Annotated in this window: 49 protein-coding genes and 2 riboswitches (1 of these 51 only partly in view); of the genes, 13 read left to right on the top strand and 36 right to left on the bottom strand. The window is 30.6% G+C overall.

From position 1 onward, the window contains the following. Positions 1–69: 69 nt before the first annotated feature. Together ABNT65_RS00475 and ABNT65_RS00470 are read right to left on the bottom strand one after the other, a co-directional pair. On the bottom strand, positions 70–483 hold the full coding sequence (locus ABNT65_RS00475) for a lipocalin family protein (RefSeq protein WP_348746843.1): 414 nt from the start codon (positions 481–483) through the stop codon (positions 70–72). Between the two features lie 5 nt (positions 484–488). Further along, positions 489–3650, bottom strand: coding sequence for a S41 family peptidase (locus ABNT65_RS00470; protein WP_348746842.1), 3162 nt, complete (start codon positions 3648–3650; stop codon positions 489–491). 312 nt (positions 3651–3962) lie between these two features. On the opposite strand from ABNT65_RS00470, the gene ABNT65_RS00465 reads away from it, so the two are divergent. After that, positions 3963–6419 carry a T9SS type A sorting domain-containing protein gene (locus tag ABNT65_RS00465; protein ID WP_348746841.1) on the top strand — a complete coding sequence of 819 codons (2457 nt, stop codon included), beginning with the start codon at positions 3963–3965 and terminating at the stop codon, positions 6417–6419. Positions 6420–6540: 121 nt separating this feature from the next. Here ABNT65_RS00465 and ABNT65_RS00460 read toward each other — a convergent pair whose 3' ends face one another. The 7 genes from ABNT65_RS00460 to ABNT65_RS00430 all read right to left on the bottom strand — a co-directional run bounded on the left by ABNT65_RS00460 (position 6541) and on the right by ABNT65_RS00430 (position 12870). After that, positions 6541–7170, bottom strand: a complete 630-nt coding sequence (locus ABNT65_RS00460; RefSeq protein WP_348746840.1) for a hypothetical protein — start codon at positions 7168–7170, stop codon at positions 6541–6543. Positions 7171–7541: 371 nt separating this feature from the next. Further along, positions 7542–8108: a hypothetical protein gene (locus ABNT65_RS00455; protein ID WP_348737140.1), complete on the bottom strand. Its 567-nt coding sequence runs from the start codon at positions 8106–8108 to the stop codon at positions 7542–7544. A gap of 155 nt (positions 8109–8263) precedes the next feature. Further along, the gene (locus tag ABNT65_RS00450) at positions 8264–9544 is read right to left on the bottom strand and encodes a hypothetical protein (RefSeq protein WP_348746839.1); all 1281 of its coding nucleotides are present in this window, start codon (positions 9542–9544) and stop codon (positions 8264–8266) included. Between the two features lie 436 nt (positions 9545–9980). After that, entirely contained in the window at positions 9981–10238 is a 258-nt protein-coding gene (locus ABNT65_RS00445) for a hypothetical protein (protein ID WP_348746838.1), read from the bottom strand. Positions 10239–10386: 148 nt separating this feature from the next. Continuing rightward, positions 10387–10905 (bottom strand): hypothetical protein, encoded by a 519-nt coding sequence (locus tag ABNT65_RS00440; RefSeq protein WP_348746837.1) that lies wholly within the window; start codon positions 10903–10905, stop codon positions 10387–10389. Positions 10906–11052: 147 nt separating this feature from the next. Further along, positions 11053–11946, bottom strand: a complete 894-nt coding sequence (locus ABNT65_RS00435; RefSeq protein WP_348746836.1) for a DUF72 domain-containing protein — start codon at positions 11944–11946, stop codon at positions 11053–11055. Beyond that, positions 11947–12870, bottom strand: coding sequence for a patatin-like phospholipase family protein (locus tag ABNT65_RS00430; RefSeq protein ID WP_348702497.1), 924 nt, complete (start codon positions 12868–12870; stop codon positions 11947–11949). Positions 12871–12907: 37 nt separating this feature from the next. Between ABNT65_RS00430 and ABNT65_RS00425 the strand changes: the two genes are divergently transcribed. The 6 genes from ABNT65_RS00425 (at position 12908) to ABNT65_RS00400 (ending at position 21259) form a co-directional block, all read left to right on the top strand. Next, positions 12908–13951: an oxidoreductase gene (locus tag ABNT65_RS00425; RefSeq protein WP_348746835.1), complete on the top strand. Its 1044-nt coding sequence runs from the start codon at positions 12908–12910 to the stop codon at positions 13949–13951. A 132-nt stretch (positions 13952–14083) separates the two neighbouring features. Then, positions 14084–17035 carry an amidohydrolase family protein gene (locus tag ABNT65_RS00420; RefSeq protein WP_348746834.1) on the top strand — a complete coding sequence of 984 codons (2952 nt, stop codon included), beginning with the start codon at positions 14084–14086 and terminating at the stop codon, positions 17033–17035. Positions 17036–17054: 19 nt separating this feature from the next. Further along, positions 17055–18350: an amidohydrolase family protein gene (locus ABNT65_RS00415; RefSeq protein ID WP_348737154.1), complete on the top strand. Its 1296-nt coding sequence runs from the start codon at positions 17055–17057 to the stop codon at positions 18348–18350. A gap of 82 nt (positions 18351–18432) precedes the next feature. Continuing rightward, on the top strand, positions 18433–19233 hold the full coding sequence (locus ABNT65_RS00410) for an RNA methyltransferase (protein ID WP_348702501.1): 801 nt from the start codon (positions 18433–18435) through the stop codon (positions 19231–19233). A 163-nt stretch (positions 19234–19396) separates the two neighbouring features. Further along, a complete protein-coding gene (locus tag ABNT65_RS00405) occupies positions 19397–20272 on the top strand; it encodes a helix-turn-helix transcriptional regulator (protein ID WP_348746833.1) in 876 nt (291 codons plus the stop codon). Between the two features lie 195 nt (positions 20273–20467). Then, a complete protein-coding gene (locus ABNT65_RS00400) occupies positions 20468–21259 on the top strand; it encodes an ester cyclase (protein ID WP_348746832.1) in 792 nt (263 codons plus the stop codon). 158 nt (positions 21260–21417) lie between these two features. Here the strand turns inward: ABNT65_RS00400 and ABNT65_RS00395 are convergent, their stop codons facing one another. Continuing rightward, entirely contained in the window at positions 21418–21846 is a 429-nt protein-coding gene (locus ABNT65_RS00395) for a DUF3995 domain-containing protein (protein ID WP_348702504.1), read from the bottom strand. 51 nt (positions 21847–21897) lie between these two features. Between ABNT65_RS00395 and hutI the strand changes: the two genes are divergently transcribed. The 3 genes from hutI (at position 21898) to ABNT65_RS00380 (ending at position 24940) form a co-directional block, all read left to right on the top strand. Then, positions 21898–23130, top strand: a complete 1233-nt coding sequence (gene hutI / locus ABNT65_RS00390; protein ID WP_348702505.1) for an imidazolonepropionase — start codon at positions 21898–21900, stop codon at positions 23128–23130. Positions 23131–23135: 5 nt separating this feature from the next. Continuing rightward, positions 23136–24155 (top strand): formimidoylglutamase, encoded by a 1020-nt coding sequence (locus ABNT65_RS00385; RefSeq protein ID WP_348702506.1) that lies wholly within the window; start codon positions 23136–23138, stop codon positions 24153–24155. Positions 24156–24241: 86 nt separating this feature from the next. After that, complete coding sequence (locus ABNT65_RS00380) at positions 24242–24940, top strand: hypothetical protein (RefSeq protein ID WP_348702507.1); 699 nt, start codon at positions 24242–24244, stop codon at positions 24938–24940. Between the two features lie 363 nt (positions 24941–25303). On the opposite strand, the gene metF is transcribed toward ABNT65_RS00380, so the two are convergent. The 23 genes from metF to ABNT65_RS00265 all read right to left on the bottom strand — a co-directional run bounded on the left by metF (position 25304) and on the right by ABNT65_RS00265 (position 51228). After that, positions 25304–26260 carry a methylenetetrahydrofolate reductase [NAD(P)H] gene (gene metF / locus ABNT65_RS00375; protein WP_348702508.1) on the bottom strand — a complete coding sequence of 319 codons (957 nt, stop codon included), beginning with the start codon at positions 26258–26260 and terminating at the stop codon, positions 25304–25306. 42 nt (positions 26261–26302) lie between these two features. After that, positions 26303–28981: a methionine synthase gene (gene metH, locus ABNT65_RS00370; protein ID WP_348746831.1), complete on the bottom strand. Its 2679-nt coding sequence runs from the start codon at positions 28979–28981 to the stop codon at positions 26303–26305. 9 nt (positions 28982–28990) lie between these two features. Then, complete coding sequence (locus ABNT65_RS00365; RefSeq protein ID WP_348737163.1) at positions 28991–29455, bottom strand: hypothetical protein; 465 nt, start codon at positions 29453–29455, stop codon at positions 28991–28993. 12 nt (positions 29456–29467) lie between these two features. Then, positions 29468–30865, bottom strand: coding sequence for a pyridoxal phosphate-dependent decarboxylase family protein (locus ABNT65_RS00360; RefSeq protein ID WP_348746830.1), 1398 nt, complete (start codon positions 30863–30865; stop codon positions 29468–29470). After that, the gene (locus tag ABNT65_RS00355) at positions 30866–31861 is read right to left on the bottom strand and encodes a homocysteine S-methyltransferase family protein (protein WP_348702512.1); all 996 of its coding nucleotides are present in this window, start codon (positions 31859–31861) and stop codon (positions 30866–30868) included. A gap of 52 nt (positions 31862–31913) precedes the next feature. Continuing rightward, positions 31914–32022: riboswitch (SAM riboswitch) on the bottom strand. A gap of 68 nt (positions 32023–32090) precedes the next feature. Next, positions 32091–32981: a cysteine synthase CysM gene (gene cysM / locus ABNT65_RS00350; RefSeq protein WP_348746829.1), complete on the bottom strand. Its 891-nt coding sequence runs from the start codon at positions 32979–32981 to the stop codon at positions 32091–32093. 22 nt (positions 32982–33003) lie between these two features. Beyond that, entirely contained in the window at positions 33004–33747 is a 744-nt protein-coding gene (gene epsC / locus ABNT65_RS00345; protein WP_348702514.1) for a serine O-acetyltransferase EpsC, read from the bottom strand. Between the two features lie 29 nt (positions 33748–33776). Continuing rightward, on the bottom strand, positions 33777–34109 hold the full coding sequence (locus ABNT65_RS00340; RefSeq protein WP_348702515.1) for a ferredoxin: 333 nt from the start codon (positions 34107–34109) through the stop codon (positions 33777–33779). Next, complete coding sequence (locus ABNT65_RS00335; RefSeq protein WP_348702516.1) at positions 34109–35164, bottom strand: NAD(P)/FAD-dependent oxidoreductase; 1056 nt, start codon at positions 35162–35164, stop codon at positions 34109–34111. The genes ABNT65_RS00340 and ABNT65_RS00335 overlap by 1 nt, the downstream gene beginning before the upstream one ends. A gap of 8 nt (positions 35165–35172) precedes the next feature. After that, complete coding sequence (locus tag ABNT65_RS00330) at positions 35173–35751, bottom strand: bifunctional precorrin-2 dehydrogenase/sirohydrochlorin ferrochelatase (protein ID WP_348702517.1); 579 nt, start codon at positions 35749–35751, stop codon at positions 35173–35175. A 1-nt stretch (position 35752) separates the two neighbouring features. Further along, positions 35753–36520: a uroporphyrinogen-III C-methyltransferase gene (gene cobA / locus ABNT65_RS00325; protein WP_348746828.1), complete on the bottom strand. Its 768-nt coding sequence runs from the start codon at positions 36518–36520 to the stop codon at positions 35753–35755. A gap of 12 nt (positions 36521–36532) precedes the next feature. Continuing rightward, positions 36533–38635, bottom strand: a complete 2103-nt coding sequence (locus tag ABNT65_RS00320; RefSeq protein ID WP_348702519.1) for a HEPN domain-containing protein — start codon at positions 38633–38635, stop codon at positions 36533–36535. Between the two features lie 40 nt (positions 38636–38675). Continuing rightward, entirely contained in the window at positions 38676–39023 is a 348-nt protein-coding gene (locus ABNT65_RS00315; RefSeq protein WP_348702520.1) for a 4Fe-4S dicluster domain-containing protein, read from the bottom strand. Between the two features lie 16 nt (positions 39024–39039). After that, on the bottom strand, positions 39040–40287 hold the full coding sequence (locus ABNT65_RS00310; RefSeq protein WP_348702521.1) for a sulfate adenylyltransferase subunit 1: 1248 nt from the start codon (positions 40285–40287) through the stop codon (positions 39040–39042). Between the two features lie 63 nt (positions 40288–40350). After that, positions 40351–41256: a sulfate adenylyltransferase subunit CysD gene (gene cysD / locus ABNT65_RS00305; protein ID WP_348702522.1), complete on the bottom strand. Its 906-nt coding sequence runs from the start codon at positions 41254–41256 to the stop codon at positions 40351–40353. An 11-nt stretch (positions 41257–41267) separates the two neighbouring features. Beyond that, positions 41268–41876, bottom strand: coding sequence for a phosphoadenosine phosphosulfate reductase family protein (locus ABNT65_RS00300; RefSeq protein WP_348746827.1), 609 nt, complete (start codon positions 41874–41876; stop codon positions 41268–41270). A gap of 11 nt (positions 41877–41887) precedes the next feature. Then, positions 41888–42142: a DUF2061 domain-containing protein gene (locus tag ABNT65_RS00295; RefSeq protein ID WP_348702523.1), complete on the bottom strand. Its 255-nt coding sequence runs from the start codon at positions 42140–42142 to the stop codon at positions 41888–41890. A gap of 122 nt (positions 42143–42264) precedes the next feature. Then, positions 42265–42672: an Rrf2 family transcriptional regulator gene (locus ABNT65_RS00290; protein ID WP_348702524.1), complete on the bottom strand. Its 408-nt coding sequence runs from the start codon at positions 42670–42672 to the stop codon at positions 42265–42267. A gap of 28 nt (positions 42673–42700) precedes the next feature. Further along, on the bottom strand, positions 42701–43867 hold the full coding sequence (locus tag ABNT65_RS00285) for an O-succinylhomoserine sulfhydrylase (RefSeq protein WP_348746826.1): 1167 nt from the start codon (positions 43865–43867) through the stop codon (positions 42701–42703). 519 nt (positions 43868–44386) lie between these two features. After that, on the bottom strand, positions 44387–47791 hold the full coding sequence (gene thrA / locus ABNT65_RS00280) for a bifunctional aspartate kinase/homoserine dehydrogenase I (protein ID WP_348746825.1): 3405 nt from the start codon (positions 47789–47791) through the stop codon (positions 44387–44389). A 15-nt stretch (positions 47792–47806) separates the two neighbouring features. After that, positions 47807–49099, bottom strand: coding sequence for an O-acetylhomoserine aminocarboxypropyltransferase/cysteine synthase family protein (locus tag ABNT65_RS00275; RefSeq protein WP_348746824.1), 1293 nt, complete (start codon positions 49097–49099; stop codon positions 47807–47809). 131 nt (positions 49100–49230) lie between these two features. Next, positions 49231–49350: riboswitch (SAM riboswitch) on the bottom strand. A 657-nt stretch (positions 49351–50007) separates the two neighbouring features. Continuing rightward, positions 50008–50199: a hypothetical protein gene (locus ABNT65_RS00270; RefSeq protein WP_348737179.1), complete on the bottom strand. Its 192-nt coding sequence runs from the start codon at positions 50197–50199 to the stop codon at positions 50008–50010. 51 nt (positions 50200–50250) lie between these two features. Continuing rightward, positions 50251–51228, bottom strand: a complete 978-nt coding sequence (locus tag ABNT65_RS00265) for an endonuclease/exonuclease/phosphatase family protein (protein ID WP_348702530.1) — start codon at positions 51226–51228, stop codon at positions 50251–50253. 155 nt (positions 51229–51383) lie between these two features. Between ABNT65_RS00265 and ABNT65_RS00260 the strand changes: the two genes are divergently transcribed. Further along, positions 51384–51833 carry a hypothetical protein gene (locus tag ABNT65_RS00260; protein WP_348702531.1) on the top strand — a complete coding sequence of 150 codons (450 nt, stop codon included), beginning with the start codon at positions 51384–51386 and terminating at the stop codon, positions 51831–51833. A gap of 172 nt (positions 51834–52005) precedes the next feature. Then, the gene (locus tag ABNT65_RS00255) at positions 52006–53607 is read left to right on the top strand and encodes an alpha/beta hydrolase (protein ID WP_348746823.1); all 1602 of its coding nucleotides are present in this window, start codon (positions 52006–52008) and stop codon (positions 53605–53607) included. Between the two features lie 9 nt (positions 53608–53616). Here the strand turns inward: ABNT65_RS00255 and ABNT65_RS00250 are convergent, their stop codons facing one another. Together ABNT65_RS00250 and ABNT65_RS00245 are read right to left on the bottom strand one after the other, a co-directional pair. Next, positions 53617–54309, bottom strand: a complete 693-nt coding sequence (locus ABNT65_RS00250) for a LytTR family DNA-binding domain-containing protein (RefSeq protein ID WP_348737185.1) — start codon at positions 54307–54309, stop codon at positions 53617–53619. After that, the gene (locus tag ABNT65_RS00245; protein ID WP_348746822.1) at positions 54306–55127 is read right to left on the bottom strand and encodes a sensor histidine kinase; all 822 of its coding nucleotides are present in this window, start codon (positions 55125–55127) and stop codon (positions 54306–54308) included. The genes ABNT65_RS00250 and ABNT65_RS00245 overlap by 4 nt, the downstream gene beginning before the upstream one ends. Before the next feature lie 211 nt (positions 55128–55338). Between ABNT65_RS00245 and ABNT65_RS00240 the strand changes: the two genes are divergently transcribed. Next, entirely contained in the window at positions 55339–56511 is a 1173-nt protein-coding gene (locus ABNT65_RS00240) for a metallophosphoesterase (RefSeq protein WP_348746821.1), read from the top strand. A gap of 134 nt (positions 56512–56645) precedes the next feature. Here ABNT65_RS00240 and ABNT65_RS00235 read toward each other — a convergent pair whose 3' ends face one another. Continuing rightward, positions 56646–57671, bottom strand: partial view of a M43 family zinc metalloprotease gene (locus ABNT65_RS00235; protein ID WP_348702536.1) — the 3' portion only. It continues 21 nt past the right edge of the window; only the last 1026 of its 1047 coding nucleotides appear in the window; its start codon lies off the right edge, out of view — the gene reads right to left on this strand; it ends in the stop codon at positions 56646–56648.

Below are 57671 nucleotides of genomic sequence, written 5' to 3'. Positions count from 1 at the left end.
ATATTTCATAAAAAAACGAAGCACTTTGGTGCTTCGTTTTATGTAGTAAGTCTAGCAATAAAAAGAAAATTACTTTCTAGTATATTTTAGTAAATAATTTCCTTGTTTTAAAATCATTTCTTGTGCGTTCAAGGTTTGTATTTCATACGAATATTCTCCTATTGATGAACTTCCGTTTCCTATACTTTCTTCAGTTAGTATTAGCGTAGCACCGTTCAATCTCCATTTTTTATATAGCAGCGTTGCCATATTATCTGAACGTGCCGATCCGTCTTTAAACAACGTAAAATGGAGTTCAGATTTGGAAGTATCTAACCACGAACCTATCAATAGTTCTTTATAGGAATTTGAACTTTCCTTCTGATGAGTCGTATTACTAACTTTATCCTTACTTTTTAATTTACAAGCTTCTAATAAAGTTAAGCTACAAACTAGGGCGCCAACAAAAACTAACTTTTTTCTATTTCTTTTTATAATGTTCATCCTTTTTAGTTTACTTCTTGTAACAATACCTCAACAGCCTTTTTTAACTGTGCATCTTCTCCTCTATTTTTCCATCCTGGAGCATTCTTTACCAAATAGTCAGGCGTAGCTGGTGCTTCATTCTCCATATTACCTCCTGTTTTCTTTACAAACCAAGCTCTAAATGGCATTCTTATAAAACCGTTTTGTAAACCTCTTCCTCCTGTTGATATTACTGCTCCAAAGGTTGGCTGTCCAACTAATTTCCCTAAGCCTAAATTTTTAAATGCATGTGAAAATATTTCAGCATTTGAATAGCTATTTTCATTACATAAAGCTACTAATGGTTTTGTGTTTACTGATAGAATAGCTCGTTCATTAAACGGATAGTTTTTAGTAAAACTTTGGTGACTTTTTAAACTTTTAGCGGCTCCTCTTGGTATGGTATACGCGTGTTGTTTTACGTTTAACACTGCCATTAATCTATCAGTAGTCCAACCACCTCCATTATAACGTACATCAATTACAATTCCTTTTTTACCGTATCCGCTAGCTTTTAACTCACGTTCAAAACGCTCAAAACTTTGCATTCCCATTGCTTTGATATGGATGTACCCTAATTGTCCGTTTGAAAACTTATCTACCAATACTTTACGTGATGTTATCCATGCTTCATACTGTAAATCTTTTAAACTATTTTGTGTTCTTATAATTACTTCTTTACCACTACTTAATGTTAGTAAAACTTCTTGATTTTTAGTGTTCTTAAGTACACTGTAAAAATTGGTTGTTTCACTTATAGTTTTGTCATTTACACTGGTAATGATATCTCCTACTTTTAATTTACTTTTAGATTTATCTGCTACTGAATTTTCTAACACATAGGTTACTTTTGCTCCTTTGGTTGTATTTTCTACTTCTAAACCTAATAAGCCTATTTGGTTATCCTTTACTTTTTCAGGATTTCCTGAATAATATCCCATGTGGCTAGCATTTAACTGTCCTAATAACAAATTAAACATATATCCATAATCTTGTTGTGTAGTGGCTGCCAATACCCAAGGTTTGTATTTTTTCACCAAAGCTTTCCAGTTATACCCATGGAATTCAGGATCGTAAAAACCTTCTGTTAAAGCACTAATTCCTTCTTGAAATACTTGTTCTCTTTGTTTTTGGGTAGTAACAGTATAGGTTGCTGTATGTGGTAATCTAGTTACTTTATCTGATTTGGCATTCATTTCTTTTAGATTCCCCATAGCGGTAAAGTAAACTTTCCCCTTAGCTTCCGAAAAGCTTCCAGCGCCATTAGACCCTTTTACTTCTTTGGGCTTGGTTCCATCCCATTTTACTTTATATAAGTTTCTTTTTTTAGTAGCAGGATTGGTAGCTGAAAAGTAAATAGATTTACTATCTGGACTAAAAGTTACGCTATATTCATTATCAGATAATGCCGTTACCTGCACCAATCTATCGTAAATCTTAGCTTCATCTATGGTTACCTTTACTTCTTTTTTCTTTTTCTTCTTTTTGTCTTTCTTTTTCTTATCCTTTTTTTCTTCTTTTTGGTAATAATCACCTTCTTCGTGATCTAATTTTGTTTTTTCCCAATCTTCTTTTTGCAACCATACCATCCATACATCATAATTGATTCCATTACGGTTAGATAAGAAAGCTAACTTTTTTCCGTCTGCACTCCAAACTGGACTCATATCACTTCTTGGATGCATACTTACATTCATTTTTTGATTTTTATTGGCTACAGATTGAATATAAATTTCACTATCAAAATTTAAGTCTTCTTGTGAATAAGCAATGTATTTACTATCTGGACTCCAAGATAAATCTTCTGTAGCTGCCCAATCATTAGCATATTCTTGCGCATTTTTTAATTTCCCTTCTTCAATATCAGCAATCATTAAGGTTCCTCTTCCTACTTGGTAGGCTATTTTTTTTCGGCTTGGAGCTATTAGAATTTTTTCTACATCCTTCTTACTGGTTGTTAACTTTTCTATCGTTACTTTTAAACTTCTATGCAAACCTACTAAGGTATCTTTTGAAAAGGCTTTGTAGATCTCAAATTGCCCATCTCTATCAGAAACAAACAACACCGTTTTATCATCTATCCATTGTGGATTTTTATCTCTAAAATTATGCTTACTAATATTATTAGAACGTTTCTTTTCTTTATCGTTTTGTTTTACAAAAATATCTCCATGTATTTCTAAAGCAACTTGCTTTCCATTAGGTGATATAGCATAATTGGTAATACCATTTCTTACTGTTTTAGTTTCTTCTGTGTTAAAACGATTATCAGACGCAATGTTTAAGGTTAATTTTTTAGCCGTTCCGTTTTTTAACAGATAGGTATCAATACCTGCGGTATACACAATAACTCCGTTAGTACTTACTGAAAAGTAACGGATTCCATCCTTTGTTTGCTTAGTTAACTGCGTTGCACTACCTGTTGCTTTTCCTGTAGGTGTAATGTTTTGTTTGTAAATATTATAACGTCCGCTTTTAGCACCTATATAATATAAATTTCCTTGTCCATCCCACATTGGTGAATGGTCGTTTTTTAAACTAGTGGTTATTTGATGGTATTGTTTGGTTTGTGTATTGTATATCCAAACATCTCTTTGCGCAGCTCCTTCATAATCTTCACGTGCTGTACGACAAGCTCCTTTTACATAGGCTATTAATTTTCCATTAGGTGATACACTAGCCATGCTTCCATAAGCAGTTAATAAACGATTAGGGGTACTTCCATTTTCATCTACACTATATATTTGTGCATCCCATTCTGGTCCTTTAAAAACTCTATTAGTTGTAAAAGTAATACTTGCCTTATTCCAGCTAGTAGGAATGTTATCTGTAGGATAGTAGGTTAATTGTTTAGGCATACCTCCTGTTACCGGAATGGTAAATACATTGGTATTTCCTTCTCTGTTAGAGGCAAAGGCTAATTGTTTGCCATTAGTTTTCCATACAGGGTTGCTATCATAGCCTTCGTGAATGGTGAGTCTATTGGCTTGTTGTGTATTGAATTGATAAATCCATATATCTCCATAATAACTAAAAGCCATTTGGGTAGCATCTGGACTTATTTGGGGTTGACGAATGAATGTGGTTTGTGCTTGTAAAAAGGAACTAAGCAAAGTTACCACAAGTAATAGTTGTTTGTTGAACATGTAACTTTTGAATTTATGTTACTAAAGTACCCTATTAACTTATTATTCTATAATATTTAGCAATATCTTAACATTTTTTTAGGGTATCTACAACAAAAAGTATTCATGTTTTATTGCTAGATTATAAGACTTAAGATTATTTTCTTTTTTGAATTTTAAATTATCTTGAGCTACTTTATCTAAATTAGAGTAGAACTTGAAAGTTTAAAAATTACTTTCTTACTTACTTAAAAAATATCTATAAAAACTGTCTTTTTAGAGACTCTCTTTTGTTTAAAATCTTTTATATTTGGAAAAAAAATTATAATCATTATGAAAAAAAATCACTTGTTATTCTCTTTTTTATTTATTATATTATCTTCTTTTGGTCAAATTATTAATATCCCTGATACTAATTTTAAAAATGCTTTAATTGCAGCTGGGGTTGATACAAATGAAGATGGTGAAATAGAAGAAGACGAGGCACTAGCTGTTTCTGATTTAGAACTATCTAATAAGAATATTTCTGATTTAGAGGGTATTCAGTTTTTTACAAATTTATTAGATTTAAACTGTGCAACAAACCAAATAAAAGTTATTGATTTAACAACTTTGTCTAATTTAACAAAAGTTAATTTCAGTAATAACCTACTAACAACAATTAATTTAACAGGAATTTTTAGTTTAGAAAATATTGATTTACATAACAACCAATTAAGCTCAATTAATCTTTCTAATTTTAGCAATTTAAAATTTTTAGACTTATCATCTAATCAAGTGGTAAGCTTAAACGTTAGCAATTTAAATTCTTTGAAAACTTTAAATATTTCTTATTGTAATTCATTAGAAAACCTTAATACTGAAAATACTAATTCTTTAGAAACTATAAATTTAACTAATTCGGGTTCTTTAACTGAATTAGTATGTAATTCTCAAAAATTATCTTCAGTAATTTTAAAAGGAGCCTTTTCTTTAGAGTTTTTAAATCTTAGTACTACTAATAAACTAACTAACATTGATTTATCTGGGTTATTTAATTTAAAATCTTTAAACTTATCATATACTCCAATAACAAGTTTAAATATTAATAGTTTATATTCATTAGAAACAGTAAATTTATCTGGTTGTAGTGTACTAGAAAGTATAAATACTGAAAACTCTAACTCAATAACAAAAATAAATTTGACTAATTCGAGTTCTTTAACTGAATTAGTATATAATTCTAAAAAATTATCTTCGGTAATTTTAGATGGAGCTTCTTCTTTAGAGAATTTAAATCTTAGTGCTTCCAACAAACTAACTAACATAGATGTTTCTGAATTAGTTAATTTAAAATCTTTAAACTTATCATATACTCCAATAACAAGTCTTGATATTAGTAACTTGAGCAATATTGAAACATTAACTCTTACAAATTGTACTCAATTAACAAACTTAAATACAAGTAATGCCAACTCGTTAAGAGCTATAAATTTAAATAACGCCTCCTCTTTAGGTAATCTAGTATGTAATTCTAAAAAGTTAACTTCAATAGCCTTAGCAAAAACCCCTTCATTAGAAAAAATTAACCTTAGTGCTACTAATCAATTAACTAATATTGATTTATCACAATCACTAAATCTAAAATATCTAGATTTATCTTCAAATCCCATAATAAATCTTAATCTCGATTTTTTTGGGTATAGTGATTCTAGCAAATTGGAGACTCTTAACCTAGTAAATTGTACTAATTTAACAAAACTAGATTTACCAATTACTTCTAACCTTAAAAAGGTTAATCTATTAAACTCATCATCTCTTAAAGAGTTATTTATAAAGTCAGATAAATTAAACTCAGTTAATCTTATTGGAATGTCTAGTTTAATAAAATTATATATAGGAGGTAAAGGAAATGATGAAACTATTTCCTCATTAGATTTAAGTAACTTAATAGCTCTTAAAAATTTAAGTATTGGACCTTGTCATAATCTTGAATCATTAAATTTGAATGGAAATATAAATTTAGAGACTATAGATTTTTCCTTTGATGTAAATCCTCATAGTTTGAAAACTGTAGATTTAAGTAATTTAAATAATTTGAAACGTTTTACTTGTATAACTGGAGGCGACTTATCTTCTATTAACCTAATAGGTTCTAAAAATTTAGAAACTTTTGAAGTTTGGGATATTAATTTACTTTCTATTGATTTCTCTGGCTTTGGTAATCTAAAAAATGTTTCAATTGGTTCAAGTAATTTACAATCTATAAACCTTTCAGGTGCTAACAATATTGAACAGTTAAGTTTATATGACAATAATTTAAGTTCTTTAGATTTAAATCATTTAACAAAATTAGACGTTCTTGGAGTTGAAAAAAATCAATTAGAAACATTACTAATTAAGAATGGAGTAAATGAATCTTCCATAAGCTTAGATGATAACCCAAATTTAAAATACATCTGCGCTGATAATTCACAAATCACCGAAATTCAATCATTAATTAATTCCATAGGTATAAATACAACTGTAGATAGTAATTGTTCTAGTACGGCAAGTTTATTAGACTATAGTAAAAATATTGAATTAGACTTATACCCTAATCCTGCTAAAAATAATATTGAAATTAATGTAAATAAAAATATCAAATCAATTACAATATATAGTTTGTTAGGTGAAAAAATTTATCAAAAAGTTATTACCGATAATAAAAACAAAACTGATTTTGATATTTCTAATTTATCTCCAGGAATTTATTTAATAGAAATAGAAACTAATTTTGGTAGTGGAGTACGTAAGATTATCAAAGAGTAAATATAGAACCGAACCCCATAGATTACATTAAAATTACGCTAAGTCTTGAAGAATTTAGTAAACACAATCTTCAGACTTTGGTCTGCGGTCAGTTTAAAGATTTAGTTATTGCCAGTAGGTTTTATTGTTGGTATTCACTATAAGTTATTCGCTTTTTATTTCCGATAGTGTCTATTTTTATTTTTCCGTATTTAAATTCGGTCGAGTCTATTTCAATATTATTTGGTAAACTATAGCTGACATCAAAGGAGTAATCAGGAAGAAATCCGTCATAAGTGTAATAATAAGAAATACTATCTGCATTCTTTTGTAATCTTGGAAACCATTTAATTTTGGCTAACAATTCGTATTCTTTGTAAGTCAAATTATCAGCTTTTGTTCCATAAGCAAGTCCATTAGCTGGTTTAATTTTCATTGCCAATTCATTTCTTAACCTACCATTTAGTATTCTATTCTGGTAGATTTTTTTTGAATAGTTAAAATACTGAAAAGAAGAGATTGAAATAGTCAATAAACTAGATATTATGATTCTATTTCTTATACTAGTATTTAGTTTTCTGAAGAATCTAATAGCTATTTTAATTCCAATTATAGACAGTAAAGAAACTCCAAGTATCTTTAAGAATTCAATTGGTCTGACCCAATTATTAAATTTCAATTCAATAAAATCAGTCCAATAAGCTAATAATCCTGTCAGAATTATCAGGTTTATTAAAATTATTATTAAATATTTAATGGATTTTTTTTTCATTTTCTCAAACAACAATATAATAGTAATTACTATTACATCCTTTATACACTACAAATCTACTAGATTTCCCACTCATTAAAAACCACAAAACACTTGAACATCATTCTTTTTAAGTCATTACTCTTGATAATATTGTAGTTATATAATTTTCATAACAAGTATATACTATTATTCTATTTACATTTTCTTACAGTTTTACTAGTAGCTATAGAGATAAACTATAAACAAACTTTTTATCACTAAAAAAAGGCTACACAACCCCATAAATATCTTAAATTTTGGCTAAACTTTCATGGCTTTAATCAACACCATCTTCAAACTTTGGTCTACGAACAGTCAGAAGACTTAGTTATTTTATTGGCTGTAGCACTTTATATTTGTTTTTCATACATTTTAATGACTTTCAAAATGTTTTCGTTTTTTTTCATATCGTTATTATTAATAAATTCATTCAAATTAGAGTTTTCTTTAGTGAATTTTCTCATTTTTTTCCGATAACTATTAAAAAGTCCAATACTAAACTGTTTTCCATTTTCGTCAAAAAGTTCTTCAACAGTATTTTCCGTATGATTATAAGAATCGTAATAATAATGCTTATACCAACGAACTTTATTTGAATAGATTAATTCAACTATATGATTTTTAAATTCCTTTATTTTAATAAATTTTCTATTTTTTCCTTTGAAATCTGTAAAAGTAAGTTCAGATATTTCTTTAGACTTTATTTTTGTTTTTTCTCCAACTGAATTATAGAATATTACTTTTCCATTAAAGCTCGAAGGATATATTAATTGTTTATCAAAAAGATTCGTTTTTACTTTCATTTCTCCTTTTAAAGTGTCTTTATTTTTCAAGATAATCTCAACAGGAATTGTCTTTTGAGAATACGTTAAAAGACTTAAAAAGCAGAATATTCCTAAAAATATGTTTTTTTTCATTGTATTTTTATATTAAAGGTAACATTGTATATACTTATTACGCAAATATCCATTACCCCTACAAATCTACTAGATTTCCAACTAATTAAAAACCACAAAACAATGGAGTAGAAATCAAACCCACATTAACTTTAGCCATTGTTATGGCATAGTTTTTAATATTCTTTTTCATTAATCTTTCTATAATTAAAAGATTCAGAAAACCAACCTAAAGATTTGGCATCTTCCATTATTTCTTTTTCTTCTTGTTTACTAAATTTATTTGCTAACTCAAAATTACTATACTTTAACCCTTTAAAATCATCGTGGTATGCAATGATTATAAAATCAGTTCTTAAATATTCGGTATGAACAGCAAAACTATCTATTGCTAAAATTAGAACATTATCAAGTGTTTCTCCTTGTAAGTCTCTTGGATATTTTGCAAATATAAAGCCGAAATCTGAAACATCTGTAAATGCTCTTGCAAAATGCTTTTCATAACCTATTTTATACTTTTTATAGAAAGCAAAAAAATTTTCAGATATAATTCGTCTTTCAAATCTATTCAAAGACATTAATTTTTCTGCTAATACTTTAAGTTCTTTTCTATATCCAATTTCGTTTTGTATAAACTTATCTATGAAGAAGCTCTGTTGGTCTTTCTCCTTTTTTTTGAGAAATATTGGGTCAGAAATAAAGTTTTTCCAAGTTCCATCTATGTCAAAAAATAAACCATCATAACTGTCATCTGTAATTTTTTTAGGATAACTGTTAGAATTATTTACATAAGAAGCTAATAAATCCAATTCACTACCTGAAATATAAATATGCTTTTCACTTTTAGGTTGTGTTTTAGTTATTCTTTCTGTAAATTTTTCGTGAGTATCTTTATCATATTCATCATCACTACAGAAAAGCATAATCACAGATTTACTACTCAATAATTTTTCTCTTGCGGATAAGTAATTTGTCAAATCCTTAACAGTATTCATTTCATTGGTAATTGCAAACCAAGCTGTTCCATCCATAATGGTTACATGTTTTCCAGATTTAGTATAGCTTGATGGATGGTAAAACTTTAAACCTTTTCCAAGATTAACAATTATTCTGAAAACTTTTGAATAGCGGCTTTTATCAAATAATTCTATCTCCTTTTTAGGATGTTTAATAAAAACATTTTTGTTTCCAAATAATTTTTTTTCAGCTCCTTGAATTTGTTTTAAAGCTTTCTCAATTGTATTATTAAAGTATCTGTTATAGTTGTCTTTGAAGTCATAATTTTTTACTGAAATTATTATTAACGTATCTCTAAAGGTTATTAATAAGTCACAGATTTCTTTTTTATCTCCTTTTTCATCTTTCGGACTTGGGTAACACCAATACTCAAGAAAAATATTATTTGCGATTGTATTTACAAAATTTTCTCCTTCATTTCCTTTTGGGTTACTGTCCATTTTTTTACGTGTGATAAATTATGCCTAACGGGAGTCTGTGCAGAAACTCCTATCTCTTAATGTTTTTACTAATACTCAAATATAGACTAAAAGCGTAAGTTTAAAAACTATATTTTTTTTAATTGTATCGCTTCCAAAATGAAAGAACAATGTGCAAAAAGCTAAAAACCCGTTTACTTCCTCATAAAACACAATATATAGTTCTTTCAACCTACTTTTTAGCGTTTCTATTCCTAAAATAGACACAAGCCTTCTAGGATTATAACAAATCATTAAAGTATTTAGCCTGATACCATTAAACTTCAGTGTTTTTCGTACCGAATTCATAAACATAGACATGATAAACTAGCTTTTTACAAAGTAAAAATTAGACTAAACATATAATCCTCGAGTATTATTCGATTCATAAGACACTTTAATGTACGGTCTCTATTATTTATAAAAATGAATCATGGGAAAGTATTAGCGAACCAACTGCAAGTATCAGCGAACCGAATGTAAACATCAGCGAACCGACTGCAAGTATCAGCGAACTGACTGCAAACATCAGCGAACCAACTGCAAACATCAGCGAACTGACTGCAAGTGTCAGCGAACCGACTGCAAACATTAGCGAACCGACTGCAAACATCAGCGAACTGACAGCAAACATCAGCGAACCGACTGCAAGCATCAGCGAACCGACTGCAAACATCAGCGAACCGACTGTAAGCATCAGCGAACTCACCTATAATCTCTCACAAAAAACACCCCAGTAAAAACCTAATTTTTCAATAACTTAAACCAAACAAAAAACTAGGCGTATTGCCTAGTTTTTGTTTATAAAGTATATGTATTACAACTTAATTTCTGTCATTAAATTTTATATAATCTTCTTCATCTAAGATTAAAAACTCTCTTACATCTGGTAAATAAACCATTTGCGCCGCACAAACCGTAGCACAACCACCAGCATCTAAACATTTTTTAGCTAATTTTCCGCACTTCCATGCAGATGAACACGTTTTTGTCCAATTTTGACTTCCCGTTCCTCCCATTTCACAAGAAACCTTATATTCATCTTTAGCAAAAGTTTTTCCTTTTACAGCCTCTTTACTTTCTGCTAAATATATAGGAAAAGGAAACTCCCTTTCTTCTGATTGTAAAAACTCTATAAGTCCGTTTGCTTTATCATAAGAATAACTAATATAAACTACATTACCCTCTGGTACTTTTAAATTCATAGCTGCAATTTTTTCAAAAAAATCACTGATAGCTAGCTGCTCTCCTTTAATTTCATTTATTGGTGAGGTATCATCAGACTGACATGATGATAAAAACAAACTGCTTACAAGCAATGTAAAAACAAAAATTCTTTTCATAATTTAAATATTGATTTGTTCAACATCAAAACTACTTTTTATAACAGCATACTACAATTAGTAATAGCCCTAAAAAACAACTAAGGGTTTCTAGGTAACCTATAAGGGTTTTCCCTTAAGCAATTAATAAGTGAGGCATTCAATTTATTACAATAAAGTCATTTGTTGGTTGGTTTCTTCATTGGGGATTTTTAAGTTTAACTCCAATGTTTTATTTAAGTTCCTTATAAAATGTGCTGCTAATAAAGGAGATTCTATCTCTAAATTTTGATGTACAAAAAAGTGAATATTCTGTAATCCAGCTTCTGTCCATTCTTGTAAACGATTCACCCAAGCATCTAGTCGGTTATAATCTGAAGGATGATTAGCGCCTACATAACGTATAAATGCTTCATTATTGGTTAAACGCATGTGCACCATATCTCTCCTACCCGCAGTATCTACCAATACATTAGCTATATTGTGTTCTTGCAATACATGAGTATATTCGTCAAAAACGGTTTTATCTTCATACCAATCGGGATGACGTACTTCAATGGCTAATGGCACTTCTTTTGGCCAGCTTTTAGCAAAATTCTTAACTCGTTCAAAGTTTTTAGGGCCAAAATTAGCATGTAGTTGTAAAAATATAGTTCCTAACTTCTCTTCCAACTGTAAAGCACAATCTAAATAATAATTAACAGCTTCTTGTACGCCTTCCAATCGTTTCCAATGGCTAATTTCCTGTGTCAGCTTTGGAAAGAATTTAAAATTACTAGGTGTTTTGTGTTTCCATTTGGCAAATTGTTCTGCAGGAAACTGTCTATAAAATGTAGCGTTTAGCTCTATGCAATTAAACTCTTTTGAATAATAGGCTAGTTCATCTTTAGTACCTCTAGGATAAAACCCTTTTAAATCGGCTTTATTCCATTTTGCACAGCCCACAAAAGCATTTACGTTGGTGGGTTTCTCATATGTTTCTAATAACCTAATCGTATCTTTATGTGTATTCGGTAAGGTAAAATCTACTAACTCTGGTTGTGCTACTTTTCCAAACTTCATTTACTTGTCTATTAATTCCGTTCTATAATCATTCATTGAGGTGTCATCTTTAAATCTTGCATGTTCAAAACCTTGTTGCCACCATTTGGTCATTAATTTTTTATCAAAAATCAAAGAGTTGGTAGTTAAAACCGTTGGCGTATAATAAAGATTTAACTTTACATCGTGATGTTTTGCTGATAGCTTTCCAATGGTAACATTATGTTTTTCTACATGCTCTAACATAAACCCAAAAACATCTAGCATTAATGAAAATGGATTTTTAGCTGGCATTCTGTTTATTTGATTGACCTCTGTTTCTAAAATAACTGCATCTACTTCTTTTGCCCCTCTTAAAATAGCTTCACGTATAGGTATTAAACATCCAAAACCTCCATCAGCATATTGACAATGATTTTTTTCTAATAAACTCATAAAAGGAACATAATTACATGATCCCCAAATCCAATCACAAAAATCATCATAACTACACTCAGAAATAGATTTGTATTCTATTTTATTGGCTGTTAAATTAGAAACGGTTACCACTACTTCTTTTCCTGCTGCTCTTATTTCATCGTACATTTTAAGGGTAACGTTCTTTTTAATTAAGCGTCGTAAATTTTTACTTTCTCCAAACGTTTTTCTTCCATTTAAAAAGTTCCAAAAGGTATTTCTATGTCTAATAGATACTACTTTCTCTCCGTGTACCTTTCTTATTTTAAAAGGACTATTGCTAAAAATGGCATGCTGGTTAACATTGGTATATAACTCTTTTAACGCTTCCACTTTTTTTAATGCTAAATGTGAAACCATTAAACTTCCAGTAGAAGTTCCTAAAAACAAATCGTAGTCTTTTTGTTTTTCATTCATCAAATATTCAGTAACACCGCCTGCAAAAGCACCTTTGCTACCGCCTCCTGATATAACCAATGCTCTTTTCATGGATTTTATCTATTTTAGTTCTGTAAAAATATCAAAAATGAAACGATACCTACTACTTTATTTAGTCGTAACAACACTTATTTCTTGCAAAAATGATTACCAACCAAGAAACATAGATAGTGTAATTGTAAATACCTTTACTATTCCAAATTCTAGTATTAGAGCCATTAAAGCTATGGACTCTACTACCGTTATCTTTGCCGATTCAAGAGGTATCATTGGTAAAACAACTGATACTGGAAAAACTTGGGGTATTCAAAAAATAACGTATAATGATTCTATTGCACCACACTTTAGAAGTATGGCGGTTATTAAAGATACAATTTTTGCGCTTTCTATTGCAAATCCTGCCTTATTATATAAAATAGTAAACAAAAAATACTCCATTGTCTATAAAGAAGAACACCCAAAAGTATTTTACAATGCGTTGCAATTTTTTGAAGATGGAAAGCATGGTATTGCTGTTGGAGATCCTACAGAGGAATGTCCTTCAATTATACTTACCAATGATGGTGGGAATACATGGTACAAAAAACCGTGTAGTGAATTGCCTACTTTTGCTAAAGGGGAAGCTTTTTTTGCAGCGAGTAATACCAATATAAAAATTATAAAAGATACGGTTTGGATTGTTTCTGGAGGAAAAAAAGCAAGAGTTTTAAAATCTACAGATAAAGGACAAACCTGGGAAGTTTATGATACGCCTATGCTACAAGGAAATGGTCCTCAAGGTATGTACTCTGTTGATTTTTATAATGCTTTTGAAGGCATTGCTTTTGGTGGAGATTATACCAAACCTAATGATAATTGTGCGAATAAAGTACGTACTACAGATGGTGGAAAAACCTGGCATTTAATTGCCGATAACGAAACTCCTAACTATAAAAGTTGTGTACAATATGTACCCAATACTCATGGGAAAGAAGTAATAGCTGTTGGTAAAACCGGAATCGCTTTTTCTAATGATGGAGGTACTAGTTGGAAAAAAATAAGTGACGACTCTTTTTACACAATTCAATTTGTAAATAAAAATGTTGCTTGGTTAGCAGGGCATGAAAAGATTGGTAGACTACTATTAAAATAATCTTAATGTTTTGTTAAACAAAAAATCAAATTTTAAGAAAATCTATATTTTTAAGGAATAATTCAAGTATTTACATAAACAAAACCTGCTACTGCACATCTATTACCTTGCAGGTTACAATAAAACCCAACCATGAAAAAACTTTACATAGTGCTACTCTCCTTGTGTGTTTCATACATACAAGCGCAGGAGTATTTCCCTACAAATACGGGAGTAAAAACTACTAAAAATACTATAGTAGCTATTAAAAATGCGACTATTTATGTGACGCCCAAACAAATTATTAAAAAAGGAACTTTACTTATTAAAGATGGTAAAGTACTAAAGGTAGGTAAATCTGTTAGCATACCTAAAAATGCACAAATAGTTGATGCTTCTGGTAAATCTATTTATCCTTCTTTTATAGATGTATACAGTACGTTTGGTATTAAAGAAATTAAAAGAACTAGTAACTTTAGAAAACCACCACTACTTGATGCTAGTAGAAAAGGTTATTATTGGAACGATCATATTCGCCCAGAAACTGATGCTTCTAAAGAATTTAGTTTTGATAAAAAAAAGGCAAAAGAGTTACGCAATTTAGGTTTTGGGTTGGTTAATACACATGTTGATGATGGTATTATGCAAGGTAACGGAGCGTTAGTTGCTTTAAATGATAGTGATTCTGATGCTTATAGAATACTTAACAAACAATCTGCTAATTACCTTTCTTTTTCTAAAAGTAGAAAATCACACCAATCCTATCCTACTTCAAGAATGGGCGCTATGGCCTTATTAAGACAAACGTATTTAGACGCTACTTGGTACGCAAATGGAAATGCAAAAAATACGGATTTAGCTATAGAGGCTTTAAATGCAAAAAAGAATTTGCCTCAAATATTTAGAGCTGGCGATTACTTAAATAGTTTACGCGCAGATAAAATTGGTGATGAATTTGGGATTCAATATACCATTTTAGGAGGCGGTAATGAATACGAGCGTATTGATGATATTAAAAACACCAACGCTCATTTTATAATTCCTATTAATTTTAGAAAACCGTATGATGTAAGTAATATTGATTTAGCAGATAAAATTGCGTTGAGTGATATGCGTAAATGGAATCAAGAACCTGCTAACCCAAGTGTTTTAGCTAAAAACAAGATTCCTTTTGCTTTAACTACTCATAAATTAAAAACTGTAAAAGAGTTTACAACTAATTTGAAAAAAGCAATTTTACACGGGCTGGATAAAACTACTGCTTTAGAAGCATTAACTACCATTCCTGCTAAAATTTTAAATAATTCTGCAATTGGAAACTTAAACGTAGGTAGCTATGCTAACTTTTTGATTACTTCAGGTAATCTTTTTGATGAAGAAACTACGCTTTATGAAAATTGGGTACAGGGTGTAAAAAATGTCATCAACCCAATGAATGTTAAAGATATCACGGGAAATTACATGTTATATGTAAATGGCACTAATTATAACATGAGTATTGAAGGTAAAGATGCTAAACAGAAAGCAACTATTAAAAAAGGAGAAACTAAGATGAATAGTAAATTCTCTTTCACAAATAATTGGATAGAAATTACCTTAAATGAAAATGGTAAATTTACAAGACTTACGGGTAAAATTGCCAACGCTGCCAACTTGTTAAAAGGTACTGGTATAGATGCTGATGGAAATGCCATTACATGGTCAGCTTCCCAAGCAGCTAGAAAAGGTACTTCTAAAAAAGACACGAAAAAACAAGCAACTAAAAAGCCAGAAGTAGTAGCGGTAAGCTATCCTAATATTGGCTATGGTAATTATACAGTACCTCAACAACAAACCATACTTATTAAAAACGCTACTGTTTGGACTTCAGAAAATCATGAAGTATTAACCAATACAGATGTACTACTTAAAAATGGTAAAATAGCGCAACTAGGTAAAAACATTCGTACTAAAGCTGCTAAAATTATTGATGGAACGGGTAAATATGTAACCGCTGGAATTATAGATGAACATTCTCATATTGCAGCTTCTGCTATTAATGAAGCTGGTCATAACTCTTCTGCCGAGGTAACCATTGAAGACGTTGTAAACCCTGGCGATGTAAATATTTATAGAAACATTGCTGGTGGCGTAACTTCTATTCAAATTTTGCATGGTTCTGCTAATCCAATTGGTGGTCAATCGGCTATTTTAAAATTAAAATGGGGAGAAAATGCAGCTGGACTTATTTATAAAAACTCGCCAAAATTTATCAAGTTTGCTTTAGGTGAAAATGTAAAACAGTCTAACTGGGGAGATCACAATACGGTTCGTTTTCCACAAACACGTATGGGAGTGGAACAGGTATATATGGATTACTTTGAAAGAGCCAAGGCTTATGATACTAAAAAGAAAAGCGGACAACCGTATCGTAAAGATATTGAGTTAGAAACCTTAGCTGAAATTATTAATAAGGAACGTTTTATTTCTTGTCATTCATACGTACAATCAGAAATTAATATGTTAATGAAAGTGGCTGAAAAGTTTAACTTTAACATTAATACCTTTACGCATATTTTAGAAGGTTATAAACTAGCCGATAAAATGAAAACACATGGTGCGGGTGGTTCTACATTTTCTGATTGGTGGGCTTATAAATATGAAGTAAATGATGCTATCCCCTACAATGCAGCTATTATGCATAGACAAGGTGTGGTAGTGGCCATTAATTCTGATGATGCTGAAATGTCTAGAAGATTAAATCAAGAAGCCGCCAAAGCTATTAAGTATGGTGGATTAACTGAACAAGAAGCTTGGGATATGATTACTATTAATCCTGCTAAATTATTACACCTTGATGATAGAACAGGAAGTATAAAAGTAGGTAAAGATGCAGATGTGGTTTTATGGAGTGACAATCCTTTATCTATTTATGCAAAAGCTGAAAAAACAATTATTGATGGAGCTATTTACTTTGATATTGAACAAGACTTAGCAAAACGAAAAGCAATAAAGGCAGAGCGTGCTAAACTGATTGGCATGATGTTACAAGAAAAAATGAAAGGAGCTAAAACACAAGCTCCTGCTAAAAAAACTAAAAAATTATTCCACTGTGATACCGAGTAAGAACCTAAGAATACAAAATATGAAAACTACTATTTTATATAGCCTTATATGTTTCTTATTCATAGGAAATATAGTTGCGCAACAAACACCCGCTGAAAAACAAACTACCGCTATTACTATTGAAGGTGCTACTGCACACTTAGGCAATGGAAAAGTAATAGAAAACGCTTTATTGATGTTTTCTAACGGTAAACTTTCATTTGTTGGAAGTGCAAATACTAAAATAGCAAGGCAAGGAACCGTTATTAATGCAACAGGAAAACATGTGTATCCTGGTTTTATAGCAGCAAATACCTCGTTAGGATTGGCTGAAATTGATGCTGTTAGAGCTACTCGTGATTTTGATGAAATTGGGAATATGCTTCCGCATATACGAAGTATTATTGCTTATAATACTGAGAGTAGAGTTATAGAAACCATGCGCCCAAATGGTGTATTTACTGCTCAAGTTACCCCAAGAGGTGGTCGTATTTCTGGAACCTCATCTGTAGTTCAGCTTGATGCATGGAATTGGGAAGATGCAGCTGTAAAAACAGACGATGCCATTCATTTAAATTGGCCTCAATTATTTAGCAGAGGACGTTGGTGGCTAGGAGAAGATACGAGTTTAAAACCTAACAAGAACTACCAGAAAGCAATTACGCAAGTTTCTACATTTTTTAAAGAAGCTAAACAATATTTAAATGGGAATCGTTCACCTAAAAGCCTTCCTTATGAAGCGTTAGAAGGCGTGTTTAAAGGCACTCAAAAAGTTTTTATTCATGTACATGGTAAAAAAAGTATTACAGATGCAGTAAGTACTTTTATTGACTTAGGCGTTAAAAACCTTGTTATTGTTGGTGGACATGAAGCCGAAAAGACAGCTGACTTATTAAAGACATATAATGTAGCTGTTGTACTAGAAAGAGCGCACCGTTTGCCTAAAAGTGAGGATGAGGATTATGATTTACCTTTCCGTTCTGCAAAAATTTTAACGGACGCTGGCTTATTGGTTGGTGTTGGTATGAATGGAGACATGGAACGTATGAGTACAAGAAATCTACCTTTTTATGCTGGAACCTATGCTGCTTATGGACTTCCTAAAGAAAAAGCCGTTCAATTAATCACTGGAAACAATGCTAAAATATTAGGTATTGATGCTTTTTCTGGAACTTTGGAAGTTGGCAAAGATGCTACTTTATTTATCTCAGAGGGAGATGCTTTAGATATGCGTGGAAATATAATTTCGGAAGCTTTTATTCAAGGTAGAAAAATTAGCTTACACACCCACCAAACAAAGCTTTGGAAACGTTATAGTAATAAATATAAAAAGTAACAAAATAACTTTCGTTTTTTACAACACCTTTCTTTATTTGAGAAAGGTGTTTTTTTATAATTGATAATAGTATTTTTGCTGTATGAAAATCATTAGCAGTACACAAAACTCTTTAATAAAAGACCTTTTAAAGCTTCAAGAAAAATCTAGAGAACGTAAGAAAAAAGGATTGTTTTTAGTAGAAGGACAACGAGAAATAACCTTAGTTCAAAAAGGTGGTTATACTATAGACACGCTTTTATTTGTAGAGGATTTTTTTAACAAAGAGCGACTTCAGGAATTACATATATCTAACGCCAATTGTATTCAAATTACAAAGGAAGTCTATCAAAAACTAGCTTATAGAGATTCTACTGAAGGAGTAATTGCAGTTGTAAAAACTAAAGAGTTTTATATTGATTCTATTCAGTTTACAAATACTAAACCACTTGTATTAGTTTTAGAAGGAATTGAAAAACCAGGAAATATTGGCGCTATGCTCCGTACAGCCGATGCTGCAAAACTAGATGCTGTTTTAATTGCCAATCCTAAAACCGATATGTACAATCCTAATATTATACGTTCTAGTGTAGGTTGCTTATTTACCAATCAAATTGCTGTAGGCACTTCAGATGAAATCTGTAATTTTTTACTGGAAAATAACATCAATATTTACAGTGCTACTTTGCAAAACTCTAATGCCTACCATAAAAATGATTATACCAAAGCTACTGCTTTAGTAGTAGGTACTGAGGCTACAGGTTTAACACAATTATGGAGAGACCAAGCTACTCAAAATATTAATATTCCAATGCAAGGAGAAATAGATTCTATGAATGTATCCGTAGCCGCAGCTATTTTAACTTTTGAAGCTAAAAGGCAACGTGGGTTTGAATTATTCTAACGTTTAAGTTATCATTATTTTTAAATGAATTATCTAATGTAAGAATATGAGGTATCAAATCGAAAAATTTAAACAAAACTATTCAACACAAGCTATCGGTTAATTAAAGCCATTGCTATATTGCGACTAAAATAGATATCTTTATAACTATATAATTTATGTAATGAGCAACGATACTATTCATGTTAAATTTGAAAATCAACAATTCCCAGAAGCTGCCTTTGACCTTTTGCCATTAGAAAGCTTGTTTCATAATTTTGACTTGTATCATTTTGAACCTCCGCAAATAGTTGAGTTTTATATTATAATTCTCATTCAGGAAAATACAGGAAAACATACCATTGACTTTACAGATTATGATTATCAAAAAGGAACTTTGCTAACCATTAGGAAAGATCAAATTCATAAATTTCATATTAATAAAAACGTTAAAGGAGATTTATTACTTTTTACCGATCATTTTTTGGTATCCTATCTAGAAAAAACTGAAAACCAAAAATCGCTACAACTTTTTAATGAACTTTTAGGTAAACCCAAAATACAATTAACCTCAAAAGAGTTAGAGGAAGTTAACTCATGTATTCATAGAATTAAAAAGGAATACTTTTCTATAAAAGATGCTTATTCTCTAGGTATTATTAGAAGTGAATTACACATTTTGATTACAAAACTATATCGAATCAAGTCTAAAAACAATGAAATAGTTCACAACAAAAAATACTTAAATGAGTTTATCACTTTACAAACTTTAGTTGAGAACCATGTTATACAAAATGCTAAAGTAAGTTATTATGCTTCTCAAATGCACCTTTCAACTAAAACGTTAAATAATATTACTAAAAGTATTGTTAACAAACCTGCTAAAACGTTTATTGATGAAATTTACATCAAGCAAATTAAAAGACTACTACTTAATACTGAATCACCTATAAAAGAAATAGCCTTTACTACAGGCTTTGAAGAAACGACTAACTTTTATAAATACTTTAAACGACATACTAATCTTACTCCAGAAAAATTTAGAAGTAAATTCAAGTAAACTTTCCCATTTTTACAGTTTATTGTAACATTTTTATAGTCTCATACTAACAAGATTATTAGAGCTTTGCATTATAATTTTTAAAACGCAAAGCTTTCTATGAAATCTACTTTCATATTCGTAATTGTAACCTCATTTATCGTTAGTTGCAATACAGCTCAAAAATCAAGTACAAACTCTAAAAAAGAAATACCCATGGAAAAAACTGAAGTAAAGCCAGACTTAAAAGCAATAGCTACTGAAGCTCAAAATGCATTCTTTAACAAATATGATGCAGATGGCGTAAAAAAATATTTTACTACAGATTATATACAGCACAATCCACATGTTCCAACAGGAATTGAACCTGTTTTAGGATTTCTTCCAATGTTAAAAAAAGCTGGTACTACTAGTAAAACACACAGAATGTTACAAGATGGTAACTTTATTGTGATGCACAATACTTATAATAATGCTGAAGCTTTTGGAGCTAAAGAGGTTGTTACGTTTGATGTATGGCGAATGGAAGATGGTAAAGTAGCTGAGCACTGGGATGCTGTTACTCCTGTTGTTAAAGAAACTGTTAGTGGAAGAAGTCAATTTGACGGACCAACTACCGTTACAGACATAGACAAAACTAAAGAAAATAAAACTATAGTAGAAAACTTTGTTAATGACGTTTTATTTGGTAAAAACCCTACCAAAATCACGAATTATGTAAGTACAGAAAAATACCACCAACATAATACTCATGTTGGAGATGGATTAGAAGGACTAAACAAAGCTATTGAATATTTAATTTCTCAAAATGATCTATTTATTTACAAAAAAACTCATAAAATATTAGGAGAAGGTAACTTTGTATTAACTATGAGTGAAGGTGAATGGCATGGTAAACCTCAAGCTTTTTACGATTTATTTAGACTTGAAAACGGAAAAATTGTGGAGCATTGGGATGTTATTCAAGAGATTCCAGAAAAAATGGCACATAATAACGGTATGTTTTAAGTACTATTTGATTAGATACAGAACGGTAGTCAATGTTTAACTCCTAAAACTTGACTTGAAATATATCTTATAGAACACCCCTTGAATTATCTATAATAAGTCGTTCTTTTTTAAAATTCCGTAAAAGGTTATTCTTTAGAGAGTAACCTTTTTAATTCTTATAAACTAAAATGTAATAAATAACCTATAACTCCTAAAAACAAACATAGTGGAGAAAAATAATTTGTATCATTCTTAGCAAACAATGTCGTTTTAATTTGTTTAAAGAATCCTACATATTTAAAATCTCCAATAGCCCTTATTATAAAAATGCTTGCAATTACCAATACTCCATAGTTAGTAATTGAATTTGGTAAAAAGGCTAGTGAAACTAAAGCTATCTTCTCTGCATACAAAGAACTAAAACCTAAAATAACTAAAGCTACAATCAACGTAGCAAACCATTTTGGATGTATGGCTTTTACATCATTTTCTTTAATTGGTATTACACTACTTATTCCCCATTTTCCGCCAAAAGCCCAATAAAAATGTAATGTAGCTATAAAAGATAGAACGAATACGCAAACTACTCCTAAAAAATAAATCATACTTTGTGGTTTTTAATGTAAGTTTGTATACTTCAAAATTAAGGACTATACATGACAACTTTATTGATAAATATCAAGGAATTAATTCAGGTTAGAGAATCAGATATAAAAAAGGTAGCTGGTAATGACATGAAAGTTTTACCTACTATAAAAAATGCTTATTTATATCTTGAAGATGACCTAATAATCGACTATGGAACAATGGAAAATGCACCTTCAACTGCTAATAAAGTTGTAGACTGTACTAATAAAATGGTTTTACCTACTTGGTGTGATTCGCATACTCATATAGTTTATGCTGGTAATAGAGAACAAGAATTTGTTGATAGGATTAATGGGTTTACTTATGAAGAAATTGCAAATAATGGTGGTGGTATTTTAAACTCTGCTAAAAAATTACAAGCTACTTCTGAAGAAGATTTGTATGAACAATCTGCAAAACGTTTAGAGGAAGTTATGGCATTAGGTACTGGTGCAGTTGAAATTAAATCTGGTTACGGATTAACTGTAGATGCAGAATTGAAAATGTTACGTGTTATTAAAAAACTTAAAGAAAATTATAAACTACCTATTAAAGCTACATTTTTAGGCGCCCATGCATTTCCTAAGGAATATAAGAATAACAAAGAAGGTTATATTGATTTAATTATTAATGAAATGTTGCCAAAAGTAGCTTCGGAAAATTTAGCTGAATTTATTGATGCCTTTTGTGAAACAGGCTACTTTTCTGTAGAAGATACTGATAAAGTTTTAGCTGCTGGAAAAGCACTTGGTTTAACTCCAAAAGTACATGTAAATCAATTTACAACTATTGGTGGAGTCCAAGTAAGTATTAAGCATAATGCTTTATCTGTAGATCATCTAGAGGTTATGAATAAAAATGATATTATTTCATTAAAAAACTCAGACACTATGCCAGTTGCGTTGCCTTCTTGTTCTTATTTTTTAAGTATACCCTATACACCTGCTCGTGAAATTATAAATGCTGGTTTACCATTGGCTTTAGCTACAGATTTTAATCCAGGTTCAACACCTTCTGGTAACATGAATTTTGTGGTAGCTACTGCTTGTATAAAAATGAAAATGACTCCGGAAGAAGCTATTAATGCAGCTACTATAAATGGAGCTTACGCCATGAATTTGTCTGATTCGGTTGGTAGTATAACCAAAGGGAAAAAAGCTAACTTTATACTTACTAAAGAGATTCCATCTTATGGATTTATACCATACAGCTTTGGTTCTAATGTAATTGACACAGTATTTATTAATGGTAAAGAAGTTTAATTTTTATGTTACATATTTTTAATCAACAAGCAATTGATAATTTTACCAACCCTCGTAATGGTGAAGTTAAATTGGGAGAATGTGTGGTTACCCTAAACCCTAAAAAACCTATAGAGGAAGAGCTTGAGAAAACAGATGCCACTTTTGTTATTATAGGTGTTCCTGAAGATATTGGTGTTAAAATGAATGGAGGTAATGGAGGTGCTCACACATCTTTTATTCCTGCTATAAAAGCGTTTTTAAACACACAACAAAATCAATTTATAAACGGTAAAAATATTTTAATTCTTGGTTATTTAGATTGCTTAGACAACGTTTTAAATTTTGATGCTAGTGATAGAGAACATGGAGATTTATTAGTTAAAGCAATTGATAAAGAGCTTTCTAAATTAATCGAGTTAATTGTTTCAAATAAAAAAATCCCTATAATTATTGGAGGTGGTCATAACAATGCTTATGGAAATATTAAAGGACTATCAAAAGCAAAGAATGAGGCTATTAACGCTATTAACTTAGATGCTCATACTGACTTACGTAAACTAGAAGAGCGCCATAGCGGAAATGGATTTTCATATGCTTTACACGAAGGCTTCTTATCAAACTACTTTATGTTTGGTTTGCATGAGAATTATACTCCTCAATATATTTTTGAAATGATTCATGACAATATTAACTTAGAGTATAATACCTTTGAAGAACTTGCTATTTACCAAGTAACTTCTTTTAAAAGTGAGTTACAACGTGCCCAGAATTTTATACAAACGAAGCCTTTTGGTATTGAAATTGACTTAGATTGTATCCAACATTTTCCTAGTAGCGCTATGACTCCTAGTGGTTTTTCTCCTCAACACGCTAGGCAATTTGTTCATTTTCTTGCTAAAAATAAAAATGTTAGTTATTTACATATATGTGAAGGAGCTCCGAGTGTAAAAAACGAACCTACTACCTCTGTACAAGTTGGTAAATTTATTAGTTATTTAATCTCTGATTTTATTAAAGCCATAGAAAATACTAGCATGAAATAAGAATCTTTTAACATAATAAAAGATAATACGTTTTAATTCACTAAATTGGTAAACATAACAAACAACACTAGCTAAACCTCTTAAATATGATTCAAACTTTAAAAATTGGAATACTGGCTTTTCTATTCTCTTTTAGTGCATGCAAACAAAGTTCATCCAATACTCAAAAACAAGAAATTGAACCTTCTAAAAAACCAGAAATCGTTACTACCAAAAATAAGGTTCCTAATGATGTAACCTATTTTTGTGACGTTGACTTAGATAACTTAAAAAATAAAGCTTCTAACATTGAACTTAAAAGTTCAAATGGTTTAAAAAATGGAACAATTGCTACTAACTTAAACATTGTACTTAATAAAACGATGTATGAAAAACATGCATTAAATGTTGAATTAGTTAAAGTACAAAAAACGGATTCTCCTAAATTGGTGGTTGGTTCATACATTATTAAAGCTTTAATGAATGAAGAAGAAATAGATACTCCTTATTTTGATTTTATAGGTAATGTAGTAGATAATGACACCTATAAAAGTGCAAAAGAAGCTGGAATTATTGAAGATATAGAAGATAGTTTTGTATTACTATCAAAAACTGATAATAAACTTAATATTACCTCTATAAAAGATTATGATAACGAAGAAAATAGTGAATTACACCAATCTGGAGTACAAGTTGTAGAAGGAAATTTCTTAGTTAACTTACTGAAAATTGCTACTAAAGAAAAAATTACTTTAAAAGTTAATTTTAAAGGATTACATGAATGGAATTTAAGTAAAGCTATTTAATAATAAGTTAAATTAAAACATAAAAATCCCCACAACACTATTAAAATTGTGGGGGAAAATTGAAATATGAAAACTAATACAGGAGGCCTAGACCTGTATTATATTTTAAATCAAAATACACGTTTAAACACAAAACAACTTCTTCTATGTAGAAGTTATAGTTAGTTATTAAAAATAATAAGGTAATTAAATAGCCATTTTTTATTTTCTCAATTAGTGATTAGCTGTCATAGCATGTACAATATACGCATTTTTATTAAATAACACAAGAAAAACTTTGTTAATATACTATTAAAACTCTTTTTTTAGGCACAAAAAAGCTCTTAAAATAAGAGCTTTAATAGTATTTATTTGAGTATTCCTTTAAAAAACTTCCTTTGCAATTGCTTTTATATTACTTGATTTTCCCATTGAATAGTAATGCAATACAGGTACGCCTGCTTGTATTAACTCCTTACTTTGTTGTATTGCCCATTCTATCCCTACTTGTCTTACTTCCTTATTATCTTTACAGGCTTCTACTGCTTCTACTAAACTTTGAGGCAAGTCTAACCTAAAAATTTGTGGTAATACTTGTAAATGTCTCTTTACTGCTAAAGGTTTAATTCCTGGTATAATAGGTACAGTAATCCCTATTTCTTTAGCCTTTTCTACAAACTTAAAATATTTAGAATTATCAAAAAACATTTGTGTTACCACATAATCCGCTCCTGCTTCTACTTTTTCCTTTAATCGTTTTAAATCACTTTCTAAACTAGGAGCTTCTAAATGTTTTTCTGGATACCCCGCTACACCAATACAAAAATCTGATTTATGAGGTGTTTCAATAATTTCATGTAGATATTTTCCTTTATTTAAATCCGCTATTTGTTTTACCAAATCAGAGGCATATTGATTTCCTCCGTTAGAGGCTTGAAAATATTGCTGATCTTTTCTAGCATCTCCTCTTAATGCCATTACATTTTCTATTCCTAAATAATGACAATCTACCAATACATATTCCGTTTCTTCCTTTGTAAAACCTCCGCATAAAACATGAGGTATTGCATCAACATCATACTTATATTTTAATGAAGCACAAATCCCTACAGTACCAGGACGCATTCTGGTTATTTTTTTCTCTAAAAGCCCATTATCTTTAGGTAAATAAATGTATTCTTCTCTTGAGGTTGTAACATCTATAAAAGGAGGTTTAAACTCCATTAACGGATCAATATTATTATATAAATCTTGAATATTTTGCCCTTTTTGAGGTGGTACTATTTCAAATGAAAATAATGTTTTCCCTTTGGCTTTTTCTATATGTTCTGTTACTTTCATATCTATTCTCTATAAAAAGAGTTTTATCTGTATTGTTAGATTTTAGTTATCAGCTATATTAGGGTGTAACCATTTTCTAGCTTTATCTAATGTAATTCCTTTTCTTTTAGCATAATCCCTTACTTGGTCATCTGTTATTTTTCCTAGACCAAAATATTTTGCTTCTTCATTTGCAAAATAATACCCAGAAACTGCGGCTGCTGGCCACATTGCTAAACTTTCAGTAAGAGTTACACCAATATTTTTTTCAACTTCTAATAATTCCCATATGGTTTCTTTCTCTAAATGATCAGGACATGCAGGATACCCTGGTGCAGGTCTAATTCCTTTATAGGCTTCTTTTATCAACTCTTCATTTGTTAAAGTTTCCTCCGATGCATATCCCCAATGCTTGGTTCTAATTCTATGGTGTAAATATTCTGCAAAAGCTTCAGCAAATCTATCGGCTATAGCTTGAACCATTATTGCATTGTAATCATCATGTATATTTTTGTATTCTCTAGCTAGTTCATCTGCTCCAAAAATAGCTGTACAAAAAGCTCCCATATAGTCTTGCTTATTTGTCTCTTTAGGAGCTATAAAATCAGATAAAGCAAAACTTGCTTTTCCTTCTCTTTTCTTTAATTGTTGCCTTAAGGTTCTAAAAACAACTACCTCTTCTCCTTTTTTACTTATAGATATATCATCATCATTGATTGTATTCGCTTCAAATAATCCAAAAATTGCTTTAGGTTTTAATGCTTGTTTTTCTATTATTTGTTGTATCATTTTTTGAGCATCCTTGTATAAATTTGATGCTTCTTTTCCTACAAGTTCATCTTCTAAAATATCTGGAAATTTTCCATGCAAATCCCATGATCTAAAAAATGGACTCCAATCAAAAAATGGCACTAATTCCTTTAGACTAACTTGCTCTAATTTTTGAACTCCTAACTCCTTAGGTTTATATATTTTTGATGTGTTCCAATCTATTTTAAATTTTCTGTTTCTAGCTTCTTCAATAGTTATGTAATGCTTTTCTTTTCCTCGCTTTAAAAACTTATTTCTAAATTCTTCATAATCTTGTTTTAGCTTAGCAACATATTCATTTTTTGTTTTTTGATTTAATAAATCTCCTACAACGGTTACTGCTCTTGAGGCATCATTTACATGTACCACTGCATTTTTATATTGTGTATCTATTTTTACTGCTGTATGTGCCTTTGAAGTTGTTGCGCCACCAATTAACAATGGTATTTCGAAATTTTGGCGTTCCATTTCTTTAGCTAAATACACCATTTCATCTAATGATGGCGTAATTAATCCACTTAAACCAATTGCATCTACCTTTTCTTTTTTAGCGGTTTCTATTATTTTTTCAGGCGGTACCATTACGCCTAAATCAACTATTTCATAATTATTACAGCCTAAAACAACACTCACAATATTTTTCCCAATATCATGCACATCTCCTTTAACAGTAGCCATTAGGATTTTACCTAATGCTTTTTGTTCTTCACTCTTTTCTTCTTCAATAAAAGGATTTAAATAGGCTACTGCTTTTTTCATTACTCTAGCAGACTTTACAACCTGAGGTAAAAACATTTTCCCTGAACCAAATAAATCTCCTACCACATTCATCCCAGTCATTAAATGACCTTCAATTACATGTAAAGGTCTTTCAACACTTTTCCTTGCTTCTTCAGCATCTTCTACTATAAAAGCATCAATTCCTTTCACCAATGAGTGTGTAATACGCTCTTGTAAAGATAATTTTCGCCATTCCAATGCTTTTCCATCATCTTCTTTCTTTTTTCCTTTAACAGTTTCAGCAAAGTCTAGTAATCTTTCAGTAGCATCCTCTCTTCTATCTAAAATAACATCTTCAATATGCTCTAATAAATCTTTAGGAATATCATCATAAACCTCCAACATAGTAGGGTTTACAATTCCCATATTCATACCTGCTTTAATAGCATAATAAAGAAATACAGAGTGCATTGCTTCACGAACTGTATTATTACCTCTAAACGAAAAAGACACATTACTAACTCCTCCACTTACACTTACATGTGGTAAATTTTCACGCACCCAACGTGTAGCTTCTATAAAATCAATAGCATTTTTTCGATGCTCTTCCATTCCTGTAGCTACTGGAAAAATATTTAAATCAAAAATAATATCCTCAGGTGGAAACTTTACTTTCTCTACTAATACTTTATAGGAACGTTCTGCTATTTCAATACGACGTTCATAGGTATCGGCTTGTCCTACTTCATCAAAAGCCATTACAATAACTGCAGCTCCATACATTTTAATTTGTGTGGCTTCCCAGATAAATTTTTCTTCTCCTTCTTTTAAAGAAATAGAATTTACAACAGATTTACCTTGTACTACCTGTAACCCAGCTTCTATTATTTCCCATTTAGAGCTATCAATCATAATAGGAACTCTAGCAATATCAGGTTCAGAAGCTATTAGGTTTAAAAACCTTACCATGGCTTCCTTTCCATCAATTAAACCATCATCCATATTAATGTCTATGATCTGAGCTCCTCCATCTACTTGATGACGTGCAATGGCTAAGGCTTCATCAAACTTTTCTTCTTTTATTAAGCGAAGAAACTTACGTGACCCTGCAACATTTGTTCGTTCTCCTACATTAATAAAGTTACTTTCTGGTGTTATAATCAATGGTTCTAACCCAGATAAACGCATGTATTTATTACTCTTTATAGTCATTTTCAAATACTATAATTTTATTCTAATATATTTTTCTATAATATCTCTATCCATCCCAGCTTCTTTAACTTCTTCTTTTCCATATTGAATTAGAGTATCTCCTACTATCTTCACGTTAAATGTAAACTCATGATTCCTTATCGTTTCAACTGCTACATATACCAACTTTTCCTTGTATACATTTCCTTTTAATGTATAGCTACCTCCTCCACCATAAAAACCTTCAGAAGTTTCTTTGTTCTGATTAAAGAATGCAAAATGTGTTTTATTAATTATTTTAATAAAATCAGTTTTTGATAAATCTTTAACCTTTGTAGCGTCTTTTTCTTTAATTTCTCCATATATCAACTTCCAAGTGCCTTCTATTTTTAACTTTTTTTCACCTAATTTAGGTAACAAACTCCCTTTATTTACTTTTTCTTTACACGAAAAACAAAAAAGAGTTATAATTAAAAAAACAATATGTGTCTTCATAAAACAAGTCATTTATAATTCATTTACAGTTTGCTTCATTACTTCTATTGCTAAGAATACATCTTTCTCTACCGTTCTCCAATTCACTATTGCTGCTCTAATTCCTTTTTTACCTTTATAAACAGTAGGTGTCATAAACACCGCTCCTTTCTTATTTAATAAATGTAAAAAACGAGCTGAACTCTCTTCCTTTCCTTTTAATGTGAAACAAACAGTGTTTAATCTTACAGGAGCTAATAGTTCAAAATCTTTACTTTCAACAATAAAGTCACCAAACTTTTTAGCTAACTCAATATTTCTCTCAATAATTTCTTTATAACCTTCTTTTCCATAAGCCTTTAATGTGAACCAAGCTGGTAAAGCTTTTAACCTTCTTGAATTTTCTGGTAAAAAGTTTAGATAATTGAAATTCTCTAAAGGATCTCCTAAGTATGGAGCATTTGAATTCTGAAAGCTCTCTACCTGTAATAAGTTATATTCTCTTTTAATAAGATAAAAAGCACTTTCATAAGGTACATTTAACCACTTATGACAATCCGTTGTTATGCTGTCTGCTTCATTCCAACCTTTTAACAAGTGACTATATTTTGAGCTACATGCTGCAAAAGCACCAAATGCAGCATCAATATGCCACCAAAAATTATATTTCTTTTTGAGCTTTTCAATAGCTAAAAAATCATCAAAATCTACTGTATTTACCGTACCTGCACTAGATATTAAAATAAAAGGTTTTCCTTTTAACTCTTTTATTTTTTTTTCTAAATCTTCAACATCTATAGCTTCTCTGTTTCCTTCTACTATTTTTACTTTTATTATATTTCTGCTTCCAACTCCTAACATTGCTAGTGCCTTTACAGATGAAGAATGTGGCGTAGCAGACAAAATATTAAGTGTATCACTTACCCCTTCTTTAGCGTAATCTTTTCCTATTTGTTTTCCATACCATTGTCTTGCTACAGATAAACATGTAAAGTTTGACATTGTTGCTCCAGTAACAAAACCTCCTAAGAATTCTCCAGAAATATTTAAAAGAGATTTTAACAACTCAATAGTTTCTAATTCTATAATAGCGGACACATCACCTTGTCCTGTTATTCCTTGAGTATTTTGATCATAAACAGTTGCTAACCAATCTCCCATTATTGATGCTGGCGTAGCTCCTCCAGTTACATAACCCCAGTACCTAGCTCCTGTTGATGCCACTAAAACTTCATCAAATCTTTCTTTAAAAACTTCTAATGTTTTTGCTGCTCCAAGTCCTTTTTGATTCAATGATCTCTCAGGGTCAATATTATTAATTGTTGATGTTTTTCTTCCATCAACTGTTTTCAAAAACTCTAACCCATTGTTTTTTGTTTCTTCTAATAAATTAGATAACAAATCAAGGTCCTTTTGTAAGACTAAATCCATCTAATTTTCAATTTTTCTAGGGTTATATTTTTGGGCTACTTCTGCAATGGCTTTTATATGGTCAGGAGTAGTACCACAACATCCTCCTACAATATTTATCAAATTCTTTTTTAAATACTCTTCTATTTGAGTAGCTGTTTCTTCAGGAGTTTCATCATATTCTCCGAAAGCATTTGGTAAACCTGCATTTGGGTGCGCTGATATAGCAAACTCTGTTTTTGGAGCTATTGCTTCTAAATGTGGCTGTAATAAATTGGCACCTAAGGCGCAATTGAATCCTACTGATAGTAAAGGTAAGTGTGATATTGATATTAAAAACGCTTCTGCAGTTTGTCCTGACAATGTTCTTCCTGAAGCATCCGTTATTGTACCTGAAACCATCACTGGAACCTCAATATTTCTTTCTGTTTTTACTTCTTCAATAGCAAATAAAGCTGCTTTTGCATTTAATGTATCAAAGATTGTTTCTACAAGTAAAATATCAGAACCTCCATCTAACAACGCTTCTATTTGCTGTTTATAAGCTATTCGTAACTCATCAAAGGTTACCGCTCTATAGCCTGGATCATTTACATCTGGCGACATACTAGCTGTTCTATTTGTTGGACCTATTGATCCAGCAACAAATCTTGGTTTATGAGGTTCTTTTTTAGTAAATTCATCTGCAGCCTCTTTCGCTAATCTTGCAGATTCATAATTGAGCTCATATACCAAATCTTCCATTTGATAATCTGCCATGGCTATTGTTGTTCCTGAAAATGTATTGGTTTCTACAATATCAGCTCCTGCAGCAAAATATTTTCTATGCACTTCTTTTACTGCTTCAGGTTGTGTTATAGATAACAAATCGTTATTACCTTTAAGTGGAATAGGGTATTCTTTAAAGCGTTCTCCTCTAAAATCTTCTTCAGTAAACTTATATTCCTGAAGCATGGTACCCATAGCACCATCAAGTATTAATATTCTTTTTTGTAATTCGTTATGTATGTTTGACATTCCTGATAATTTTTTATTTTTTGTTATCAGGAAAAGAGAAAGTAAATTCTTTTCGTTATCTCTCCGTTTTTTTAAACAGTAGAACGTAGCACCTTCTTTGTTTACACAAAGGGTTGCTAAGGTTTCTCAGGGTCTATTCCCTCCGCCTTTCTTGATAACAATAATTAAGTTAATGAACTTTATTGGTGCAAATAAACAAATTATTTTTTATTACACCTATTTAATTTTTCTAATTTTCAAATAAATCTGAAGACAAGTATCTGTCTCCTCTATCACAAACAATAGCTACAATAATACCTTTGTCTATTTGTTCAGCTAGTTTTAGAGCTACATGTAAAGCTCCCCCACTACTCATTCCTGCCATGATTCCTTCTTCTTTGGCTAATTTCCTTGTCATTTCTGTAGCTTCTTCTCTACTTACCTCTAATGTTTGATCTACCTTATTTTTATCAAATATTTTAGGTAAATACTCTGGTGACCATCTTCTTATCCCTGGTATTCTAGAGCCTTCTTTAGGTTGTGCTCCTACAATTTTTACATTAGGATTTTGCTCTTTTAAATACGTTGATACTCCCATGATTGTACCTGTAGTTCCCATTGCTGATACAAAGTGTGTTACTTCTCCTTCTGTATCTCTCCATATTTCAGGTCCAGTGGTTTTATAATGCGCTTTCCAGTTATCATTATTTTCAAACTGATTTAGCATGAAATACCCTTCTTTGTAACGAAGTTCTAGTGCCTTATCTCTTGAGCCTTCTATACCATCTTCAGCTGGAGTTAAAATAACTTCTGCTCCATAAGACTTCATCGTTTTCACTCTTTCTTCTGTTGCATTTTCGGGCATTACTAATACCATATTTACACCTAATACTTTAGCCATTAAAGCTAAAGCAATTCCTGTATTTCCACTAGTAGCTTCAACCAAATAATCACCTTTCTTTATGTTTTTACGTTTAATAGCTTCTGCAATCATGTTATATGCAGCTCTATCTTTAACACTTCCTCCAGGATTATTTCCTTCTAATTTTAAAAAAAGTCTTACTCCTTCTTTATTTATCACTGAAGACACCTCTACTAAAGGTGTATTTCCAATGCTATCTGTAATAGTTAAGGTTTTCATTTAGTTTTTTCTTTAAAGAAAATCACTTTGCGTATGATTTTCTAGTTGTTATTTTATTTTCTGATTCATAGGTTACTATAGAACCTTGAGGTACAGAATTTGTAACACATACATTAGCTCCAATTATACTTCCCTCTCCCACGACTACTTCACCTCCTAAGATAGTTGCATTGGCATATATAGTTACATTATTTTCAATTGTTGGGTGTCTTTTAACCGATGCTAATTCTTTTTTAATTTGAATACCACCTAAAGTTACCCCTTGGTATATAGCTACATTATTTTTTATGATAGCTGTTTCTCCTATTACTATACCTGTTGCATGATCTATGTAAAATGCATCTCCTATTTTTGCTCCAGGATGAATATCAGTTCCTGTCATACCATGTGCATATTCACTCATCATTCTAGGTAATATAGGTACTTGCATTTTATATAATTCATGACTTAATCTATAAATTGCAATAGCATGAAAACCTGGATATGCTAAATAAACTTCTCCTAAACTTTTACACGCTGGATCTGTTTTCTCAAATGCGTTAGCATCTAGGTCTAACTTTTGTCTAATTTCGCAAAATGTTTGTTGATATAAAGCCCATATTTTTTCACTTTCTTCAACTTGTAATCCATTTAAGATTTTAACAAACTTTTCTTTTAAATGGTTTGCTCTTTCTTGACAAACATCATTAAACAATGCATAAAATAATTGTTTTGTAAAAACCTCTACATCGTCTTTTAATGATAGATCGTAATGTTTAAATTGCATTTTATAGATTTACTTTTTAACAAAAATAACTAACTTTCTGGAGCTAATTGAACCTCCAAGCCTTCTAATTCATGTGTTATTTGAATTTGACACCCCAACCTGCTATTATCCTTTACATCAAATGCTTCTGCTAGCATAGCATCTTCATCATCTGTCATTTCAGGCAATTCATGTTCCGAATTGACATAACATTGACACGAAGCACACATTGCCATTCCTCCACAAACACCTATAGTTCCTTCTGGAGCTAGCTCGTAAGAACGAACTACCTCCATAAGATTCATTGCCATATCAGTCGGTGCTAATACCTCATGTATTACACCTTCTCTGTCAGTTATTTTTATAGTAACATCTTGTTCCATTATTGTATTGCTTTTACTACAGCTTTTGGTGCTTCTTTTTTAGTTCCATCAAAACCTTGCACTCCTCCAACTGTTGTATATTTCATTACATATTTTTTATCTGGATGTATTCTTTGATAAGCACTTTGACACATTAAAGTAGCTTCATGGAATCCACATAAAATTAACTTCAACTTTCCTGGATACGTATTGACATCTCCAATAGCATAAATTCCTGGAACATTGGTTTGATAATCTAAAGCATTATTTACTTTAATAGCGTTCTTTTCAATTTCTAATCCCCAGTTAGCAATTGGTCCTAACTTAGGAGCCAATCCAAATAGAGGTATAAAATGATCCGTATCTACAATAAATGGCTCTTTATCTTTTTGCTCAACTACCACACCAGTTACATGCTCCTCTCCTAGAATACCTTTTACTTCTGCCGGTGTAATTAAATTAATTTTACCTAGATTCTTTAATTCTTGGACTTTTTCAACTGAATCTAATGCGCCTCTAAACTCATTTCTTCTATGAATTAAGGTTACAGATTTTGCTACATCAGTTAAAAAGATAGACCAGTCTAAAGCTGAATCACCTCCACCTGCAATTACAACATTTTTATCTCTATATAATTCAGGTTCTTTAATCATGTACTCTACACCATTATCCTCAAACTTAGCTAAATTTTCTATTTGAGGTTTACGTGGTTCAAAACTTCCTAAACCTCCTGCAATAGCAACTACAGGTGCATGGTGTTTAGTTCCTTTATTAGTAGTTACAATAAATGTTCCGTCATCTTGCTTTTCAATAGTATCAGCTCTTTCACCTAATGTAAAACCTGGTTCAAATTGTTTAATTTGTTCCATTAAGTTTTTAGTCAAATCTCCAGCTAATATTTCTGGATAAGCTGGTATATCATATATAGGCTTTTTAGGATAAATTTCAGAACATTGTCCTCCTGGTTGAGCTAAGGCATCAATTAAGTGACAACGTAATTTTAATAATCCTGCTTCAAAAACTGTAAATAAACCTGTTGGTCCTGCTCCAATAATTAATATATCTGTCTTTATCATCTTCTTTATTATTTAACTAAACTTTCTGTTAGTTTATTTAATGTTTCTACTTTTTTTTCAAAGTTTCCTTTTATTGTTTTTCTGTAACTGTTTAAGTTTTGAACTAATTGATTAATATCTTCTGGTATTGTCTCTTCAAAAAATTGACGTAATCTTTTTGCTGTTGTTGGTGATTTTCCATTTGTAGAAATTGCAACTTTTACATTTCCTTTAGTTACTATTCCTCCCATATAAAAATCACAATAAGGCGGATTGTCAGCTACGTTTACCAATTTACTTTCTTTTTTACAATCATGGTACACTTCTACATTAATTTCAGGTTTATCTGTAGTAGCAATAACAATATGCTTACCTTTTAAATATGAGCTATTATAAACGTCATTAATGATTTCAACATTACCTTTTTTTGCTGCTACAACTGTACCTTCTCTAAATAGCGGAGCTACCATCGTTACTTTTGCATTAGGGCTAGACTTTAGTAAAAAAGTTAACTTTTCTTCGGCAACGTAACCGCCTCCTACTATTAAAACTTCCAATTCTTTTACCTTTAAAAAAATTGGGTATAGATTATTTCTTTCTTTTTCCATTCTATACGACTTCTTTTAAAGCTACCTTACCTTGAATTTGTTGTAATTGCTCTCTATGTTTTACAACTTCTCCTAACACAATTATAGCTGGATTACTTAATTGGTTAATTTCTACTACTTTTTCAATAGTATCAACAGTTCCAACACCTATTTTCTCATGCTCTGTTGTTCCATTTTGAATTATTGCAACAGGTAATTCTCCCTTTTTTTCTTCTTGAAATAACGAAACTATTTCTGCTAGCTTACCCATTCCCATTAAAATAACTACAGTTGCATTTGATTTAGCTGCTAAAGCGACATCATTTGACAATTGATGTTGTTTTGTAGTTCCTGTTATTACCCAAAAACTTTCAGCGCTTCCTCTTTTAGTTAATGGTATGTTTTGATAAGCTGGCACTGCCAATGATGAAGATATTCCAGGCACAACTGCTACTTCTAATCCGTGTTTTGCAGCATATTCCATTTCTTCAGCTCCTCTTCCAAAAATAAACGAATCTCCTCCTTTCAAACGTACAACATGTCCATGAGAATGTCCTCTAGTAACAATTAGTTCGTTGATTTGTTCTTGTTGATATCTATAGCAACCTCTTCGTTTACCTACAAAAATTAGCTCTGCCATTGGATTTATATAACTTAAAAGTTCTGGATTTACCAATGCATCATACAAAACAACGGATGCTGTTTCTAAAGCTTTTATTGCTTTCAACGTGATTAACTCAACGTCCCCTGGTCCTGCTCCTACTACTGTTAATTTTGGTTGCGTATTCATTTTTAATTTCTTTTAGTTCTCTACTGTTTCTTTTCTATAAGCATCTACTGTTTTATAAAAACCTTCTGCTTCTTGTAAATATTTTTGAGCAAATTCTTTTGTTGGCTCATTTTTATTAATTTGATATACTAAATCTGCAAATGAGCTAGGCAACTCTAACTTTTTAGTATCTACAAAAACTTCATCAAAATTCTTAATAATTCCTGCTTGGGTATTTGTTTTAGCTCCTTCAGAAGTTAATAATGCCTTTGCTGTATTTATGATAGCTGCATAAGCATGGTAAATACTATCTGACCATTGTTCTTCTTTAAGTGCTTCTTGAGCGTTTTCTAGTTTTTCTTCACTTTCAAATAATAATGTTGCTACTAAATCGATAACAACTCCAGCACATTCTCCTACTCCAATTGCCTTTACATAATTTTTATCATGTCCCCAATCAATAAAATCATCTTCAGTTAAATTTGTTGTATCAGATAAGTGCTTTAACGAGTCATAGAAGTATGTTTTTCCTTGCCTATCATAATACTCTAAGAAGGTTTCTTTACTTTCTTTATTAGCTTCAAAATCATTTAATAATATTCTTAACGCTTCTGGTCCTCTTTTACTTGGCACCTTTACTAATTTATCAGAAAAACGTCCTTTTCCGTCTCCTAAAACACCACCTCCAATTAGTACTTGTAATGCAGGTGCTAATAGTTTACCTGCCTTAACAGACATTCCTTGAAATCCTATATGTGCCATGTTGTGTTGTCCACAAGCGTTCATACAACCACTTATCTTGATAGTAATTTCTTTATTATTACTATACTGAGGATATTCTGTTTTAAAAACACGCTCCAACTCAGCAGCTATTCCTGTACTACTGGCAATACCTAAATTACAAGTATCTGTACCTGGACAAGCTGTTATATCTGTTAAACTATTATAGCCAGTTTCAACAAATCCTAACTTTTTTAATTCTGTATAAAAGAATGGTAAAAAAGCTTCTCTTACATGACGAATTAAAATATTTTGACGTAATGTAAATCGTAATTCATTAGCCGCATATTCTTTTATTAAATCTGCTAATAAACGAGCTTTATCTGTATAAAAATCTCCTAAATGTACCTTTATACCTATTGCATACAAACCTGGTTGTTTTTGTTGAATGACATTGGTTCTTTTCCACTCATTATAAGCTTCGTTATCTTCAATATTTACAACTGGTATTTTATTTGTATTAAAAACTATCGGTTTTTCAAACTTGCTTAAATCAATAGGGTATGATTGATACGCTAATGCTCTTCTTTCTCCTTCTACTAAAGTTAAAAAACCATCTAACCCTAAATCTTTTACTAAGAATTTTAAACGAGCTTTTGCTCTTTTAGCTCTTTCACCGTGTCTATCAAATACTCTTAAAACTCCTTCAATAGTTGGAATTAATAAGTCAGCTTCTAAGAACTCATACATTACATCTGCATGTCTTGGTTGAGAACCTAATCCTCCAGCTAACATTACTTTAAAACCTCTTATTTCTTTACCTTCTACATTTTTCACTTTAGCTATAAAGCCTAAATCATGCATAAAACTTAAAGCTGTATCTTCATCTGTAGAAGAAAAAGACATTTTGAATTTTCTTCCCATTTCTTGACAGATTGGGTTTCTTAAGAAAAATTCAAATGTAGCGTGTGCATATGGTGTTACATCAAAAGGTTCATTTGGATCTATCCCTGCTGTTTCAGATGCTGTTACGTTACGAACCGCATTTCCACATGCTTCACGTAAGGTAATATCATCTTTTTCTAACTGTGCCCATAATTCAGGTGTTCTATCTAGACTTACATAGTGAATTTGAATATCTTGACGTGTTGTAATATGTAAACGTCCTCTTGAGTATTCATCTGAAACATCTGCGATTCTATGTAGTTGTTCACTTGTTACCTTTCCATAAGGTAATTTTATGCGAATCATTTGAACTCCTAATTGGCGTTGTCCGTATACTCCTCTAGCTAAACGTAAACTTCTAAAACGTTCTTCATCTATTTTTCCTTCTTTGAATAAACGTATTTTACGTTCTAACTCTAGTATATCTTTTTCAACTATTGGGTTTTCTATTTCTGATCTAAAACTTTGCATAGTATTTTGAGGTTATTGAGCTTTTACAAGCATTCATAATTTAGTTGTGTAAGAAGTTTTGCTTTGCTAACAACTCTTCTTCTGTCTCTACATTGTCTTCATCTGGAACACAACAATCTACTGGACAAACCGCTGCACATTGTGGTTCTTCATGAAATCCTTTACATTCTGTACATTTATCAGCTACAATAAAATAATACTCATCAGAAACTGGTTCTTGTTCTGAATCTGCATCTATATTATTACCGTTTAATAATGTTATGGTTCCTTCTAAGGATGTTCCTTCGCTATACTTCCAATCCACTGCTCCTTCATAAATAGCAGTATTTGGACACTCTGGTTCACAAGCACCACAGTTTATACATTCATCTGTAATTACAATTGCCATGTTTCCAAATTTTAAATTATTTAATAAAGCCTATTCCTGAAGTATTATTTGTTTTTGGATTGATTAAAATAAATGCTCCATTTGCTTTATTTTCCTCATAACTATCTACAAATAACGGTTTGCTTATTTTTAGAGTAACCTCACCTATTTCATTTAATGATAATTTTTCTGGGTTTTCTTCTTTCCCTGAAAAATCAGTATGAATTAAAGATGATAGATTGGTTATTTTTACTTGTGCATCGTTAACACCATGCTTTATATAGTATTTTTCTGAAGCTTGTAAAGGTTGTTTATCCATCCAACAAATAGTAGCTTCTAATTGTTTTGTAATTGTAGGTTCTTCTCCTTCTTTTACTAACATATCTCCTCTACTAACATTTACATCATCTTCTAATGTAATGTTTATCGAACTACCTCTTTTAGCTTCTTGATATTCTGCATCAAAAAACTGAATACTCTTTACTATAGATTTTGTTGCTGATGGTAATACTACTACTTTATCACCTACCGCTAAATCTCCTCCATATAGTTTACCTGCATATCCTCTATAATCATGATACTCTTCTGTTTTTGGGCGAATAACAGTTTGTACTGGAAAACGTACTTGTGATTTTTCTTGAACATCTTCTGACTCCAAACTTTCTAAATGTTCTAGTAAGCTTACTCCATTATACCATTCCATTTTATTTGATTTATCAACTACGTTATCTCCATGTAATGCTGATAATGGTATAAATGTCAAGTTTTGGTTTTTATACTCACTTTTACTTGCTAAATATTCTATTTCACCTTTTATTTGGTTAAACTTATCTTCCGAAAAATCAACTAAATCCATTTTATTAACAGCAATTACAACATCTTTTACTCTTAATAAGTTATTGATAAAGAAGTGACGATATGTCTGTTCTACTACACCATTTCTAGCGTCTACTAATACTATTGAAGCTTGAGAGTTTGAAGCTCCAGTAACCATATTTCTCGTATACTCTATATGACCTGGAGTATCAGCTATGATAAAACTTGTTTTTGGAGTAGAGAAATAGATATGCGCTACATCAATAGTTATTCCTTGCTCTCTTTCTGCTACTAATCCATCTGTAGCTAAAGAAAAGTCTAAATAATCAAATCCTCTTTGCTTACTTTTTTCTTCTATAGCTTGTAATTTATCTTCTGTTAATGATTTTGTATCGTATAATATACGTCCAATTAAAGTACTTTTACCATCATCTACACTCCCTGCTGTTGCTATTTTTAGTACATTCATTTCTTAGTATTGAATTTTGAGTTTTAAGTGTTTTATTTTTAACACTCATTACTAGTTTTTTGTTTAAAAATACCCTTGTTGTTTACGTTTTTCCATGGCTGCTTCAGAACGTTTATCATCTATCCTTGCACCTCTTTCAGAAATTGTTGACACTCTAATTTCATCAACAATAGTGTCAATATCTGTTGCTTCAGATAAAACAGCTGCTGTACAACTCATATCTCCTACTGTTCTAAAACGTACCATTCTTTCTTCTACTAACTCATCTTCTTCTCTGTAAACTACTTCATCATTAGCTGACCAAATCAATCCATCTCTTACAAATGTTTCTCTTTTATGAGCAAAATAAATTGATGGTATTTCTATTTTCTCTTTTTGTATATATGACCAAACATCTAATTCAGTCCAGTTGGAGATAGGAAATACACGAACGTTTTGTCCTAAATCAATTCTTCCATTTAACATATCAAATAATTCAGGTCTCTGGTTTTTCTCATCCCATTGTCCAAAATCATCTCTTACTGAAAAAATACGCTCTTTAGCTCTAGCTTTCTCTTCATCTCTACGCGCACCGCCTATACATGCGTCAAAACCAAATTCTTCTATGGCATCCAATAATGTTTCGGTTTGTAGCATGTTGCGGCTTGCGTATTTCCCTGTTTCTTCTTTTACTTTACCAGCATCAATATTATCTTGTACATCACGTACTATTAATTCTACACCTAGTTCTTTTACTAATCTATCTCTAAACTCTATTGTTTCAGGAAAGTTATGTCCCGTATCAATATGCATTAAAGGAAAAGGAATTTTAGCTGGGTAAAATGCTTTTTGAGCTAGTCTTACTAAAGTTATACTATCTTTTCCTCCTGAAAATAATAATACTGGTTTCTCAAATTGTGCAACTACTTCTCTAAATATGTATATAGCCTCACTCTCTAATGCTCCTACTCTAATTATATTCGTATTCATAATTGTATTTTTTAAATATGTAAACCACATTCTCTATTACTTTCTACTTTTGTTGGATCAAAGTATTTAAACTCATTAGGTAAATTATTCCCTTCTAAATACTTGTCTAAATCTTCATCTGACCAATTGTAAAATGGACTTACTTTAATAATTCCATCTTTACTTTGTGAAACAACATCAATACTATCTCTAAACGCAGTTTGTCCTTTACGAAGATTGGTAAACCAAACATCAGGTTGATGTTCTTCCATGGCTCTTTTAAATGGTTCTAGTTTCACTTGTTCAGTAAATAAAGTATGATTAGGGTCATCTACCGTTGGTAAACCTAGTGTTATATTTCTGTGCGCTTCTGTTTGCTTAGGAACATATAAATTTACGTTTAGCTGTAATGAATGAATTAACTCTTCAGCATGCTTATATGTTTGCGGTGTATTATACCCTGTATCACACCAAATAACATTTATTTCATTTTCTAATGAAGTCACTAAGTGTAATATAGCCGCTTCATAAGGTCTAAAATTTGTTGTTACTACAGGCTTTTTTGCTATTGACAATGCCCATTTAACAATTTCTTGTGGTGTTTTACCTTTTAACTGTTCGTTTACTTCTACTAAATTCATTTTTACTAAACTTATTTTCTGCCCCATTTTATACTATTCCAAACTCTTTCGTGAAAAAAATACAGCAACATTTTAGTTACTAATTCAATTGCTCCTATAGAAAAGGCTGTTCTTACTTCTCCTGTTATTACCCAAGAAATAAGTATTGTGTCTATAGTTCCAAGAAACCGCCAACTTATTGATTTTACAATACTTCTGATAGGCTTTTCTGTATGCTTATCTTCTTTATAATTGGTTTTATTTTCTACTACTTGTTCTATAATCATTTTACTAATTCCTTTTACCCTATCGGAATACTAGGTTTTAAGTCGACAAATATACATACTCATTTCAAATATCAAAGAAAAAAAAGAAAAATTAACAATTATGTAATATTTGTGTATTTAAATTACACCAAATCGGCAAGTGTAGTACTACGTAAAACTTTAAGTGTATTGTCTCTTACTTGTATCATTAGTTTATGAACTGCACAAGCTTCTTCATCTGGACAATCATCACATTTTTCATAAAAGTTTAAACTAACACAAGGCACCATAGCAATAGGTCCTTCAAGGGTACGGATTACTTCGGTCATTTTTATTTCATTGGCTTCTTTAAGCAAATAATAACCACCGCCTTTTCCTTTTTTAGCTCCTAAAACTCCTGCTTTACGTAAGGTAAGTAATATACTTTCTAAAAATTTATGGGAAATATTCTCCTTCTCGGAGATGGTAGCTATTTGCACTTTAAGTCCTTTTTCTTGCTTTGCAATAAAGGTTAGTGCTTTGATTCCATATTTTGTTTTTTTAGAAAGCATATTACAAAAATACACTTTTATTTATTTTTTAATTCTCTAAAGCTTGTCTTAAATCATTTATTACGTCTTCTACATTTTCTAAACCAATAGAAGTTCTTACTAATCCGTCTGTAATTCCTACTTCTAATCTATCTTCAATACTTAGTTTACTGTGTGTTGTGGATGCTGGGTGTGTTACAATGGTTCTGGTATCTCCAAGGTTTGCCGACAGGGAACACATTTTTATATTATTTAAGAATTTACGTCCTGCTTCTATTCCTCCTTTTATTTCAAAAGCCACAATATTTCCTCCTAATCGCATTTGTTTTTTGGCTACTTCGTATTGTGGATGCGATTGTAAAAATGGGTATTTAACAAAATTTACTTTTGGATGCTCTTCTAAAAATTGTGCTACTTTTAATGCATTTTCGCAATGTTTTTCTACTCTTAAACTTAATGTTTCTAAACTTTTTGACAACACCCATGCGTTAAATGGTGACATTGCTGGTCCTGTGTTTCTTGAAAACAAGTAAATTTCTCTTATTAAGTCTGCTTTTCCAACTGTTACTCCTCCTAATACTCTTCCTTGCCCGTCTATTAATTTTGTAGCTGAATGAATTACTAAGTCTGCTCCAAATTTTATTGGGGTTTGTAAGTATGGAGTTGCAAAGCAATTATCTATAACTAATAGCAAGTTGTGCTTTTTAGCAATGTTTCCTAATAATTCTAAATCTAAAATATCAACTGCAGGATTTGTTGGAGTTTCCGCATATAATATTTTTGTATTAGGCTGTATTAAACTTTCTATTTTATCCGTTTCATTTACTTTAAAATAGCTTGTTTCAATATTCCATTTTGGAAAATATTTTGTAAATAAACTATGTGTTGATCCAAATACTGAACGCGAAGAAACAATATGGTCTCCCGCATTTAATAATGCTCCAAATGTAGAAAATACAGCTGCCATTCCTGTTGCAAAAGCATAACCTGCTTCTGCTCCTTCCATTGCTACTATTTTATTTACAAACTCAGTTGTATTAGGGTTAGAAAACCTACTATATAGGTTTTTCTCTTTTTCTTCTGCAAAGGATGCACGCATATCTTCTGCATCATCAAATACAAAACTTGAGGTTAAGTATAAAGGTGTTGAATGCTCAGAAAATTGAGTTCTTTCTGTTTGCTGCCTTATAGCTTGTGTTTCAAATTTATTACTCATTTTGTGGGTCAATTATTTAATTAATTGTGTTTTATTATGATTTCTCACTATGTATCTTACTCAACGTATTCTCACTTATCTTTCTTTACTGTATACACATGTTTCTCTTTGATTACTATACCTTTCTTATGCTGTGTTATACGCTCCTCTTAGCTTGTTACTCATTCCTCTTACTGTGTTACAAACTCCTCATGCCTTGTTACTTGTTCCTCCTGCTGTGTTACAAACTCCTCATACCTTGTTACTCGTTCCTCTTGCTGTGTTACTAACTCCTCATGCCTTGTTGCTCATTCCTCTTGCTATGTTACAAACTCCTCATGCCTTGTTACTCTTTCCTCTTGCTGTGTTACTAACTCCTCATGCCTTGTTGCTCATTCCTCTTGCTATGTTACAAACTCCTCATACCTTGTTACTCGTTCCTCTTACCGTGTTACCAACTCCTCATGCCTTGTTGTATACTCATAATGCAGCGATATACTTTACCTCTGTATTGTTTAGCTTTTCTTAAATTATTATTGTTTAATTATGGTTTTTGGCCAAACGTAATATATCTCCAAATACGCCTCTTGCTGTAACTTGTGCTCCTGCTCCAGCACCTTGAATTACTATAGGTTGCTCTCCGTAAGATTCTGTATAGATTTCAAAAATGGCATCGGATCCTTTTAAGCTTCCTAATGGTGAGCTTTTAGGTACTGATACTAATTTTACATCTAATTCTCCTTTGCTTTGTTGTAAATCGCCATGTAAATCTCCTATATAACGCAATACATGCTCTTCTTCTTGACTTTCTTTTGTCTCTTTAAAGTGCTGATCTAATTTATTTATATTTTCTAAAAAGTCTATTAAAGGAACTTCTCTATATTCTTTTGGTATTAAATTTTCTATAGCTATGTCTTCAAACTCATTTTCTAAGTCTAATTCTCTTGCTAAAATTAATAGCTTTCTAGCTACATCATTTCCGCATAAATCTTCTCTTGGATCTGGTTCAGTATATCCATTATCTATGGCTTGTTGTAATACTGATGAAAATGAAACTTCTTCTTCAGAAAACCTATTAAATATATAACTTAATGTTCCTGAGAAAACGCCTCTTATCCTTGTTATGTTTTCTCCTGAATCATGTAATAGTTTAATGGTATCTATTAATGGTAATCCTGCTCCTACATTGGTTTCATATAAATAACTTTTATTATTATCTTCTAATGTTTTACGTAATTTTTTGTAAAACTCAAACGATACTGTATTTGCTATTTTATTGGATGATACTAAATCGAATCCTGCTTCTACTAAAGGTATGTAATTTTGAGTGAATTCTTGACTGGCTGTATTATCAACTGCTATTAAATTTTCTAAATGATGTGTTTTAGCAAAGTTTATAACACTTGTTATTATTTCTTTGTTTACTTGAGTGTTTTCTAAACTTTTTTCCCAGTTGTTGTTGGCTCCTTCTTTTGTTAAAAGTACTTTTTTAGAATTAGCTATAGCAAAAACATTTAGTTGTATTTTTCTTCTTTCTAAAATATTTTTTGTGCTGTCTAATATTTGATCTATTAATGTACCTCCTACTAATCCTTTCCCAAAAATGGCTATGTTTATTTTTTTAGCTACTCCAAATACTTGACCATGAATTACATTTATTGCTTTGTGTAATTGCTCTTTTTTTACAATTAAACTTACATTTTTTCCTGTTATGGTATTATTAAATAATAAAGGTGTTATTTGGTTTTTTATTAAGGCATTGTATGGGTGGTGGAACTCACTTAGGTTTTGTCCAATTATAGAAATTACTGAAACATCATCTATAATAGATATTTGATTAACATCTTTGGTATATACATCTTTTTCGAATTCTTGTTTTAGAGCTTTTACTGCTGCTTCTGCTTTTTCTTTGTTTACTACTAATCCGATCCCTCTTTCAGATGAACCTTGTGATATTATACTTACACTTATATCTTTATTACTTAATGCTCTAAAGATTCTGGCATCTACTCCTACTTTACCTAGCAATCCTCTTCCTTCAAAATTAATTAATGCCACATTATCTAATACCGATAAGGATTTAATTCCTTTAGAAGTTGACTTAGCTGTTATTAAAGTTCCTTTATCGTTTGGATTGAATGTATTTAATATTCTAAGGTTTATGTTTTTTTCTAGTAAAGGAATTATGGTTTTTGCATGTAAAATATTAGCGCCAAAGTTTGCTAACTCATTGGCTTCTGAAAAGGATAGTTCTTCTATTTTTTTTGCATCTGGTACTAAATCCGGATTTGCTGTAAAAATTCCATTAACATGTGTATAGTTTTGCAATTCTCCTGCATCTAAATAGTTAGCTAATAATGAGGCTGTGTAATTACTTCCGTTTCTTCCTAATGTAGTTGTTTCATTTTTTAAACTTGACGCTATAAACCCTGTAACTACATTCACTGTAGTTCCATTATTCTTTTTAAAATACTGTACTACATTTTCTTTTGAAACATCAATTATTGGTTGCGCGTTTCCAAAGCTTTCATCTGTTTTTAATAATTCTCTTGCATCTGTTGCATTGGCGTCAATACCTTTTTGTTGCAATAATTCAGAGACTGTTTTTATAGCTAATAATTCTCCTTGTGCTAATACCTCATCTTTTATTTTTTGACTATAATCTCCTAATAAACTTATTCCTTCGAATAGTTTTTCTAAACGAGAGAATTCAGGAGAGAAATCTACCATTGGTGTTATTTTAGATTGCTCATATTTAAAAGCCTCTAATTGCTCTGTGTATACTTCATTTTTAGCTGCTTTTTTTAAGATTTCTTCTAGATTGTCTGTTGCGTTTCCTCTAGCTGAAACAACTACAGCAATTTTTTCACCTTCATTAACCTTTTGTTCTATGATAGAAATTACCTTATTTATTCCATCATTTGACAAGGATTTTCCTCCAAACTTTAAAACTTTCATTTTTTTATTTCTTGTGTTTTTATTGAATATGGGTTCAATAATTTTTTCTAGTTGCTCGTATTCTATTAGAAATGCATCATGTCCGTGATCTGAATTGATCTCGTTATAGGTTACGTTTGCATGTTTTGATGCTAATTGTTTGTGTGTTTCTCTGTTTTCTTCTGCTGTAAAAAACAAATCTGAATCTACTCCTATAATATGTATGTCTGCTTCAATGCTTTCTAGTACTTCCTCTCCTTCTCTACCATTTGTTGCATCTATTGTTTTTAACAATTGATTCATTAATTTATACGATGCTAATTGGTAGCGTTCTTGTAATTTTTTACCGTGATGCAATAGCCAGCTTTCTACATTAAATATTTGTAATTCTTCATTTTTAGAGCGCTGGAAACGTTTTTTAAATGATTCTGGTGTACGATAACATAGCATTGCATGCATACGGGCATCATGAACTGGATTGCTTGAGTTTACTAAGAATTGTTCTTGGATTTGGCAATTGGCTATTAACCAATCGGTAGACTTCCAGTCTGTTGCTACAGGAATAAAGTGCTGGGTGATTTTTGGTTGTATTATTGCCATTTCCCATGCTATTCCTCCTCCTAAAGAGCCTCCTATTAATGCAAATAGTTTTTCTATTTTAAGTTGTTTTAAACCTTGTAGAAAAATTTTTGCAATATCACGGGCTATAAAACTTTTGTAATCATCTATTAAAAAGTCGTCATATCCATTTCCCGGAATATTGAAACTAAGTATTGTATACTCTTTGGTACTTATTACTTTGTTTTTTCCTATTACATCTTTCCACCATCCGTCTTCTCCGGCTACATTACTATTACCTGTTAATGCATGGTTTATAAGTATTACAGGTGCAGTACCCAGTTTTTTACCAAACAACTGATAACTTAACGGTAAATTAGAAAACTGAGCACCACTTTCTGTAATATAACTAGTAATAGTTAGGTGTTTTAACTCTTTATTAAAGTTCATGTTTTTAGTATGGTTTTATACTAATACTTCTTTTGGTATTGCTGCAAATGCTGCTTCTATATCTGCTTTTAAATCTTCAACATTTTCAATACCTACTGATAAACGAATTAAGTCTTTTGTTACTCCCGTACTTGCTTGTTGTGCTTCATCTAATTGTTGGTGTGTTGTGCTTGACGGGTGTATTATTAAAGATTTTGTATCTCCTATATTTGCTAATAGTGAGAATAACTTAGTATTATCTGCAATGGCTTTTGCTGCTTCATAACCTCCTTTTGCTCCAAAGGTTACAATACCACTTTGTCCTTTAGGCAGGTATTTATCTGCTAATGTTTTGTATTTGCTACTTTCTAATCCTGGATAGTTAACCCAAGCCACTTCTTCTCTAGCTTCTAACCACTTGGCTAATGCTAAAGCATTTTCACTATGTTTTTGGATTCTTACTTCTAAGGTTTCTAATCCTTGAATAATTTGGAATGCATTGGTAGGACTTAATGCTCCTCCAAAATCTCTTAATCCTTCTAAAATTAATTTGAAGGTATAAGAAGCTGCTCCTAAAGCTTCATGATATACTAATCCGTGATATCCTGCCGATGGCTCAGTAAATTCTGGAAATTTACCATTAGCCCAATTAAATGTTCCTGCATCTACAATGACTCCTCCTAAAGAGTTTCCTTGTCCGCCAATGTATTTTGTTAGTGAGTGAATTACAATGTTGGCTCCGTGTTCAATAGGGTTTAACAAAGCTGGTGTTGCTACAGTATTATCTACAATAAATGGTACTTCTGCTTTTTTAGCGTGTGCTGATATTGCTTGTAAATCTAATACGTCTAGTTTTGGGTTCCCTAATGATTCTACAAAAAAGGCTCTTGTATTTTCCTGCACTGCGTCTGCAAAGTTATCTGGATTAGAAGCGTCTACAAAAGTAGTTGTTATACCTAATCTTGGGAGTGTTACGTTTAATAGATTGTAAGTTCCTCCATATAGACTACTTGATGCTACAATATGGTCTCCTGCTTTTAATAGTGTTAGTAGCCCTGTTGAAATTGCTGCCGTTCCTGATGCAAATACTACAGCTCCTATTCCTCCTTCTAATGCGGCCAATCTTTCTTGTAATATTTGATTGGTTGGATTGTTTAAACGGGTATAAATAAATCCTAATTCTTTTAAAGAAAATAGATTTGCTGCATGTTCTGCATTGTTAAATACATACGAGGTAGTTTGATAGATAGGTACTGCTCTTGTTCCTCCTGTTTGTTTTACATCGTGTCCTGCGTGCAACGCGTTTGTTGCGAATTTTTGTGTACTCATTTTTCTTGTTTTTGAGTTAATAAATAATTAAACCAAAAGTCAAAAACACATCTACTTTTAGATGTTGCTTACTAGAAAAATGTTATTAAGAAATTTTAAGTGTTTCTGTAGTTTTTAATAGAAACTCTTTTTGGTTATCTATCCTCATTGTTATTATATAACATTTTGGTAGAATTTAGCACCTTCTTTGCTTTTACAAAGGGTTGCTAAGGTTTCACAGGGTCTAATCCCTCCACCTTTCTTGATAACATCGTCAATAAGTGTTTGAACTTTTACGAGTACAAATATTTTAAATTTAATTTTTAATATCCAAACTTTATGTTAGTTTTTTTTGAAATTTTGTTTTAAACCACTCTTTTATAGAATATAAAAAAGGGTATTAAGAAACAAAAATGGTAGCAAAAATATCCCTATAGTAAATAACACAAACAACAATGTAAATGCCATTATTTTGAAGTATTTATAGGTTCCAAACCTTTTTACTAACCAAAAATATAAATAATTTAAAACTACTATTAAAACAACAGTAGTTCCTAAAAGTAATAAGATACTCATACTTAATTTAAAAACAAAAGCAATTATTACCACCAAAACTACATGAACCCTGAGGAAGTAAATTAACACAATAACAGGAAAGAAAATCTGGAGTTATTTGTGATAATGGTACTGATAAAAATATTAGTATCAATATTATTGATACTAGTTTCAAAAATGGAGATACTTTTGTTGTTTCTGTGGATTTTATATTTAATTGTCCGTATGTGTTTTTCATAATTTTGAATCAGGAGTTTTGAATTTTTAATTAGCTATACTTCTTCTTACTTAAAAGATTCCTTCACTCCTTAAAATGCGTTCGGAATGACGTGGATAAGATAGATTTTCATCTACAAAATGATCTTCAAACAAAATTAATGTGCCCCGAAACCACATCCATACCAAAAATAGGTTATTATGTGATTATAGTCAAATTCATAAACAAGTTCTGCCAATGGAATTAGAGCAAAAATCAACGCTAAAAAAATAGTTGCTATTTTAATTTGTAAACTTACTTCCCTTGTTTCTGTGTATTCTATATTTAATTGTTCATATGTGTTTTTCATAGTGCTTTATTAATTTTTACTTAGCTTATTCTTCCTCTTTATTTAAAGATATTACTTTAGTTTGAATTTCATTTCTACTGGTAAATGATCTGAAGCTTTTCCAAATTCTTTTAATACATTTCCACTAACATATTCAATGGTGTTTTTTGTATAAAAAATATAATCTAAACGTTCAAATGGCTTCTCGGTATCAAAAGTTAATTCGTAATTGTTATTTGAGTAAGCTGCATTTCCTATATTGGGTAAATCAAATACTTTTTGAATGGCTGGTTCTTTATATTTTGGGTCGCTATTAAAATCACCCAATAAAATGGTTGGATAGCTTTTGGCATATTTTTTAAATACACCTATCACCTTATTTAATTGTTTTACTCGTGTTTTTTTATCAAATGCTTCTAAGTGAGTATTTAATACAACTACTTCTTTACCTTCTATAGCTACTTTAGCTACTTGTAACAACCTTTCTAAATAAAATGCATCTCTATAAAATGGGCTGTCTTCTACTCTTTCTAATACAATTCGCTCATAATCTTTTAATGGGTATTTACTCAATATAGATTGCCCTGACACTACTTTTCCAAAATGCATACTTGGTGGCCAATATGGAAAAGGTAAATAACGCTCGTCCCAATTAATTCCTCTTGCTACATAATTGTAACCAAGCTTGGCTATTTCTTCTTCTTGGTTTACTTCATACGACCTCGCGGCATTATAATCTATTTCCTGAAATGCAATAATGTCAGGATTTGTTTTTTGAACTTGTGTTATTACTGTGTTTAAATTAGTATCAAATAACTCTTTGGTTTTCTCTACCGCTCTGTTATTGGTCATACCACTCAAGTATCCAATATTATAAGTTACAATACTATATATAGAATCGTTATCTACCTTGCTTTTATACTCATTTGTTAGTAGTGTTGCATATGTTTCTTTATTTAAAGTTGCTGACGATGCCCAAAAAAAGAATACTATTGACGCTACTACTACTGCTATTATTATTTTTAAAAGAAGGTTGATGCTATTTTTCATGTACTTTTTACTTATTTCTAATGGGTTATTATTTAAATACCTATAGTTTGCTAGGCTTTTAAATTAAAAATTTAAAATTTTGTTAATGTTTGTTTCAAAATTAAACCTTTTTATGAATGTAAGGTCTTAGATGTGTAATTAAAATTTAAACTCAAATGAAAAAAGTAATAGGTATTTTAATTTTTGTTTTATGTTTTTCTTTTTCTGCAACGGCTCAGAAGGAAAAAAGAGAACGCATGTCAGTAGCACAACAAACTGAATTAGCAGTAAAAAAAATGACGCTTAAGTTAGATTTAACTCCTGCTCAACAAAGTCGAATTAAGCCCTTGCTTGCTAAACAAATGGAAGAAAGACAAGCTATGAGAGCTAAAAGAAAGGCTTTAAAAGAAAAAGGGCAAAAGCCTACAGCAGACGAGCGTTATGCAATGATGAATGCTAAACTAGATAAACAGATAGCTTTTAAAGCTGATATGAAACGTATTTTGGATGAAAAGCAGTATGAACGTTTTGAAAAAATGGCTAACAGAAAAATGCATAAAATGAAGAGAAAAGGAAAAAGAAAAATGAAAAAAGATAGAAATAGAGATAACGATAGAAAAAGTTAGATAATAGTAGTAGATAGGTTGGTTTACCTATGCATTAGTTTTTAGAAAGAAAGCTCGGTTTTAATAGTTGAACCGGGCTTTTTATTTATATACCCTTACTTAAACTTTAACATTTATTTCTTTTGCAATTACATACATTTACTCATCTAACCATTAGTTATATTTTTAAATTATGAAATCTTTACTTATACAGTATTTATTTTTACCTCTTTTTTTATTTTTAATAATTCCCTCTTCCTTTACTCAAACCAATAATGAAAGGTCATTAGTTAATGGCTTTAGTAAGGAACGTACAATTACTTCTTTAGAAAAGCATATTTATTTTATTGATTTAAAAAATGGAATGGCTGTTATTGGAAATGTAATACAAAACGGAATAGATCTTGTTATTGATATTTACACTCCTGATGGAAAGTTCCTTAGACAAATTGATAGTCCTAATGGAGCAAATGGAATTGAGCCTTTTGATATTACTTCTAATATATTTGGTAAATACAAACTTGTGATACGTTCACTTGAAGAGAGTTCTAAAAAAGGTAGATATACTATAAAAGTTAAAGAGATTTTAAGCTTAGAAAATAATAGAAAACGTATCTTAAAAAGAGAAATCCCAACTGTTACTCTTTATAAGCTCTGGGAGGCTTCTTTAAAAGATAATAATGCAATAACTTCTTTCGTTTCAAAACATAAAGAAAAGCATATTATTGAACCTATTGATGGAAACAATACTGATATGTTGGTTACATATTTTTGTATTCCTAATAAAAATGTAGAATACGTGATGTTGAGTGGTGGTCCAGATTTTTTAGGTTTGCGCTTTCAAAGACTTGCTAATACTAAACTTTTTTATGTTACTCAAAGAGTTCCTAAAGATGCTCGTTTTAATTATGGTTTCAATTATTTTAATCTTCACAAAGCAGGCCCCAATAATGAAATTGTATATAGAAATGTTGAACATGCTTATGATGGTTTCCTTGAAATGCCTAATGCACCTAAGCAGTCTTATGTTACAAAAAGGAAAAGTGTTAATGAAGGGACTTTATTAGTTACTTCTTTAGAGAGTACTTTTTTAAATGAAATACGAAAAATATCTATTCATATTCCCGCTAATTATGATGTTAAAAAGCCTCATAATTTACTCATTATTTTTGATGGAGAGTCTTATGGAGGTAGACCTAACCGTAATTCAAGAATCCCAACACCTGTTATTATGGATAATTTAATGTCTGAAAATAAAATAACTCCTACTGTTACTATTATGGTTTGGTCTATGGGAAAAAGAAGTAAAGACTTAATTAGTGAAAAATTTGGTGATTTTATTGCTAAAGAACTTATTCCTTGGGCTCGTTTAAAATATAATATTGGTACTAAAGCTAACAAAATTATTGTTGCTGGTTATAGTAGAGGTGGTTTTGCTGCTAGCTATATAGCCTTGCGTTATTCTGATGTTATTGGTAATGTCCTTTCTCAATCTGGTTCTTATTGGATCAAAGGAACAAAGGATGAAAATCACTGGATTTACCCTAAAGATAATGGCAAACTTACTGAGGCTTATAAAAAAAATAAAAAACTTCCTATAAAATTCTATATGGATGTTGGGCTTTATGATGCAGGTGCTTCTATGTTAGGTATGAACAGGCAATTTAGAGATATTCTTGAGGTTAAAGGTTATAAAGTAACTTATTATGAATTTAAGGGTGGACATAGCTATGTTAATTGGAGAGGAACATTAGCTAATGGATTAATTTCTTTAATTGGAACTACTGAAAATTAATTTCCATTCCTAATTTTCAAGTATCTTCTGAAGATTAATTTTATAGGTTCTCCCTACTGGTATTATGTGTTCTCTTATATGAACTCTATTTCCTTCTATGGCTTCAATATGTTTTTTAGCTATAATAAAGGATTTATGAACTTGTAAAAACAGGGTGTTAGAAAGCATTTTATTAAAGTCTGAAAGCTTTTCTCTTATCACTATGGTTTGTGATTCTGTATTTACTTTACAATAATTACCTACTGATTCTATAAATAATATTTCAGAAGTTTTAATTTGTATATGTTTTCCATTAGATTTTAGAAATATTGTTTCTTCTAATTTTTCATCTTTAAAATGAGTCAGCTTTTTCTGTATAGGCTTTTCAATTTTATTAATGGCTTTTAAAAAACGTTCTAAACTAAATGGTTTTAATAAATAGTCTACTATATTTAATTCATAACCTTCTAAAGCAAACTCTTTATACGCTGTAGTTACAATTACATTAGGTGGATTATTTAGTGTTCTTAAAAATTCAAACCCTTTTAGTTTAGGCATATTTAAATCTAAAAAAACGATATCTACATGATTAGCTTTTAAGAAAGTTAATGCCTCAATAGCATCGTAACAACTTTTTACAAATTGAAAGTTTGGTAAAACCTCACAATATCCTTTTATAATATCATGAGCTATATGTTCGTCATCTACTATTAAATACCTCATTTCATTTCTATTTCTAATGTTGCTTTGAATACATTTCCTTCTACTAAAGTAATTAACTCATGTTTTTTAGGGTACATTAATTCTAATCTTCTTTTTAAGTTTTTAATCCCAATTCCTTTTTTTTCTGGTAGTTCTTCTTCATCAAAATTGTTTTCTATTTTAAATAGTACTTTTTTATCATTTGAAGTTATTGCTATTTTTACAAATGCTTCTGTTCTTAAATTTTCTACCCCATGTTTAAATGCGTTTTCTACAAGGTTTATAAATATTAAAGGCATTATTTTATGCGTTGTTTTATTTAAGTTTTTTTGAAAACTTACTTGTATTTTTTTAAAATAACGCATTTTATGAAGTGTAATATAATTTTCTATATAAATTACTTCATCTTCTAAATTCACCAGTCCTTTTTCTCCTTCATAAATACTATAGCGCATCATCTCTGATAACTTTAATATTAACTGTTGTGCTTGTTTAGCATCTTTACCTACTAAACCATATAAATTATTTAAAGTATTGAAAAAGAAATGTGGATTTACCTGGCTGTTAAGATGTAATAATTCGTTCTTCTTTAATTCGTTTTTTAAATCTATGGCTAAATATACTTGTTTTACTAACCATAGTATTCCCCAAATTAGTAATAACAGATAATAAATGATGGTAATAATACTAAATATAACGGGAGAGTTAGCAAATAAAACTACTGAATCTTTATCTAATATAATAATCTCATAAGCTAACCATAACAATGGTACTGCTATTGATACTATTATTAATATTTTTAGTATTTGCTTTTTATTTACTTTTATCCAATCTATCATATTTCAAAAATATAGTCAAGTTTTTAAGCTAAATAATAGTAGTGACCAACTACCTTTTCTTGTATATAAAATAGCTCTTTTTTATTTTGAACGGGATTATCAACCCAAAAATAGTTTTACATCCCTAAAGTAACTACTTATATCCCTCTTTTTTTTCTTTAGAAAACTACTCCAATACTTTTGAGCTATATAACACAATGATTTTATAATTATGAAAAAACGTATTCTTACTTATTTAAAAAATGTTTTAGGTACCATAGTGGTTTTATTAGTTTTTGGAGTTTGTATTTTGGTGTACTTAAATGGTAGTATTGGGTATTCTAGTAATCCTTTAATGAAGGATTTGAATAATGAAGGGCCTTATGTATTTTTTGAAAACGATAGTACTTTATCAGTTAACTACATTAAAGGAAATAAGGATAAAGGGTTTTATGTAGATCGCTCTATCCATTCTACTAATGAAACAACTTCTGTTGCTTCTCATTTTATTCTAGATCAAAGTCAATTTCAATTTAATTTGAATACTCATTTTACTACTCCTAAAAGTATTTATAATGATAACGAATCTATTATAGCTGTTTCAGATATTGAAGGCAGCTATAAAGCTTTCCGTGATTTTTTAATTGCTAATGGAGTTATAAATTCTCAATTGAAATGGACTTTTGGCAAAGGGCATTTAGTATTAGTTGGTGACTTTGTTGATAGAGGTTTTTCTGTAACGCAAACACTTTGGTTCATATATAAACTAGAACAAGAAGCAGAAAGGTTGGGCGGAAAAGTTCATCTTATATTAGGTAATCATGAACTTAAAAATTTGCAAGGAAATTACAAATCGGCAGCTTATAAGTACAAAGCTACAGCTGCTATTTTAGAAAAGCAACAACTTGACTTTTATAACTCTAAATCTTTATTAGGAAAATGGCTACTTAGTAAAAACACTGTAGAAATGGTTAATGGATATCTTTTTGTTCATGGTGGTATTCACCCTGATATTGTAAACTATTCTGTTGATTTAAATACCATTAATAAGTTAATACGTTCTAGATATCATTTGACTTACTTTCCAAAACCGAATAAAGATATTAGGCAATTTCTTACTTCTACTAAAACAGGAATTGCTTGGTATCGAGGATATTTTAAAGAAAATTTATCTGAGCAACAAATTAATTCCAGCTTGGCTAAATTTAATGCTAAGGCTGTAGTTGTTGGACATACTATACAACGTAAAGTCAATAAATTATTCAACGGAAAAGTATTTGCTATTGATGTTAAACACCCTAAAGATTATAATAAGTATTGGCCTGCAAAAAATTCAGAAGGGTTACTTATAAAAAACAATAAAGCTTATAGGATTTTACATTCGGGGAAACAAATTAAATTATAAATTATGGTAGCTGTATTTATTTACTTGTTTTGGGCTTTTGTTAGTTTGTTTTTTTAATATTCATAAATGAAAACAACCCCTATAGCATTAAATGCTTTAGAGGTTGCTTTCTAATTAAAGAAATTTAACAAAGACTAATGAGTCTTCACCCCGGTTTCTTTTAAATTATCATCACTCCATATATTATTTCTTCCTCCTTTTTCACCTTGCAATACTTTATGCATTGCTGCTACTTGACCTATTGTAAACATTTTTTTCTCTATAGTTTTTGTTTTTCCCATAATATTCTCAACATTCACATATGTATCAAATAATTTAAAAGTAACATCATCTGTTACCACACAAGTCCATGGTGTATCATCAATACCATCATCTCCTACTTTATAAAATGTATTATTAGGATCATAATTATCATTAATTAATTTTTCTCTTATCCTAGCTCCTTCTTCTGTTTGTGGAGAGTTATAACCATAAGTATGTTTAAGTCCTAACCAGTGTCCAATTTCATGTATTAAGGTATTTGTTATCTTAATTGGTGTACCTAAACTCGCCTCTGAAAAAACACCTGTAATCATAGATTTTTTGTCAAATTCATTGGTTTCTACTAAAAAAGAATTGTGTGGCGGTAATACTTCATAACCAAATTCTTTTTCTGCTTCATTACCAAATACCCTACCATAACCAGGTATTTCATTAGCTATAAAAATATTTAAATATTTATCGCCATCCCATTTTCCATGTGCATTCCTGATTGATTCTATTAACTCTATATAACTTTGTGATTCATTAGTTCCAGATATCACTGCTTTACTTGATACAGTCCTTGTAATACCATTGGTAACCCCTCCTACTGGATTGCGTTTTGCCAATATAAATTCAATATTTGGATTTCCAATAATTGATTGAAACGGTTCAAATACATCATTCAAACTTGAATTCTTTGCATTATAATACACATTTATATTATGTATTATTTCTTTTACTTCATTATCTGACAAGAAGTTATTATTTACACTAGTTAAATGTACTACTACAGGTATTTTAAATGTAGCATTAAATCCACTTTCTACTTCTTTTATGTTTTCTTGATTATTATTGCCTAATATTAACTCTTCATTAGAACAACTAATAAAAACTAAGGCTGCTACAACCCCTACAAC

Origin of the sequence: Tenacibaculum sp. 190524A02b, from assembly GCF_964036645.1 — a bacterium.
GTDB lineage: Bacteria > Bacteroidota > Bacteroidia > Flavobacteriales > Flavobacteriaceae > Polaribacter > Polaribacter vairaonense.
Note: the sequence above shows the minus strand (reverse complement) of the source record. Positions and strands in the feature narration are given on the sequence as shown.

Bases quoted from the DNA above. Each gene is read 5' to 3' on its own strand.
- ABNT65_RS00475 (WP_348746843.1), bottom strand. From the start codon at position 483: ATGAACATTATAAAAAGAAATAGAAAAAAGTTAGTTTTTGTTGGCGCC.
- ABNT65_RS00470 (WP_348746842.1), bottom strand. From the start codon at position 3,650: ATGTTCAACAAACAACTATTACTTGTGGTAACTTTGCTTAGTTCCTTT.
- ABNT65_RS00465 (WP_348746841.1), top strand. From the start codon at position 3,963: ATGAAAAAAAATCACTTGTTATTCTCTTTTTTATTTATTATATTATCT.
- ABNT65_RS00460 (WP_348746840.1), bottom strand. From the start codon at position 7,170: ATGAAAAAAAAATCCATTAAATATTTAATAATAATTTTAATAAACCTG.
- ABNT65_RS00455 (WP_348737140.1), bottom strand. From the start codon at position 8,108: ATGAAAAAAAACATATTTTTAGGAATATTCTGCTTTTTAAGTCTTTTA.
- ABNT65_RS00450 (WP_348746839.1), bottom strand. From the start codon at position 9,544: ATGGACAGTAACCCAAAAGGAAATGAAGGAGAAAATTTTGTAAATACA.
- ABNT65_RS00445 (WP_348746838.1), bottom strand. From the start codon at position 10,238: ATGTTTGCAGTCGGTTCGCTGATGCTTGCAGTCGGTTCGCTGATGTTT.
- ABNT65_RS00440 (WP_348746837.1), bottom strand. From the start codon at position 10,905: ATGAAAAGAATTTTTGTTTTTACATTGCTTGTAAGCAGTTTGTTTTTA.
- ABNT65_RS00435 (WP_348746836.1), bottom strand. From the start codon at position 11,946: ATGAAGTTTGGAAAAGTAGCACAACCAGAGTTAGTAGATTTTACCTTA.
- ABNT65_RS00430 (WP_348702497.1), bottom strand. From the start codon at position 12,870: ATGAAAAGAGCATTGGTTATATCAGGAGGCGGTAGCAAAGGTGCTTTT.
- ABNT65_RS00425 (WP_348746835.1), top strand. From the start codon at position 12,908: ATGAAACGATACCTACTACTTTATTTAGTCGTAACAACACTTATTTCT.
- ABNT65_RS00420 (WP_348746834.1), top strand. From the start codon at position 14,084: ATGAAAAAACTTTACATAGTGCTACTCTCCTTGTGTGTTTCATACATA.
- ABNT65_RS00415 (WP_348737154.1), top strand. From the start codon at position 17,055: ATGAAAACTACTATTTTATATAGCCTTATATGTTTCTTATTCATAGGA.
- ABNT65_RS00410 (WP_348702501.1), top strand. From the start codon at position 18,433: ATGAAAATCATTAGCAGTACACAAAACTCTTTAATAAAAGACCTTTTA.
- ABNT65_RS00405 (WP_348746833.1), top strand. From the start codon at position 19,397: ATGAGCAACGATACTATTCATGTTAAATTTGAAAATCAACAATTCCCA.
- ABNT65_RS00400 (WP_348746832.1), top strand. From the start codon at position 20,468: ATGGAAAAAACTGAAGTAAAGCCAGACTTAAAAGCAATAGCTACTGAA.
- ABNT65_RS00395 (WP_348702504.1), bottom strand. From the start codon at position 21,846: ATGATTTATTTTTTAGGAGTAGTTTGCGTATTCGTTCTATCTTTTATA.
- hutI (WP_348702505.1), top strand. From the start codon at position 21,898: ATGACAACTTTATTGATAAATATCAAGGAATTAATTCAGGTTAGAGAA.
- ABNT65_RS00385 (WP_348702506.1), top strand. From the start codon at position 23,136: ATGTTACATATTTTTAATCAACAAGCAATTGATAATTTTACCAACCCT.
- ABNT65_RS00380 (WP_348702507.1), top strand. From the start codon at position 24,242: ATGATTCAAACTTTAAAAATTGGAATACTGGCTTTTCTATTCTCTTTT.
- metF (WP_348702508.1), bottom strand. From the start codon at position 26,260: ATGAAAGTAACAGAACATATAGAAAAAGCCAAAGGGAAAACATTATTT.
- metH (WP_348746831.1), bottom strand. From the start codon at position 28,981: ATGACTATAAAGAGTAATAAATACATGCGTTTATCTGGGTTAGAACCA.
- ABNT65_RS00365 (WP_348737163.1), bottom strand. From the start codon at position 29,455: ATGAAGACACATATTGTTTTTTTAATTATAACTCTTTTTTGTTTTTCG.
- ABNT65_RS00360 (WP_348746830.1), bottom strand. From the start codon at position 30,865: ATGGATTTAGTCTTACAAAAGGACCTTGATTTGTTATCTAATTTATTA.
- ABNT65_RS00355 (WP_348702512.1), bottom strand. From the start codon at position 31,861: ATGTCAAACATACATAACGAATTACAAAAAAGAATATTAATACTTGAT.
- cysM (WP_348746829.1), bottom strand. From the start codon at position 32,981: ATGAAAACCTTAACTATTACAGATAGCATTGGAAATACACCTTTAGTA.
- epsC (WP_348702514.1), bottom strand. From the start codon at position 33,747: ATGCAATTTAAACATTACGATCTATCATTAAAAGACGATGTAGAGGTT.
- ABNT65_RS00340 (WP_348702515.1), bottom strand. From the start codon at position 34,109: ATGGAACAAGATGTTACTATAAAAATAACTGACAGAGAAGGTGTAATA.
- ABNT65_RS00335 (WP_348702516.1), bottom strand. From the start codon at position 35,164: ATGATAAAGACAGATATATTAATTATTGGAGCAGGACCAACAGGTTTA.
- ABNT65_RS00330 (WP_348702517.1), bottom strand. From the start codon at position 35,751: ATGGAAAAAGAAAGAAATAATCTATACCCAATTTTTTTAAAGGTAAAA.
- cobA (WP_348746828.1), bottom strand. From the start codon at position 36,520: ATGAATACGCAACCAAAATTAACAGTAGTAGGAGCAGGACCAGGGGAC.
- ABNT65_RS00320 (WP_348702519.1), bottom strand. From the start codon at position 38,635: ATGCAAAGTTTTAGATCAGAAATAGAAAACCCAATAGTTGAAAAAGAT.
- ABNT65_RS00315 (WP_348702520.1), bottom strand. From the start codon at position 39,023: ATGGCAATTGTAATTACAGATGAATGTATAAACTGTGGTGCTTGTGAA.
- ABNT65_RS00310 (WP_348702521.1), bottom strand. From the start codon at position 40,287: ATGAATGTACTAAAAATAGCAACAGCAGGGAGTGTAGATGATGGTAAA.
- cysD (WP_348702522.1), bottom strand. From the start codon at position 41,256: ATGAATACGAATATAATTAGAGTAGGAGCATTAGAGAGTGAGGCTATA.
- ABNT65_RS00300 (WP_348746827.1), bottom strand. From the start codon at position 41,876: ATGAATTTAGTAGAAGTAAACGAACAGTTAAAAGGTAAAACACCACAA.
- ABNT65_RS00295 (WP_348702523.1), bottom strand. From the start codon at position 42,142: ATGATTATAGAACAAGTAGTAGAAAATAAAACCAATTATAAAGAAGAT.
- ABNT65_RS00290 (WP_348702524.1), bottom strand. From the start codon at position 42,672: ATGCTTTCTAAAAAAACAAAATATGGAATCAAAGCACTAACCTTTATT.
- ABNT65_RS00285 (WP_348746826.1), bottom strand. From the start codon at position 43,867: ATGAGTAATAAATTTGAAACACAAGCTATAAGGCAGCAAACAGAAAGA.
- thrA (WP_348746825.1), bottom strand. From the start codon at position 47,791: ATGAACTTTAATAAAGAGTTAAAACACCTAACTATTACTAGTTATATT.
- ABNT65_RS00275 (WP_348746824.1), bottom strand. From the start codon at position 49,099: ATGAGTACACAAAAATTCGCAACAAACGCGTTGCACGCAGGACACGAT.
- ABNT65_RS00270 (WP_348737179.1), bottom strand. From the start codon at position 50,199: ATGAAAAACACATATGAACAATTAAATATAGAATACACAGAAACAAGG.
- ABNT65_RS00265 (WP_348702530.1), bottom strand. From the start codon at position 51,228: ATGAAAAATAGCATCAACCTTCTTTTAAAAATAATAATAGCAGTAGTA.
- ABNT65_RS00260 (WP_348702531.1), top strand. From the start codon at position 51,384: ATGAAAAAAGTAATAGGTATTTTAATTTTTGTTTTATGTTTTTCTTTT.
- ABNT65_RS00255 (WP_348746823.1), top strand. From the start codon at position 52,006: ATGAAATCTTTACTTATACAGTATTTATTTTTACCTCTTTTTTTATTT.
- ABNT65_RS00250 (WP_348737185.1), bottom strand. From the start codon at position 54,309: ATGAGGTATTTAATAGTAGATGACGAACATATAGCTCATGATATTATA.
- ABNT65_RS00245 (WP_348746822.1), bottom strand. From the start codon at position 55,127: ATGATAGATTGGATAAAAGTAAATAAAAAGCAAATACTAAAAATATTA.
- ABNT65_RS00240 (WP_348746821.1), top strand. From the start codon at position 55,339: ATGAAAAAACGTATTCTTACTTATTTAAAAAATGTTTTAGGTACCATA.